Raw genomic sequence first — 56,342 nt, forward strand, 5'->3', positions numbered from 1 at the left:
GGCCTGAGGAAACAAAAAGGAGTTTGCTATGACCGAACCTGCGACGAAAATGGAATTTGGCGGCAAAACCCAGGCATCGACGGCAAAGCTGGAGCTCGGCGGCAAAACCCATGAATTCAAGATCCGAAGTGGTTCGGTAGGACCTGACGTCATCGATATCGGTTCGCTCTACAACACCGCCGGCGTCTTTACCTACGATCCCGGCTTTACGTCGACGGCGAGCTGCGAATCGGAAATCACCTTCATCGATGGCGATGCCGGCATTCTTTTGCACCGCGGCTACCCGATCGACCAATTGGCCGAGCACGGCGACTTCCTCGAAGTCTGCTATCTCTTGCTCTATGGTGAACTGCCGACCAAGGCGCAGAAGGACGATTTCGACTACCGGGTGACGCGCCACACCATGGTGCATGAGCAGATGTCGCGCTTTTTCACCGGCTTCCGCCGTGATGCGCATCCGATGGCGGTGATGTGCGGCGTGGTCGGCGCGCTGTCGGCCTTCTATCACGATTCCACCGACATCTCGGATCCGTATCAACGCATGGTCGCCTCAATGCGGCTGATCGCCAAGATGCCGACAATCGCGGCGATGGCGTACAAATACCACATCGGTCAGCCGTTCATTTATCCGAAGAACGAGCTGAATTTCGCAGCCAACTTCCTGCATATGTGCTTCGCCGTGCCTTGCGAGGAATACAAGATCAATCCGGTGCTGGCGCGCGCGATGGAGCGCATCTTCATCCTGCACGCCGATCACGAACAGAACGCCTCGACTTCGACCGTCCGCCTGGCCGGCTCGTCGGGCGCCAATCCTTTTGCCTGTATCGCTGCCGGCATCGCCTGCCTGTGGGGTCCCGCACATGGCGGCGCCAACGAGGCAGCCCTGAACATGCTGGGCGAGATCGGCCATGTCGATCACATCCCGGAATTCATTGCGCGCGCCAAGGATAAGAACGATCCGTTCCGATTGATGGGCTTTGGCCATCGCGTTTACAAGAACTACGATCCGCGCGCCAAGATCATGCAGAAAACCGCGCACGAAGTCCTGGGCGAGCTCGGCATCAAGGACGATCCGCTGCTCGACATCGCCATGGAGCTGGAGAAGATCGCACTGACCGATTCCTATTTCATCGAGAAGAAGCTCTACCCCAACGTCGATTTTTATTCCGGCATCACCCTTAAGGCGCTGGGCTTCCCCACCACCATGTTCACCGTACTGTTCGCGGTCGCCCGCACCGTCGGCTGGATCGCGCAGTGGAAGGAGATGATCGAGGATCCGCACCAGAAGATCGGTCGCCCACGCCAGCTCTATACTGGCGCGCCGGAACGGGATTACGTGCCGATCGCGAAGCGGTGAAGGTAGCGAGTAGCGAGTAGCGAGTAGCGAGTAGTAGCTGAAGCAGCTTGGCCGTTACCGCCAGCACCATTTCCTACTCACTATTCACTATTCACCCACTTCCTCACCATCCCCGTCACCACCCCCGCAGCAATCTCGCCTGACGGCTTGGCGGTTGCCATACGCCCGGCAATGTCGGCAAAACCGTGCTTCTGCCAGGTGCGGTAGGCGGTATCGGAGAACAGCGCTTCCAGTTGCCGCGCCAGATAATGCGGCCGCACATATTGATTGTAGTGTTCCGGCACAATCGGCCGGTCGGCAATGAGATTGGGCAAGGCTGCGCTCCATACTTTGATCAGCGGCTGCGCCATGCGCATGACCGGATCGAGCCGGTAGCAGGAGATCATCGGCACACCTGCCAGTGCAAGTTCCAGCGACACCGTCCCCGACGCGATCAGCGCCGCATCCGCCTTGCCGAAGGCCTGCCATTTGCGTTCGGCATCAAGGATGATCTCCGGCTTCTCGTCCCAGCTCGCAACCGAGGTCCTGACGAGGTCGGCGACGTGCGGGACCGTCGGCAACAGCAGGCGCAAGCGGTGCCCCCGCGCCCGCAGGATCGACACCGTCTCGCCGAACGGCCCGACCAGGCGTCGCACCTCGCCGCGACGCGAACCGGGCAATATAAGCAACGTTTTGACGTGATCGGCGGACAGGTCACGCGGCTGCGCCTGCGCCCTGGCGGCACTGACTATGCCCGGATCGTGTGCAAGGCGATGCCCGACATAGGTGCCGGGCGGCCCGCCCAGGCGAGCGAGTTCCTTCACCTCGAACGGCAGGATGCAAAGAATGTGATCGACATACGGTTTCATCGCCGCCGCCCTGCCCGGCCGCCAAGCCCACACGCTCGGGCAGACATAGTGGACGATCGGGATAGTCGGATCGGCGGCACGCACCTTTTTGGCGACGCGCAGCGAGAAATCCGGACTGTCGATGGTGATAAGGCACTCGGGCTTTTCACAGGGAATCGCGTTTGCCGTCTGGCCGATCCGCCGCATCAGGCGCGGCAGGTCGCGCAGGATAGCGCTAAGCCCCATCAGCGCGATCTCGCTGCCGTCGAACAATGGCGCCAGGCCGAGCGCCTGCAAATGGCGGCCGCCGATGCCGACAAGCCGAACGTCGCGCCCGGTCATGCGCTTTAACGCCTGCACAAGATCGGCGCCAAGCAGGTCACCGGACTCCTCGCCGGCGACGACGGCTATCTTCAACGGCCGCTCATTCGGCATGCGCCGGCTCCGCAGCAGGCAGCCCGATCACGAACAGGCCGAGCGCATTGGCACGCCCGATGGTGGCGGGACCTTCGAGCACCAGCGAGCGGCCGGCTTCTACGGCAATGCCGGCCAGTCCGGCGGCATGCGCCGCCTCGACGGTCAGCGGGCCAATGGAGGGCAGATCGGCACGCAGTTCCTGACCGGGCTTGGCGCATTTGACCAGGACACCGCGCGTCCTGCCCGCCAGCCTGCCGTGCCCGCGCAATTCCCTTGTCCGCTCGAGCAGCCCGTCAGTCCCTTCGACGCCTTCCAGCGCAATGGCGCGGCCGCCGACCGCAACAGCCGCTTGGCCGATATCCAGCGCGCCGATGGCTTTTGCCGCCGCGTGCGCCGCCTCGATGTCGCGCCAGTCGGATTTGTGTGGCGCCGCCTTGGTCAGCAGGCCTTCGGCGGCGACCAGCTCCGGCACGATCTCGTGAGCGCCGACGACTTTGATGCCGCTGCGCTCGATCCTGCGCACGAACAATTTCAGCACCGTATCGTCTCCCCGGGTTACACCGACGAAGAGGCTGGGCAGCCAGGCGAGCAGGCCCAAATTGAGGCGCATGGCGCTCAGCCTGGGGCGGCGCGTGATATGACCCGCGGTTACGAGATGCGTAACGTGATGCCGCTTGAGGATCGGCAGCAGCGAGCCGACGTCTTCCAGCCTCAAGGTTGCCTGCTCATAGGGCTCGAAATCGGCTATGCGGTCGACCTCGCCCGCCGCCATCACGACGAAGGGCAATTTGCCTTGCCGGGCGAGCGCTCGGGCAATTTCGACCGGGAGGCTGCCGCCGCCGGCGATGATACCGACCTTGGCATCTGGCGCGAGATCAAGGCCCTTTCCGGCAGCCTCAATCTTCGTCATCTGCTCTCAGTCTTCATCATCGGCATCGTCGCCGTCGCCACCCTTGAGCGACGGCACGGCATAGTGCCGCTTGCCGCGACCGGCGATGAAATCGACGATCTTCATGGCAGTCGGCGACGAGGCGAACTCCGCCTTGGCGAATTCGATGTTTTCGCCGACGGTCCGGGAGCGATCGAAGATCGTCTTATAGGCTTTGCGCAGCAAATGGATCTCCGAACGTGGCAGGCCGGCGCGCTTCAGCCCAATGATGTTGAGGCCGCGAAGGCTGGCACGGTTGCCAACGGCGATGGCGTAGGGAATGACGTCGCCGACGATCGCCGAGCAGCCGCCGAGAAAGGCGTTATCGCCGATGCGGACAAACTGATGAACCGCGGTCAGGCCGCCGATGTAGACATTGTCACCGACTTCGCAATGCCCGCCTAACGTCGCTTGATTGGCGAAGGTGGCGTTCTTGCCGACCACGCAGTCATGGGCAATGTGGGCATAGGCAAGGAAATTGCCGTTGTCGCCGATCGTCGTCTCGCCGCGGCTGGAATCGGTGCCGACATGCATGGTGACGCCTTCGCGGATCGTGCAGTTCTCGCCGATCACCAGCGTGGTACGGCCGCCCTTGTGCTTGGTGTTCTGCGGTGGTCCACCCAGTATCGCCATCGGATAAACCTTGGTCGATGCACCGATGGTGGTCGCGCCAATCACCGAGACATGGCTGACCAGTTCGACGCGGTCGCCGATCACGGCATCGGGGCCGACGTGACAGAAGGGCCCGATGCGGGCGCCTTCGCCGATTTGGGCGCCTGCCTCGATGACCGACGATGGATGGATGACTGTCTGGATTTTCATTAGCATTCGTTTGTCAGCCGCTTGCGACCATCATCGCCGAGATCTCGGCTTCCGCCGCCTTGGCGCCATCGACGAGGGCCTCGCAAGCGAATTTGAGAAGATTGCCGCGTTTCTTGATTTTCTTCACATGAATTTTCAGCTGGTCGCCTGGAACGACCGGCTTGCGGAACTTGGCATTGTCGATGGTCAGGAAATAAACCAGCGACGGCTTTTCCGTACCAAGGCTGCGGATGCAGATGGCGCCGGCCGTCTGCGCCATCGCCTCGATGATCAGTACGCCGGGCATGACCGGCTGGTCGGGGAAATGACCTTGGAAATGCGGCTCGTTTATGGTGACGTTCTTGATGCCGATTGCGGATTCGTCGCCATCTATGTCGACAATACGGTCGATCATCAAGAACGGATAGCGGTGCGGCAGGAGCTTCATCAGCCGCATTATGTCAACCGCTTCGAGCGTCGCCGCTGCGATGTCAGCCATTTCCCCCCTCACCCTGTTTGCGCGTCCGTGCAAGTCTGCGCAAGGCCGCTATCTCGCGCATAGCTTCCGCCATCGGCTGCGCCGGATATCCTCCCCAAATCTCACCGGCAGGCACATTGCTCATAAACCCGCTTCTTGCCGCAAGCTTGGCGCCGGACCCTATGGTCAAATGATCCGCAAGGCCGACGCCGCCACCCATGGTGACGTTGTCGCCTACCGTCACAGAACCGGAAATACCCGAAAGCCCGGCTATTATGCAATTGCGGCCGATGCGAACGTTGTGCGCGATCTGCACCAGATTGTCGATCTTGGTACCCTGGCCGATGATCGTGTCGGACATGGCGCCGCGATCGACGGTCGTATTCGACCCGATCTCGACGTCGTCCTGGATGATGACGCGGCCGATCTGCGGAACCCGCTCCGGACCCTTGGCGCCGGCCACGAAGCCGAAGCCATCCTGGCCGATCCTGGCGCCGCCATGAATGATGACGCGATTGCCGATCAATGCATATTGCACGCTGGCGCCTGGACCGACATAGCCGTCGCGGCCAATCTGGGAGGAAGGACCGATAACCGCATGAGGGGCAATGACGGTTCCGCTGCCGATGGCAGCGCGCGGTCCGATGACCGCGCCCGCTTCGATGATCGCACCGGGCTCGACATGGGCGGTCGCATCGATATGGGCGTGCGGCGAGATACCGGTTTCGCCGGTCATCGGCCCAGGCGTTGCAGCCGCCGGGAAAAGCAGGCGCCCGACCATTGCGAAAGCCTGCTGCGGGCGCGGATGCACCAGAACCGCGATGCCCGCCGGCGCCTTGGCGGCAAATTCGGCAGGGCAGAGAACCGCTGCCGCCCGCAGTGACTGCATCAGGGCGAAATTGCGCCTGCCATCGACGAAGACAAGGGCGTTCTCGCCGCCTTCGTTGGCGGGAGCCAGAGCGTCGATCGAAACATCGGAGAGAGCGGAATCGACAAGCATCGAGCCGGTCAGATTCGCGACTTCGCCGGCCGTATACCGGCGTGAGGGCGCGAAGAACACCGGATCGGTCATTCCAGAAGCAATATCCAGCTAGCGCATGACCCCGAAATCGGAAATCGATCCTCGGAAAGGATCATGCGCAAATCAAGTTGCTACAACGTTCTTTGAGCGTCCGATAGGACGCACTGCGCTGTAGTGTCGGATCACTGACATCCCGATCCAAACGAGCCGGAAGCATCGTTACCCGCACATCAGAAGCGGGTCGATATGCCGAAGTTGAATTCCTGCACGTCGTCGGTCTTTTCCTTCTTGACCGGGATCGCATAGTCGATGCGAATCGGGCCGAAAGGCGATGCCCACATCAAGCCGACGCCGACAGAAGCGCGCCATTCCATGCCGGTCGTCGACTGATTGACGAGGTTGGAGGCAATCTTGCTGCCGTAGAGCGTTGCCGCATCGGCGAATACCGCGCCGCGCAAACCGAAGCTTTCCGGGATGACCGGCAGCGGGAACTGCGCTTCCGCCGAGGCATTGAAGTAAGTGGTGCCGCCGAGATGGTCATTGCTGTTGTCCGAGGCAACCGGACCGATGCCGCCATATTCGAAACCGCGGATCATGCGATCGCTGCTCTGGAAATGGTCGAAGACACGCAGGTCGCCGCTGCCATATCCCTGGACATGGCCGGCACCGCCAGAAATGAGGCCTACCAGATCCAATTGTTCGGACAACGTCTGATAAATGCTGCCGCGCGCTGTCACCTTGATGAACTTGGCGTCGCCGCCCAAGCCAGCCACTTCCGTGCCGACGTTGGCAAAAATGCCTTCATGGGGATTCTTCATGTCGTCAATAGTATTGTAAACTAGGCCGAGACTAACCGACGATTTGAGCCACGGACTCTCTTCGACACCGTTTATAATCGCCTGGGAGACATCGCAGGTGGCAGGGTCGCAGTTCTCGTCGAACTCATACTTCTCCTGAGCGATATTATACGCGAGCTGAGTCGAGATGTTGTCGGTAATCGGCAGACCGAAGCGCACTGTCGCGCCCGTCGTGTCGCTATCGTAATGGTCATAGTTTCGAGTCTGCTTGTAGATGTCGAATCCGGCAGCGATACGGCGACCAAGGAAGTACGGTTCGGTAAACGAGAAGCTGTAGTCGCGCGAGTTCTTGCCGCCGCCAGCCGCCACCTTGATGAATTGGCCGCGGCCGAGGAAGTTGCGCTCACTGATTGAACCTTCGACGGACGGACCAGCCGTCTCGCCACCAGTCGAATAACCGGCACCGACCGAGAACTCACCGGTCGATTTCTCGACCACGTCGACCACCAGTACGACTTGATCAGGCTCAGAGCCCGGAACGGTGGAAATCTCGACTTTCTCGAAATAATCAAGCGCTTCCAGCCGCCTCTTCGCGCGCTGGATGAGAACCTGATTGAAAGCGTCGCCTTCGCTGACATCGAACTCGCGGCGAATGACGTAGTCGCGAGTCCGATCGTTGCCGCGGATCTCGATGCGCTCGATATAGGCCTTGGTGCCCTGGTCGATCGTATAAACGACAGAGATGGTGTGGTTTTCGAAGTTGCGGTCACCGCGCGGCGTCACCTGGGCAAAGGCATAACCAGAACCGGCGACCTTTTCGGTCAGCGCGATGATCGTGTCCTCGACATCCTTGGCGTTATAGACATCGCCCTTGTGGGTCTCGACCACCGATTCAAGCGACTTGCTGTCGACCTCGGGGATCGTGCTTTCGACGCTGACGTCCCCAAACGTATACCGCTCGCCCTCCTGCACCGTGATGGTAACGGTGTATTTGTTGGTTGTGTCGTCGAGTTCGCCGACAGCCGAGACGACCTGGAAGTCGGCATAGCCGTGATTATAATAGAAGCGGCGCAGCAGCTCCTGGTCGGCGCGCAGCTTGTCCTCGTCATAAACATCGTCGCGCAGCACGAACGACAGGAAGGACGAGCGCTTGGTGGAGATGATGTCCGACAGACGGCGGCTCGAATAGGCGCTGTTGCCGACGAAATTGATTGCCGCAATCTGGGTGCGGCCGCCTTCGTTGATGTTGAAGACCACGTTTACCCGGTTGTCGCCGAGATCCATGATCTGGGTGGTCACGGCGGCATCGTCGCGGCCGATACGCCGGTATGCGGCCTTGACCGCCTCGACATCGGCGTCGAGCTGTTGTTGCGAGAAGGTGCCGCGCGGCTTCAATTGCACCGCGGCTGCAAGCGCGTTGTCCTTGAGCTTCTTGTTGCCCTGGAACAGCACCTGGTTGACGACCTGGTATTCGGAAACCTTGATGACCAGCGTCGATCCGACCTGGTTGATCTGCACGTCCGAAAACAGCCCGGTGCCAAACAGCGCCTTGACCGCATCGTCGATGTCGGAGCTGGAAAACGCCTTGCCGGGCTTGATTGTCACGTAATTGCGGATGGTGTCCGCGTCGACACGCTGATTGCCGGTGACTTCGACTCTGGAGACGACAGCCGCCTCGGCGGCCGATGTGGCAACGAACTGCACTGCGAGCGCGCCTGGTACAACCAGAGCAGCGGACATAGCCACCGCGGACGCGGCGCTCAGAAACTTGGATGCTGCCTTCATCGGGCTTTTGTACCTTTTCTCGAAGTCCCCACGGCGAGAAAACCGGACGTGCGGTAATTTCCCCTACCGTATTAACCGGATTTTCCCTACACGCAAGGCTTCTGGTTAATTTGTATTTACTTAACCCTGTGGCGTGGCTTTCGCGTCACGCATATCCCCACGCATGGTAAACGGCGTCTCAACATTGGTCGCGCTGAAGCCAAATTTCTTCATGATTTCAGCACCCAAACAGATCGTTCCAGAAAACAAAACCCATGAAGCCGAGCACCAGGATGAGGCCGCTCCGATAAGCCATTTCCATCATCCGTTCGGACACCGGCCGTCGGATGACAGCTTCCACGCCGTAGAACAGAAGATGCCCTCCGTCGAGGGGGGGAATCGGCAGAAGATTGAGAATTCCTATCCCGACTGACAGATATGCAACAAGCTGGACGAGCAATTCGAAGCCGAGCTTTGCCGCCTGGCCCGACATCTTGGCGATCTTGATGGGCCCGCCCAGCTGGCACTTGTCCTCGCGGCCAACAACGAAACGCTGCAGGAACTGGCCGGTGCGCTGGATGACGTGTCCGGTTTCCTGGATGGCCGCCCCGACTGCCCCGGCCGGGCTGTAGGTGATCAGCCGCGGCTGGCCGAGTTCCTTGTTGTTGATGACGCCGATCACGGCCACCTGGGCTTTGTTGCCCAATGCGTCTTGTTGTTCCATCAAACGCGGCGTCGCCGTGACGGTGATTTCCTTGCCGCCGCGTAACATAACGAAGGTGATGCTGTCGCCGGCGCGGCCCGAAACCAGACGCTGGACGTCGGCAAAGGTCTCGACCTTGCTGCCGTCGACGCTGACGAATCGGTCACCGGGCATGATGCCGGCCGCCGCTGCCGGACTGCCTTCGGTGACTTCAGCCACCATCGGCTCGTATACCGGCCGACCATATATGGAAAACAGCACGGCAAAGACGGCGATCGTCAGCAGGAAGTTGAACAGCGGCCCCGCCACGACGGTCGCCGCCCGCTTCCAGATCGGCTGCGTGTGGAAGGCAACCTTGCGTTCGTCGTCGCTCAGCGCCTCGACCTCCTCCGAGCTGGGTTGGCTCGACGTCGCGTTCATATCGCCGACGAACTTGACGTAGCCGCCGAGCGGTATGGCGCAAAGCTTCCAGCGGGTGCCGCGGCTGTCGTTGAAGCCGATGATCTCAGGGCCGAAACCGATCGAAAAGGCTTTTGCGCCGATACCGCACCAGCGGCCGACGAGGTAATGGCCCATTTCGTGGACGAACACGACCACGGTCAGCACGAACAGGAAAGGCACCAGCGTGCCGAGGACAAGGCCGTCCGTGCTGAAAACCGCGTGAAGAATCTCGTTCAATTCATGCCCTCAAATTCATCCACGGCGCAGATCACGCCGCGACTGTGACATCAATCCAGGCGAATCCATGACGCAGCCTCGCGCCGGCCCACCGACGATGCCGTTCAAACCGGAAACAGCCCCTGTGCCGGATGGTCGGCGGTCGCGGAAATCCAGCCGATGACGTATAGGGCGAAAGCCGCCGCGACAAGCCCATCGACCCGATCCATGATGCCGCCATGGCCGGGTATCAGCGTGCCGGAATCTTTACGGCCGTGGCGTCGCTTGACCCATGATTCGAACAGGTCGCCGGCTTGCGCGACGATCGAAAGCACCAGTGCGACCACGCCAAGCACGGCGAGGTTGCCCGTTCCGGCTACTGCGGCCAGAAGCAGACCGGCCACTACGCCGCCGACCACCCCACCGAGCGCCCCGCTCCGCGTCTTGCCCGGCGAGATCGACGGCGCCAGCCTTGGGCCACCGACGGAGCGGCCGACGAAATAAGCAAAAATATCGGTCGCCCAAACCACGGCGAATAGGAACAGAATGGCCAGCAGCCCTGAATGGTCGCCATCACGCAAGAAGGCCAGCGACAAGCCCGACACGGCCGCATAGGCAAGGCCGGATGCTTCCCACGGTCCTGCCTTGCGCATCGACGCCGCGATGGCAGTGACAGCAACCAGAGCCGCCACGAGCGGCAGCAGCAAAGACGCAGGCAAGCCGGCGACGAGAGCACCAATAAAGACCACGATCAGCGCCTCGGGCAGAAAGCCGAGACCTGCCATAGCACCAGCACCTGCCGGGGCAACGGGGCGGCTCATCCGCGTCCACTCGTAGAAGATCACCGCCGCCATGGCAGCGCAAAGCAACCGGAAGGGCAGTCCGCCGAGCCAGGTCAGGCCAAGCGTCACGATGGCAAGCACGACGGCCGAAATGACCCGGAGTTGGAGGTTGCTCATTCCTCAGCCTGAGGCGACATCTTGGGCGGCAAGTCCGCCGAAGCGGCGCTCGCGGCCGGCGAAATCGCGCAGTGCATCGGACAGGTGCTCGCGACTGAAGTCGGGCCAGTAGCAAGGCAGGAAAACGAGTTCGCTATAGGCGGCCTGCCATAACAGGAAGTTGGACAGCCGAAGCTCGCCGCTGGTGCGGATGACCAGTTCCGGGTCCGGAATGCCCTCTGTATCGAGCGAGCTGGCAAAGGACTCGGCCGTGATCGCCTCGCTGTCGATCTCACCGCGCGCCACCGCAGCTGCGAGCTTGCGCGCGGTGCGCACGATCTCGTCGCGGCCGCCGTAATTGAAGGCAATGACCAGTGTCAGCGCCTCGTTGCTAAGGGTGAGCGTTTCGGCTTCCTCGAGCAGCCCCCTTATGTCGGGCTGCAGCCCTGCCCTGTCACCGATGACCCTGATCCGCACCCCACTCTGGTGCAGCTCGGCGAGGTCACGTCGGATGAAAAGCTTCAGCAGGCCCATGAGGTCGCTGACTTCGGATTTCGGTCGTGACCAGTTTTCCGACGAAAAAGCGTAGACGGTCAGGAAGGAGATGCCGAGGCCGGGGGCGGCGCGCACTGTCTTGCGCAGCGCCTCGACGCCGGCGCGGTGACCAGCCAGCCGAGGCAAGCCGCGCGCCTTGGCCCAGCGTCCGTTTCCGTCCATGATGATCGCGACATGCGCGGGCGTTGCCATGTTCTCACTTCCGGGCCAGCCGTGGCCAGACCCTAGACCTGCATGATTTCCGCTTCCTTGTCGGAAAGCAGGTGGTCGATGGTGCTGATTGTCTCGTCGGTCAGTTTCTGAACCTGGTCGGCCCGTTTGCGATGGTCGTCCTCACTGATGTCGCCGTCCTTTTCCGCCTTTTTCAGAAAGTCCATGCCGTCCCGGCGAACGTGTCGTGCGGCGACGCGGGCATTCTCGGCATAACCGTGCGAGATCTTGACCAGCTCCTTGCGGCGCTGTTCGTTGAGCTCGGGCAGCGGAATCCTTAGATTGGTACCGTCGACGATAGGATTGAACCCGAGATTGGCTTCACGGATGGCACGGTCGACCGCGCTGACCATCGACTTGTCCCACACCGAAACCGAAATCATGCGCGGTTCCGGAACCGACACTGTTGCCACCTGGTTGATCGGCATGGTGGTGCCATAGGCCTGCACCTGGACGGCATCGAGCAGGTTGCTCGACGCGCGGCCGGTGCGCAGCGAAGCCAGATCATGCTTGAACGCGGCGATCGCCCCGTCCATGCGCCGTTTGAGATCGTCGTATTCGCCACTCATCATCGTCTCCTCGACCCGTTAACCCGGGTTCACTGCTTAGGGTAAGCCCTGTTCGAGCCTCATCCGCATCCGATCCCTTTCGGGTTCATGGTCCGGTCAATCGTCTGCGACGACCGTGCAACGGCCGCCACCCCTCAGGATATCGCCGAAACCACCCTTCTCGTGGATCGAATAGACGATTATCGGAATGTTGTTTTCGCGCGCAAGTGCAATCGCCGCCGTATCCATGATCGAAAGCCCGCGTTTGATGACTTCGTCATGGCTGATCCGCTCGAAACGTGTCGCGTGCGGGTCCTTCTTGGGATCAGCCGAATAGACACCATCGACCTGGGTGCCCTTGAACAGAGCATCGGCTCCGATCTCGGCGGCGCGAAGGGCTGCAGCCGAATCGGTGGTGAAGAACGGATTGCCGGTGCCGCCGGCGAAGATAACGACCTTGCCCTGGTTCATGTAGGCGGTCGCCTGACGCTGCGAAAAACTTTCGCAAAGCTCGGGCATGGCGATCGCCGACAGCACCACGGCGTCGACGCCGATCTTGTTGAGCGAGGTCCGCAGCGCCAGCGAATTGATGACGGTGGCAAGCATGCCCATATGGTCGCCGGTGACGCGGTCTCCGCCTTTTGACGCGACTGCGACGCCACGGAAGATGTTGCCGCCCCCTATGACGACACCGACTTCGATGCCCAATGCGCGGGCCTCGGCGATGTCGGCGGCGATGCGGTCGACCACCGATACGTCGATGCCAAAATGCTGCTCGCCCATCAACGCTTCGCCCGATGCTTTCAGCAAGACACGTCGGTAGAGGGGCTTCACCGTCATCTGGTCCTCGTCATCGTGCGTGTGACGCGTTTCGGCACGCCCCGAAACACTGGGCGTTCCGATACACGAAGGGCGCCACGATGTCACGCGGCGCCCGAGCCGGAAAACTCTCTTCCAGCTTCAGCTTACACGGCAAAAGCACCTTGCATGAACAGGTTCGGCATGTAGCCCGCCGGCTTGTCACCGACTGTCTGACCTCCGGTAAGGCCACCCTGTATTTCCGAGCCGAAGAACGAATACGAAAAAGGGTGTGAATGACCGGCTCACCGCACCTGCGCAATGTCGAAATCGAGCGCGCCGAGGTTGTCCTTGAGTTGATCCTACACCGCGCAAGAAATCGGCCGGGCATCCTCGCGGACACCCGGCCGAAAAAGCCTTTTAAACGAATAGTTTACTTCTTGACCGCTGCCGCGACTTCTGCCGCGAAATCGGTCTCTTCCTTCTCGATGCCCTCACCGAGCGCGAAGCGCAGGTAGGCAGCGATTTTGGCTGGCGCGCCGATCTCGCTTTCGGCATCCTTCAGCGCCTTCTCGACGGTGATGTCGGGATTGAGCACGAAAGCCTGCTTGAGCAGCACGACCTCTTCGTAGAACTTGCGCAAACGGCCCTCGACCATCTTCTCGATAATCGCTTCTGACTTGCCGGACTGGCGTGCCTGGTCGGCGAAGATCGCCTTCTCGCGCTCCACCGCGGCCGGATCGAGCTCTTCAGTGGTCAAGGCCATCGGATTGGTGGCAGCGACATGCATGGCAACCTGACGGGCGAAGGCGTTCGCGGCATGCGCGTTGCCTGTCGTCTCGATGGCCACCAGCACGCCGAGCTTGCCGAGGCCGTCGGCGACCGCATTGTGAACGTAGGTTGCGACAGCGCCGTGCTCGACCGTGAGCTTGGCCGAGCGGCGGAAGCCCAGATTCTCGCCGATGGTGCCGACGGCGTCCTTGATGGTCTCGGCGACCGACTTGCCCGAGCCCGGATAGGGAGCAGCGGCAACGGCCTCGGTCTTGCCGCCATAGGCAAGCGCGACCTTCGCGACCTTGGCGACGATCTCCTGGAACGCAGCATTGCGGGCAACGAAGTCCGTCTCGGAATTGACCTCGACGATCGCTGCCTCGCGGACGCCCGAATCGACGCCGATCAGGCCTTCGGCAGCGGTACGGCCAGCCTTCTTGTCGGCCTTGGAAATGCCCTTCTTGCGCAGCCAGTCGATGGCTTCTTCCATATTGCCGTTGGTCTCGTTCAACGCCGCCTTGCAGTCCATCATGCCCGCGCCGGTCAAGTCGCGGAGTTCTTTGACCTGTGCAGCCGAAATGCTCATTGTCGCCTCTTTGTCTAAATGCACTGACGCACCATCGATTTTCGATGATGCGCCTGGTGCCGGTAGCGCTTACCGCGCCAACATATTGGAAAGATGAAGGCCGCAGCCGGCCTTCGCTACTATGCTTCCGGGGTCTGGGCTGCCGGGCTCTCGGCGGCCGGGGTCTGCTCGAGCGCCGGCTCGACCGGAGCCTCGACCGATGCGCCGATATCGACACCGAGCGCGCCCTGCTGACGGGCGATGCCGTCGATAGCTGCCTTGGCGATCAGATCGCAATACAGCTGGATGGCGCGGGCCGCGTCGTCATTGCCGGGGATCGGGAAGTCGATCTTGTCCGGGTCGCAGTTGGAATCGATGATGGCAACGACCGGGATGCCGAGACGCTTGGCCTCGAGAATGGCGATCGCTTCCTTGTTGGTGTCGATCACGAACATCAAATCGGGCGTCGAACCCATATCCTTGATGCCGCCCAGCGCCTTGTCGAGCTTTTCACGCTCGCGATCGAGGTTGAGGCGCTCCTTCTTGGTTAGGCCCTGAGCCTCGCCGGCCAGCATCTCGTCGAGCTTGCGCAGGCGCTGGATGGAATTCGAGATCGTCTTCCAGTTGGTCAGCATGCCGCCGAGCCAGCGCGAATTGACATAGTACTGGGCCGAGCGCTGCGCGGCATCGGCGACAATGTCGGAGGCTTGGCGCTTGGTGCCGACGAACAGCACGCGGCCGCCCTTGGCAACAGTGTCGGAAACCTGCTTCAGCGCCTGGTGCAGCAGGGGCACCGTCTGCGAGAGGTCGATGATGTGGATGTTGTTGCGGGCGCCGTAGATATAGGGCGCCATTTTCGGGTTCCAGCGGTGGGTCTGGTGGCCGAAGTGAATGCCAGCTTCCAATAGCTGGCGCATGCTGAAATCAGGCAGAGCCATTCTTATTTCCTTTCCGGTTAGCCTCCACGGACACAGGCATTTTTGGACTTTGTCCTCAAACGCCACCGGAGGTTTCAGCCGGATTTCTCCCGGGCAGACACCAAAGTCCGTGTGTGGAATGAGCGCGCATATAGAGGGGAAGCACGACAAACGCAAGCGCTGTGGCGTCTTGCGGCTCAGCGTGCGGCGATCAGCGCACCGGTGTCATTGTCGCATCTTCCCCTTCCGCACCCGCACACGCCGGAAAACAGCGACGATCTCCTCGCGGCTGCATTCGATGGCGCCTAACCGCACTGCGCGGTCACGCTCCAGCCCGGTTATGTCATAATGCGGCGCCGATGTCTTGGGCGGCCCTTGATAGGACGAGCGCTTGACGCCGAGCTGCGCGGCGAAGCGATGCAGCTCGTCAGTATCGTCTGCCAGCAGATGACACCAGCGGTGGCCGACCCATTTCCAGATCGCCGCATCGACATAGACCGCCATGAGGTTTGCCGCACTCCTTCATCTTGCGCCGACCAGCACGCCGCTAACGATGATAGAAGGGATTGGCATAGAAAATGAAGGCGCCGCCGGCCTCGAGTTGCGTCATCGTCCTGGTGACGGTCTCTTGCATCCGGTCGTGCAGTTCGGCGAGTGCCTCCTCGACGGAGCCTTGATAGGCGTGCAAGCCTAGCGGCTCCGGTACCCGAACATAGGCGCGGCGTGGGCCTGCCGGCTGCGGCACGAAACGGTTGATCGTATCGCGCAGCGTATCTTTGCAATAGTCGTTGCGGATCCGCTTCAAATGTTCAGCGATCTCCTCCTGCGTGATGCGCGGATTGGCTGAGGCCCACGGCCCGACACGCTGCAGGCGCTGGATCGTATCTGCCAGCGTTCGGACCTGCGCCTGGTTTTCGGTGCCGTCTATGTTCTCCCGCAGCCAGCGCCGCGAGCGCCGCAAAAGCTCGGCAGTGTCGAGCGTGTCGGCGTCGACCGAGACAAGTTCAGCAAGGCGACGGCCGAGTTCCGCGAGCAGGTCCTTTTGACGTGCGTCATACGAAACCCGCTCATCGGACCGCAGGCCATATGCAGCCTCATCGCGCGACAGCAACGTCGCATAGATATGATGGATGCGCTCCGGCAGCGAATCGGCGGCACGGCGTTCGATCTTCAGGCTGTTCTCGACATAGGCGCATTCCTTTGCCAGCGCTGTCTCGACATTCCCCGTGAAAGCAAGCTTCCAGATCACGGGCGCGATCCAAACCTTGAAATCCGGATCGGTCAGGCGGCCGCGCTTCAGCGCCTCGAACCCCATTTCGACCGCCCCCGGCAGCAGCGGGGCAACGATGTTGGCATGCCAGCCGACACCGCCTTCGGGATGCAGGAGCACGCCGTGCCCCTTCAGCGCCCAGGTCACCGAATGTTCCTTGGCGGCCGCGCTGTTGCCCGGGATTTGCGCGATCAGATTGTTGGCCAACCAGAATTTCTGCATCAGCCGGCCAAGCCCGTTGACGACGCCGTGCGTGGCCCAGGATGCCGCCAGCGGGCTTACCCGCGAGACGACCTCCTTGTCGATCATCCAGTCGGTAAAGAACTCGGGATGGTTGGGCGTGAGGAACGTCGCCTTGCCCGCGCCGCAACAAGCCTTCAGCCTTTGCCGGTCATCCTCCGGAAAATCGATGTGGCGGACATTGGCGACGCCGCGCAAACCGGCCAGACGGTTGAACGGCAACAGGTCGCGAAACCCTGGAATGCCGTGCAGCATGACAATTCGGTTGACGAATGTCATGGCCTTGATCAGCGTCGCATTAGGCCGCGGCGCCACAAAAACGTCGATTCTGCTCAACCTGCTCCCCCGCGGCGCTCACCGTCGTAAGACGTTGATAGGCAATTGCGGCATGCTCAAGTCGATGCGACATCCCCGCAAGGTCAAGCGCTACTATCCCGGATAGCGGCGGCGGCTTGTCGTTGGTTCGAGCCTATTTCGACGGGCAGGTCTTTGGCTGATCGAACAGCGACAGATTGACCAGTTTGCCGGTCATCGAGAACTCGCCATAGTCCATGACGAGATCGCGCGTGATGCCGTTCTTGTGCAGCTTGAAGCTGATCCGGTATTCCGGCACCTCCTCGCCGCCTTTGTCGGCATCATCGAAATAGGCGATGTCGACCGGCCAGTATTTGTCGGTGGCGAGCTTGGCCAGCGCCGGCGCTTCCGGATCGGCGTTGTCGGCATCGGCTTGCTTGCCGACGACGACGGTGGTGGTCACCACCTTGTTGGCATCCTCAGAGCCGTCGAACAGGTTGGTTTCGTAGAAGCGCTCGCCCTTTTCCGCCTTGCCGATCATTTCGACCATTTGCTGGGTCGGGAACTGGGTCAGCGCGAGTTCCAGGCTGTTCTTCTCGGGCTTGTCGATATCGACCTTGAGACCGTTGGCCTCCTTCGTTGCCGTACCCTTGACCTCCTTGTCGAGGTTCTGGTCGACAAAGGATTTGTTCACGAAGGAGAAGGTCTTGCCCTCGGCGTCCTCGAAGGTGGTCATCTGCTGATCGGTCAGCCTGGTGTTGTCGCTGGTTACGATCTGGGTCACCAAACGGAACTTTACCGTATAGCCCTCGCAAGGCGAGCCGTTGAACTCGTAGACCATGCGGCCGGTGATGCCGGTGATGCCGGAGCGGTCGGAGGCTTTGTCGAGTGAAATGTCGTAAACGGCGCGGTGCGCCTGCAGCGCCGGCACCGCAAAAGCGGGAGCCGCCCAGGAAGCCGCTGTCAAGAGAACGGCGTTGAATGCGAGGCGCGTTGCGCGCATGGGGTGCTCCGATCATCGCGGCTAATGGCAGGCCGCATGGAAAGATGGTCCAGCTTAAAAAAAGTCGTGGCGGAAGCGAGGCAAAAATAGCAATTTCGGCCCGGCCTGCGCGGCACCTTCAAGCAATAGGGAAATAGCATGAGCGAAACAATCGAAAAGCGGCTGAGCGATCTCGGCGTGACGCTGCCGGCCGCCGCCGCGCCCGCCGCCAATTACGTGCCCTATTGCAGGACCGGCAATCTGCTGTTCACCGCCGGGCAGTTGCCGCTCAAGGACGGCAAGCTCCAGGCGAGCGGACTACTTGGCCGCGATGTTGACACCGCGACCGGCAAGGAAGCCGCAAAATACTGTGCAATCAACATATTGGCGCAAGCCCAGGCAGCACTTGGCGATCTCGAGAAAATCCGTCGCTTGGTGAAGATCACCGTCTTCGTCGCCTCGGCACCGGATTTTGTCGAACAGCATCTGGTTGCCAACGGTGCCTCGGATTTTCTCGCCGCGGTGCTCGGCGATCGCGGCAAGCACGCTCGCTCCGCCGTCGGCACCGCCTCCCTGCCGCTTAATGCCGCAGTGGAAATCGAAGCGATCTTCGAAGTCGAATGACCGGGACTGCAACCATGACCGATCTTTCCTGGCTGACCGCCCGGCCCGTCGCCCATCGCGGCCTCCACGACATGAACAAGACGCGCTGGGAGAACACCCTTTCCGCCTTCGCCGCGGCGGCCGAGCGCGGCTACGCGATCGAATGCGACGTGCACCTGTCTTCCGACGGCGTCCCCGTCATCATCCACGATGGCGATCTGCGGCGGCTGACCGGCGAAAACGGCTTCGTCTGGCAGCGTACGGCTGCCGAGATCACCGCGCTGAAGGTCGGCGGCACCGCTGACCATCTGCCGACGCTGCAGCAGGCGCTTGATCTGGTCGACGGCCGTGTGCCGATGGTTGTCGAACTGAAAGGAGCTGCCGGGCACGACGAAGGCCTGGTCGAAAGCGTCGGCAAGATGCTCAAGCAATACAACGGCAAGGCTGCGATCATGTCGTTCGACCATTGGCTGATCCGTGAGTTCCCGAAATATGCTCCCGGCATACCCGGCGGTTTGACCGCCTACGGCAACGACAACCACCTGATCGAGGCGCATTTCGCCATGCTGGCGCATGACATCGCCTTCACCTCCTACGCCGCCGGCGACCTGCCGAACCGGTTCGTCTCCTTCGTGCGAGAAAAACTCGGCATGCCGGTGATCACCTGGACCGTGCATGACCAGCCTGCCGTCGAGCTGACCTTCAAATATGCCGACCAGATGACGTTCGAAGGATTCGAGCCAGATCTGGTACGGCTTGCTTGAGCGGGCTTGTATGGGTCCACAGCGAGCTTAAGTAAGCCTCATGGATCAAGGGGACGACTGCGAAAGACAAACGGCGAACGCGAAGCTGTCGATCCGCATCGCAGCGGGCATCGGGGCCTTTACCAACGCTGAATGGGACAGCCTCGGCGGCACTACACGCGGCGATGCAGAAAACGGCTACAACCCACTTGTTTCATTTGCCTTTTTGAGCGCGCTGGAAGATTCCGGCTGCGCTGTTCGGCGCACCGGCTGGCAAGGCCATCACCTCAGGCTGGAAACCGCCCGAGGCAAGCTGCTCGGGGCGGTCCCCTGCTATCTGAAGTCGCACAGCCAGGGCGAATATGTATTCGACCATGGCTGGTCGGACGCATTCGAACGCGCCGGCGGGCGCTACTATCCGAAGCTGCAATGCGCGGTGCCGTTCACGCCCGTCACCGGCCCTCGCCTGCTGGTCGGCAAGGGCGAGGACAGTCCCTCCGTCAAGGCCGGTCTTGCGGCCGGCCTGAAGGCGGTGACGGATAAGCTCGGCGTGTCTTCCGCCCATGTCACCTTCGCGCCGGAGGACGATGTCCAGATATTGGCGGCGGCCGGTTTCCTGCATCGCACCGACCAGCAGTTTCACTTCTTCAACGAAGGTTTTTCGAGCTATGACGATTTTCTCGCGACGTTAGCGTCGCGCAAGCGCAAGGCAATGAAGAAAGAGCGGCGCGAGGCGCTCGCCGACGGCATCTCGATCGACTGGCTGACCGGCAAGGATCTGACCGAAAAGGCCTGGGACGACTTTTTCGCGTTCTACATGGATACCGGCAGCAGGAAGTGGGGCCGGCCCTACCTCAACCGCGATTTCTTCTCCCTAATCGGCGAGCGCATGGCCGACGACATCCTGCTGGTCATGGCCAAACGCAACGGACGCTACATAGCGGGCGCCATCAACTTCATCGGCTCAGACGCGCTCTACGGCCGCAATTGGGGCTGCATCGAGGACCACCCATTCCTGCATTTCGAGGTCTGCTACCATCAGGCAATCGATTTCGCCATCTCGCGCAAGCTGAAGGTGGTTGAAGCCGGTGCGCAGGGCGAGCACAAGCTGGCGCGCGGCTACCGGCCCGTGACAATGCATTCGGCGCACTATATCGCCCATCCAGGTTTGCGCAATGCAGTGGCCGACTACCTCCAGCGCGAGCGGCGCGAAGTCGAGCGGATGAGCGAATATCTGGAAGAGCACACCCCGTTCCGCAAGGACATGGCGGAGTAGGGTAGCGAGCCCAATCGCTCAGCCGCGCGGGCCCGCACGGCCGATGTCGATCGATCGTCTTGCCCGCCCGGAACAGCTTCGCTACACGAGACAGCGACCCAAGAACCGGAGCGCGCGCCATGGCCGAAGCAACCTACGACAGCAGCAACATCTTCGCCAGAATCCTGCGCGGAGAAATCCCTTCGCACCGCGTCTACGAGGATGAAGCGGTCATTGTCTTCATGGATGTGATGCCGCAAGGACAGGGTCACACGCTGGTGGTGCCGAAAGCGCCGTCGCGCAACCTGCTTGACGCAGATCCGGCGGTGCTTGGCCCGCTCTTTGCTCACGTCCAGAAAGTTGCGCGGGCCGTAAAGAAGGCCTTCGATGCCGATGGCGTCACGGTTATGCAGTTCAACGAACCAGCTTCGGGGCAGACTGTCTTTCACCTTCACGTCCATGTCATTCCGCGCTTCGAGGGGATTCCCCTGAAACCGCACAGCGGACAGATGGAAAAGCCTGAAATCCTGGCCCAGAACGCCGGCAAGATACGGATGGCGCTGGCAAACTGAACCGGCGCAAACCGCTCCGGCGGGCGCCGGGTGCTTAACCGGAGGGTGTCACAAAAAAAGCCCCGTTTCCGGGGCCTTTTTTACTGGCTGGTTCGTCAGTTCTTACGAGGCAGTTGCGGCACGAGACTGCGCTTGCCGCCGTCCTTACCTTTGGGCTCCGGCTTCTGCGCCACCGCCTTTTTCGCGGCGGGCTTCTTTGCCACCGCCTTCTTGGCTTTCGGCACGTCGTCCGGCTCTTCCTTCTTCGGCTTCACCGGCGCCTCGTCGGCGAGCGATTCGAGCTTCAGGCCGGTCTCGCCGGTTTCCTTCTTCTCGACGGTGACACGCACCGTGCCGCCCTTCTTGAGCTTGCCGAACAGCACCTCGTCGGCCAGCGGCTTCTTGATGTGCTCCTGGATGACACGGCCGAGCGGCCGGGCGCCCATGCGCTCGTCATAGCCCTTGTCGGCCAGCCATGCGATTGCATCCTGCGACAAGTCGAAGGTCACGCCACGCTCGGAAAGCTGCGCTTCCAGCTGCATGACGAACTTCTGCACCACCTGATGGATGACCGGCACCGGCAGCGAGCCGAACGGAATGATCGCATCGAGACGGTTGCGGAACTCCGGCGTGAACAGCCGGTTGATCGCCTCGACATCGTCGCCTTCGCGCTTGGTCGAACCGAAACCGATCGCCGCGCGCTGCGCATCGGATGCGCCCGCATTGGTGGTCATGATCAGGATGACATTGCGGAAGTCGATCTGCTTGCCGTTATGGTCGGTCAGCTTGCCGTGGTCCATGACCTGCAACAGGATGTTGAACAGGTCCGGATGCGCCTTCTCGACTTCGTCGAGCAACAGCACGCAATGCGGATGCTGGTCGACGCCGTCGGTCAGAAGGCCGCCCTGGTCGAAGCCGACATAGCCGGGAGGCGCGCCGATCAACCGCGAAACGGTGTGGCGTTCCATATATTCCGACATGTCGAAGCGGATCAGCTCCACGCCGAGCGAGGCGGCGAGCTGCTTGGCCACTTCCGTCTTGCCGACACCGGTCGGGCCCGAGAACAGGTACGAGCCGATCGGCTTTTCCGGTTCCCGCAGGCCGGCCCGCGCCAGCTTGATGGCCGAGGTCAGCGCTGTGATCGCGGTGTCCTGGCCGTAAACGACACGCTTCAACTCAATGTCGAGGCCTTGCAGCACCTTCTCGTCGTCGGCGGAAACCGTCTTCGGCGGGATGCGCGCCATCGTGGCGATCGTCGCTTCGATCTCCTTGATGCCGATGGTCTTCTTGCGCTTGGCTTCCGGCACCAGCATTTGCGAGGCACCTGTCTCGTCGATCACGTCGATCGCCTTGTCCGGCAGCTTGCGGTCGTTGATGTAACGCGCCGAGAGTTCGACCGAAGCCTTGATCGCCTCGCTCGTGTAGCGGACCTTGTGGAACTCCTCGAAATAAGGCTTGAGGCCCTTCATAATCTCGATGGCGTCCTCGACCGTCGGCTCGTTGACGTCGATCTTCTGGAAGCGCCGCACCAGCGCGCGGTCCTTCTCGAAGAACTGGCGGAACTCCTTGTAGGTGGTCGAGCCGATGCAGCGGATGGCGCCGGACGACAGTGCGGGTTTTAACAGGTTCGATGCATCCATGGCGCCGCCGGAGGTGGCCCCTGCCCCGATCACGGTGTGGATTTCATCGATGAACAGCACGGCGCCGGGATAATCCTCGAGCTCCTTGACGACCTGCTTCAGCCGCTCCTCGAAATCGCCGCGATAGCGGGTGCCGGCCAGCAGCGTGCCCATGTCGAGCGCGAAGATGGTGGCATTGTGCAACACTTCGGGAACGTCGCCCTCGACGATGCGCTTGGCGAGGCCTTCGGCGATAGCCGTCTTGCCGACGCCGGGATCACCGACATAGAGCGGGTTGTTCTTGGAGCGGCGGCACAGCACCTGGATGGTCCGGTTGATCTCGCTCTCGCGACCGATCAATGGATCGATCTTGCCGGCCTTGGCCTTGTTGTTCAGGTTGACGCAATAGGCAGTCAGCGCGTCCTGCTGCTGCTTCTTCTTGCCGCCTTCGTCTTGCGGCTCGGCTCCGCTCTGGCTGCCTTGCTCGTCGTCGGCGCCGCGCGGGGTACGCGTCTCGGAAGCGCCGGGGCGCTTGGCGATGCCATGCGAGATGTAGTTGACCGCGTCGTAGCGGGTCATCTGCTGTTCCTGCAGGAAGTAAGCGGCGTGGCTCTCACGCTCAGCGAAGATGGCGACGAGCACGTTGGCGCCGGACACTTCCTCGCGGCCTGACGACTGCACATGGATCACCGCGCGCTGGATGACGCGCTGGAAACCGGCAGTCGGCTTGGAATCTTCATCGTAGCCGGTGACGAGATTGTCGAGCTCGGTGTCGATATAGGTCAGAACCGTATGCTTCAACTCGTCGAGATCGACGTTGCAGGCACGCATGACGGCCGCCGCCTCGGTGTCGTCGATCAGGGCGAGCAGCAAATGCTCAAGGGTTGCATATTCATGGTGCCGCTCATTGGCGAGCGTCAGCGCTTGGTGCAGCGCCTTTTCCAGGCCTTGGGAGAAAGCCGGCATGTTACCTCACTTCTTCTCCATCACGCATTGCAGCGGATGCTGATTCTGTCGGGCGAAATCCATGACCTGAGACACTTTGGTCTCGGCCACCTCGAATGTATAGACCCCGCACTCGCCCACCCCATGATTGTGAACATGAAGCATTATGCGTGTGGCGGCTTCGCGGTCCTTCTGGAAAAAGCGCTCCAGCACGTGGACCACGAATTCCATGGGTGTGTAGTCGTCGTTAAGAATGAGGACCCGATACAGACTGGGCTTCTTGGTCTTGGTTTTTGTGCGCGTGATGACGGCCGTGCCGCGACCGGCCTCATTGCCGTTGCTGCCGTTCTGCATTCGCACCACGTAGCTCGTGGCAGTCAAACCTGTAGTCACGTAGTCCTGCCTTTTTCGAATCCTCATGCATGCTCGACATGTAGGTGTTCGATGGACGATTTTAAGCCCTTCTGTTTAGCTGACAATATGGCTAGGTGGCCAAACTTGACCGATTTTTCAAATCGTGAAGACCGTAGGCCCCCGATTTCGAGCTGGCATTAAAAAACCCGGCCGCGCGTTCGCGACCGGGTCTGTCTTTGCAAGCCCAGGGGCCGGCTCGGAATGTTCGTCGAATTTACTTCGCCTTGGCGACGATCGATTCGAACGGCTTGTAAGCTTCCTTGGCGAGTTCGGCATAGAGATCGCCAAGCTTGGTGGCCTCGGTGACGAAGCTCTCATAGGACTGCTTGGCATAGTCGGACTGGATCTCGAGCGCCTTGTCCAGCGACTTGGCGGAAAGGAGCTTCCCGACAGCGGCGCTACCGGCTTCGAAGCTTTTCTTGGTGTACTCGCCCGCCTCGGCGGCGATAGCCTGCGCACCCTTGGACAGCGAGGCGAAGCTCTTCAATCCGGTGTCCGCAAATTCCTTGCCGTATTTGCTGAAATCTTCATAGGTCTGGGTCATTTCACGCTTTCCCTTGAACGGTTGCCTTGGACGATAGACGCGCCTTGTCCGGGCCGCGTTGTGCAATGCGTGTAAATATATTGTGCAGTGCACAAAAAGTCAAGATTCCCGCGGCAATGCACATCGTGAGCTGCCGGCAATCGCTAAGATTCGAATAAAGAGAAGCTCAATCCCGCAGAAAATGGTGAACGCGGCGGTTACCATAAACGGATTGGTAACGCTGCCCGCGTTAGCGTGGCCGAAGGTGAGGCAGGACCCCTTTGCCGCCTCCAAGGCAACGGAAATTCAAAGGAACTATCAGTGCGTAAGGCGTTGTCGGGCTTCGTTTCCAAATCCGCGTCCCCCCTCAAAACGATCATGATCCTCGCTATGGCGATGAGCTTCGTCGTCGCGGACGCGGCTTCATCCATGGCGGCCAAGTCGGCGGCCATCGTCATTGATGCCAAGACCGGCAAGGTGCTTTATTCGTCGGATGCCGATGGCCGGCGCTATCCGGCCTCGCTTACCAAGATGATGACGCTTTATCTGACGTTCGAGGCATTGGCGAAGGGCAGGATCAGCAAGAATTCCCCGGTCGTGTTCTCGGCCAATGCCGCTGCCGAGCCGCCGACGAAGCTAGGCGTCAAGCGCGGCGGCTCGGTCACGGTCGAGACCGCGATCCTGTCGATGGTGACCAAATCGGCAAACGATTCCGCAACGGCGCTTGGCGAGATGCTCGGCGGCAATGAAGCCAATTTCGCCCGCATGATGACCGCCAAGGCGCGGGCGCTGGGCATGAGGGGAACCGTTTTCCGCAACGCCAACGGCTTGCCTGATCCCGGCCAGTTCACAACCGCGCGCGACATGGCGATGCTCGGCATCGCCCTGAGAGAGCATTTTCCGCAATATTACGGCTATTTCTCGCAGCGCTCCTTTCTTTATGGGCGGCAGCGCATCAACGGCCACAACCGTCTGCTCGGACGCATCAAGGGCGTCGACGGCATCAAGACCGGGTACACCCGCGCCTCCGGTTACAATCTGGTCTCCTCGGTCTCGGATGGCGATCGGCGGATCGTAGCGGTGGTCATGGGCGGCAGATCCGGCGGCAGCCGCGACAGCCAGATGGCCGGGTTGATCAATGCCTACATGCCGAAGGCCTCGTCGAGCGGCGGCGGCGTGCTGATTGCCAAGGCTGGCGGTGGCAATCCGATTTCAGCCTTGGCCAAGGTGTTTCTACCGAAGCATGACGCGCCTACACCGGACAGTAAGCCGAACGACGATGCCGTTGCCTCCCTTGTCGAGGAAAATGCGCCCGCCGTTGAAGAAACCACTCCGGTCGTTCAGGCTAAGAGGGTCAAGACGACGGCGGTGGCGACGGTGGACGACGTGGCGACAGCCCGGGTCGCCGCAGCCTATGCCGAACCGGCGGCAGAGGTCGATCCGGTCAGCACGGCATCGGTGCCATCCGGCTGGGCAATCCAGGTCGCCTCTTCGCCAAAACAGGCCGAAGCGAAGGCTTACCTCGACAAGGCGACGAAGCAGGCACCCTCCGTTCTGGCCGATGCCTCCGGTTTCACCGTCGCCTTCGACAAGGACGGCGTCACCTACTACCGCGCCCGGTTCGGTGGTTTCGGTTCGAAGACCGCTGCCTGGAAGGCCTGCAACGCTTTGAAAAAGAAGAAGATCGAGTGCTACGCCGTCCAGCAGTAAGCGGCGCGCGAAACGATATCTTTCCCGAAAGTTCTGCGTCGAAGGAGACTAGTTGTGATTGGAGAGCAAGACGTCCTTGGCTTCATTGATCCGCGCCGCCAGGAAAGACGTGCCACCGATATCGGGGTGCAGGCGCTGCATCAGGCGGCGGTGCGCCTTGCGGACATCCGCCGCGGCAGCCCCCGCTTCAAGACCAAGGATCTTGTAGGCCTCCTCCTTAGTCATGGCGCCAGAACCTGGCGCAACACCCAGCCCTTCGCCGTCATTCGCATCAGCGTCTTTGCGCCAGATGGGAAATCTGCCGTCAAGATACGTCTCTAGCAATTGGCGGCTCTCCGGATCGCCGGAGAGTTCGCGATAGAGTTGCTGCAACTCGGCACGCCCCATCGAGCCAAGCATCTTGCCTTCATGGCGTCCGGCCAGCACGAGGCCTTCGAGGCCGCCGGTATCGTGATCGAGTTCCATTTCAAGCGCCGCGGTACGAACTGTCGAACGCTTGCCTTGTGCCAGTTTTGCCGCCGGCCGATTCATGCGCATGGAGCCGTACCAGGCGAGCGCAACCGACAGGATCAAGCCGCCGATGCCCTCGCGCCCGACCAGCAGCACGGCGACGCCGACCAGCCCGAGCAGTACAGGTCCAAGCGTTCTCATGCCGCCTGCAAGCTTCGCCGCATCGGCGCGCAGGAAGATGGTGAGCATGCCGAGAAGCACTAGAAGCAACGCTACAAAAGCGATAATTGCGCTCATCAGTTTCCGCCGCCCCGCATATGCTCGATCATCAGCCGGTCAGCCGGTCTGCCCCGGGCCTCCAGTGCTTTCAGCCCGCCGGTCGCAAACACGGCGACGGACGAAAGCAGGCCGGCCAAGGTTGCGGCAGCCCGCCGATCGAAGCGGAACCAGGCCCCTTTCGACAGCCGCGCAATCTCCTTGAACGCCTTTTCCGCGGCGGCATCATGGCCCTCCTGAAAGACGAAGACAGGAACGCCGTGCAGACCGAGGCTGCCGGCCTTTTCGGCCAGATCATCTATGTTTTCTTCCATCGCGTCGCCGATATAGACCAGCGCGTTGACCTTGGCCGCCGCCGTCTGTTTCAGGGCATGGGCGAGCACCTTGCCGATCTGGGTATGGCCGCTGCGGCAGTCGATGCGCGTCATCAGCTGCTTCAGAGCTTCGGTATCGGTGACGAATGCGGAGGAGCGGCACTCGCCAAGGCCGCGAAAATAGACAAGTTGAACCTTGAGCGCCCCGGCCTTGCCGACGGCGTCGAACATCTCGGCCTGCAACGCACAGGCGAGATCCCAGGTCGGCTGGCGGCTCATCGTCGCGTCGAGGGACAGGATCAGCCTGCCTGAACCGGTGGCGGATGCAGCGAGCGTCCTTGCCTGACGGAGAAACGCGTCGATCTCGCCGGTGCTCGATTGAGACTCGACCGGTGCAGGATTGGCCCTTGCAGGCACGGGCTGCTTCTTGTCGCTCATGACATTCAAGATGTGGCGTTGTTCCCCCGCTTGCAAGCCCAGATGAGGCGACCTGGAGGACCGATGATGGCAATTGCGTACAAGCACTTCGGCTGGTGGTCTTGGCGTTGCGGTTCCCCGGCGTCAGAGCAGGCCGAGATCGGCAAGCTCACGCCTGAGCTTCGGCGGCATCTCGATCAGCCCGGCTTTGCCCTTGCCGAGATCGGCCGGCGCGTCCGTCTGCTTCAGGTAGCGCCATCCCTGGAATGCGCGGCGCGGTTGCCAGTCAGTGCGCACGACCTCGGGATCGAGGATCAGATGGCAACGGCCGATGCCCTCGTCATCGGTGAAGGGGCGGATTTCGGTGATCAGCTGGCGGCATTGGACATTGCCCTTGATCACCCAGTAGAGCGAACCGCCGTCGGTAATCTCGGCACCGCGTGTAGGCACCATGCGGGTGGTGTGGTAGTGCTCGGCCGGTTCGCCGGCGCGGCGCCGCTCGTCGAGACGGAAGGCAATCCACTCTTCCAGATCCTCGACGCTGTCACAGCCGACGCAAAGCTTTATGAGATTGAGAGACATCGTTTAAGGTTTAGTCCAGCACGCGAACGCGTCAACGGCCTGATCGACTTCTCCACAGTGGTGGTCCAGGCCACCAGATTGGCGCTCAGCACTCCACTACATTCACTGCCAATCCGCCAAGGCTGGTTTCCTTGTACTTTTCGTTCATGTCGAGGCCGGTCTGGCGCATCGTCTCGATCGCGGCATCAAGCGGCACGAAATGAACGCCGTCGCCCTTGATGGCCAGCGAAGCGGCGGTCACCGCCTTGACGGCACCAAGCGCGTTGCGCTCGATACACGGCACCTGCACCAGCCCGCCGACCGGATCGCAGGTCATGCCGAGATGATGTTCCAACGCGATCTCGGCAGCGTTCTCGACCTGCTCGGGCGTGCCGCCCATGACGGCGCACAATCCCGCCGCAGCCATTGCCGAAGCCGAACCGACCTCGCCCTGGCAGCCGACTTCCGCCCCCGAGATCGAAGCATTGGTTTTGATGATGCCGCCGACGGCCGCCGCCGTCAGCAGGAAATCGCGGATGCTGGGCTGGTCGGCTTCTGGATGGAAATGCAACCAGTAGCGCAGCACCGCGGGCAGAGTGCCGGCCGCCCCATTGGTTGGCGCGGTGACGACACGGCCGCCGGCGGCGTTCTCCTCATTGACCGCCATCGCATAGATCGACAGCCAGTCGTTGGCGAGCAGCGGGTTGGGCCGGTTCTGCTGCCATTGCTCCTGCAGCTTGTCGTGCAGCATCCGGGCACGGCGGCGCACCTTGAGTCCGCCCGGCATGATGCCGTCTTGCGACAGGCCGCGCTCGATGCAGCCCTTCATGGCGCTCCAGATGCCGTCGAGGCCGGCGTCGAGCTCCTCGCGCGACATCTGCGTCTCCTCGTTGACGCGCTTCATCTCGGCAATGGAAAGCCCGCTTTTCGCTGCCATGGACAGCATTTCGACGGCGTTCTTGAACGGATACGGAACCTTCTTGCCTTCGGTTGTCGCCGAGCCCCTTGCTTTCATCCGCTGCAGTTCCTCTTCGGACATTACGAAGCCGCCGCCGATCGAATAATAGACGCGCCTCAGCAGCAACCGGTCGCCGGCATCATAGGCAGAGAAGGCCATGCCATTGGCGTGACCCGGCAGCGGCATCTTGCGATCCAGCACCAGATCCATTGCCGGGTCGAAACGATAGGACGGATGGCCGGGCGGCGAGATCCGCTTCTCGGCGGCGATGCGAGCGACGATGCCGTCCGCCTGGTCGGGATCCACCGTGTGCGGCGTCTGGCCGGCGAGGCCGAGCACCACGGCACGATCGGAGCCATGGCCGATGCCGGTATAGGCGAGCGAGCCATGCAGGCTGGCCGCGATCCGGTCGACCTTGGCGCCGGCCGGGCGCGGCCAGTCGTCTCCCGCAATCTCGTCGAGAAACCGCCGCGCAGCTGTCATCGGCCCCATCGTGTGCGAACTCGATGGGCCGATGCCGATCTTGAACAGGTCGAAAACTGAAAGGAACACGTGGGCGTTTTCTCCTGGGACCTTGTTGAGGTCTACATATAGGAATTCCCATGATGTTTTCCGCTGTTTTGAAGATTGCGGCGCTGCGCCTGCCGACCTTGTTTGCTCCGGCAGCGACATTCCAGCTTCGGCCATCGAAGCGTCCCCTCCGCCTGTGGTAAAAGCAACGCATGAGCGATTCCTTTCATCTATCGATGGCCGACCTTGCGGCGCTGGGGTTCTTCCTTGCCGCGTGGGTGCTGCATACGCTCGCCGCGGACGGAATGCTGGTCAGCCGCGTGTCGCTGACGAGGGCGATGAACGCGCAGCGCGAGGCCTGGATGCGGACCATGGCCGAGCGCGAGATCCGCATCGTCGACACCGCCATCATGAGCGGGCTGCAGCAGGGAACCGCCTTCTTTGCCTCCAGTTCGCTGATTGCGATCGGTGGCTGTTTTGCCTTGCTCGGCGCCTCCGACCAGGTTCTGACCGTGCTGAGTGACCTGCCGTTTGGCGCTACGTCCTCACGCGCGGCGTTCCAGACGAAGGTGTTCGGCCTGGTGCTGATCCTGGCCTTTTCCTTCTTCAAGTTCGGCTGGGCTTACCGGCTGTTCAACTATTGCTCGATCCTGATCGGAGCCGTGCCGATTCCGCATGGCGAGGCGTCGCGCAATCCGGTCACCGAAACGGCAGTCTGGCGTGCGGCGCGCATGAACATGCTGGCCGGGAAGCATTTCAATTCGGGCCTGCGCGGCGTGTTCTTCTCGATTGGCTATCTTGGCTGGTTCGTCGATCCCGCCGTTTTCGTGCTATCGACGCTGCTGCTGCTGGCGGTGCTGGTGCGCCGCCAATTTTTCTCGGCGGCGCGGCAAGCGGTGCTCGGTCAGCCGCCCGGCCCGGGAAAAGGCCGATCAATGCGGCCCGACAGCCAGTAGGCGGTGAGCCCTATCCATTCGCGGATCGCAACAGTGGTGACCTCCAGCCAGTCGCCGGGATAGGGGAACGTGGCGATGCCTTCCCTACCGGAGGTGCGATAGTCGACTGGCCACGGAATGGTCGAAAAGCCGGCTTTGTCGAACAGCGCCTTGGCGCGTGGCATGTGGAAGGCCGAGGTCACCAGCAACCAGGTCTCGCCTGGTTTCGGCGTCACCAGTTGCTTGGTAAAAACAGCATTCTCGTAGGTGTTGCGGGATTTGTTCTCGAGGATCAGCCGATCGGCCGCCACGCCGAGAGCGGCAAAAAGACGCGGTGCGGTATCTGCATCGCCTTCGCCGCCGCGGAAGATTTCGATGCTGCCACCGGAGATAACGACTTTCGCTGTCGGAAACCGCCGCGCCAGCACGGCCGCCTCGACCATCCGGTCGCCACTGGAGTTCATTTCATAGCCGCCACGCACCAGATTGACGGCGCCATCCAGACTGCCGCCAAGCACTATGATACCGTCGACCTTTTCCGGCAGCGGCGGCCTGGGGAAGCGCTCCTCCAGCGTATTTAGCATCATGGGGCCGAGCGGGCTCCATGTCGCAACAACAAGGATGACGAAGGCAAGAGTGCTGCCGACGGCCGCCAATCGCCGCCGGCCGAACATCGCCGCGACCAGCCCCGCCAGCAGCAGGAAGATCGCAAGATTCAACGGCTGAACGAAGAACCAGAGAATCTTGGAGACATAGAAGAACATCCCTCACCCCCTCAGATGAGAAACGATCCTACCACCATTTATCCGGCTGAAATGTGCCGGCCGCCCGTTCGATGACATGGGCGGTCTGGAACAGCGTTTCCTCGTCGAAGGGCCGGCCGATCAGCTGCAGGCCGAGCGGCAGCCCCTTGGCGTCGAGCCCAGCCGGAACCGCTATGCCGGGCAGGCCGGCCATGTTCACTGTCACCGTAAAAATGTCGTTGAGATACATCTTGACCGGGTCGGCGGCCATGTCCTCGTCGGCGATGCCGAAGGCGGCGGAAGGCGTTGCCGGCGTCAGGATGACGTCGACGCCTGCGGCAAACACATTTTCGAAGTCGCGCTTGATCAGGGTTCGAACCTTCTGCGCCTGCAGATAGTAGGCATCGTAGTAGCCGGCGGAAAGCACATAGGTGCCGATCATGATGCGGCGCTTGACCTCGCGCCCGAAGCCGGCGGCGCGGGTCTTTTCATACATGTCGGCAATGTCCCTGCCGGGCACGCGCAACCCATAGCGGACCCCGTCGTAACGGGCGAGGTTGGACGAGGCTTCGGCCGGCGCCACGATGTAATAGGCCGGCAGCGCGTATTTGGTGTGCGGCAGCGAGATATCGACGATCTCGGCGCCGGCATCCCGCAGCCAGGCAATGCCTTTCTGCCACAGCGCCTCGATCTCCGCGGGCATGTCGTCGACACGATATTCCTTTGGGATGCCGACCTTCATGCCTTTGATCGGGCGGCCGATCGCCGCCTCGTAATCCGGCACCGGCAGGTCGACGGACGTCGTGTCTTTCGGGTCGACCGAAGCCATCGACTTCAACAGGATCGCGGCATCGCGGACGTCGCGCGCGATCGGCCCGGCCTGGTCGAGCGACGAGGCGAACGCTACGATCCCCCAGCGCGAGCAGCGGCCATAGGTCGGCTTGATGCCGACCGTGCCCGTGAAGGCGGCGGGCTGGCGGATCGAGCCGCCGGTGTCGGTGGCGGTGGCGCCTGCGCACAGGAAGGCCGAGACGGCTGATGCCGAGCCACCGGACGAACCGCCCGGCACCAGTTGGGCATTGTCCAACGTGCGCGCGGTCCTGGTGCCGCCCGCCGAAACGAAGCCGCCCTCGCCCTGATGTGTCGTCGGCATCACTACCGTGTCGAGGCGCGAACGCCGCCACGGGTTGATGACCGGCCCGTAATACGAGGTCTCGTTGGACGAGCCCATGGCGAACTCGTCCATATTGAGCTTGCCGAGCATGACGGCACCATCCGCCCAAAGATTGGCGGTGACCGTCGATTCGTAGCGCGGCTTGAAGCCGTCCAGCACATGGCTGCAGGCCTGGGTGTGGACGCCTTCGGTGCCGAACAAATCCTTGATGCCGAGCGGGATACCCTCGAGCGACCCGCCCTCGCCCTTGGCTAATTTCGCGTCGGAGGCCTTGGCCATGTTGCGGGCCTTGTCGTCGGTGACCGCGACATAGGCATTGAGCGCCGGATTGGCTCGCTCGATCGCCGATAGATAGGCCTCGGTGATTTCGGTGGCGGTGATCTCCCTGGAGCGCAGTTTGGCGCGGGCCTGCGAAATCGTCAGCTGGGTCAGGTCGCTCATCAGGCAAGGCTCTTTTCGTAAAACACCGACCACTCGGAATCGGGATAATCCAGTACCGGGCCGCAGCGCGAAAAACCGGCGCGTTCGTAGACGGTCCAGGCGGCGGGATGACGGTCCCCCGTCTCCAGCACCAGACGCTTAAGCCCTTCTTGGCGCGCCAGCGCCTCGATACGCTCGACAATCTTCGCGCCGATCTTACGGCCGCGATGCGAAGGTCGCGTATATATCCGCTTGACCTCGCCGACCACAGCATCGTGGCGCTTCAGTGCGCCGCAACCGATGGCAAGGCCGTTATCGCGGGCGATGAAGACGGTCGTGTCGCGGTCCGCCATCTGCTCGACGGTCAAATGATAGCAATGCTCCGGCGGCGTCAGCTCCAGCAATGTGGCGTTCAGCTCCTCGACCAGCCCACGCACATCCTCCTGCAGCGGCGTCTCAGCGGCGATGTCGATTGCCATCGGCCTGCTACTCCACGACCTTCGGCACAAGGAAGAAATTCTCTTCGGTCGCTGGCGCGTTGGCGACAATGTCAGCTGCCTTGCCGCCGTCGGTGACGACGTCCTGGCGCTTTTTCATTGCCATCGGCGTGACCGAGGTCATCGGCTCGACGCCGGAAACATCGACCTCGTTCAACTGCTCGACAAAGCCCAAAATGGCGTTCAATTCGCCGGTCATACGCTCTGCATCCTCCTCGCTCACCGCAATACGGGCAAGGTGCGCGACGCGCTTCACGGTTTTTATATCAACGGACATGTTTGTGCCTCGGGGAAAACCAGCGCTATAGCGGCGCAGCGCGTGCCGCGCAACATGCATCGTGCCGACAACTGCCCTATGGCATCGTGACGCCGTCGCAGAGGAAATAGCTGCCGCCGTTACCGCTCTGCTCGCCTTCGTCGGCGGCAGGCCGAACCGATACCAGGTCGATCTGCTTCGGGCTCATCTGTGTCAGTGAGAGAACATCGGGAAAGACGTAGCCCGGCTCCTGGCATATAGCGGTCACCGCCCAGCTTGGTGAGCGTGTCGCTTTGGTGATCTGCAGGAATTCACAATTATATTCGATGCTTTCCAGCCCATTTGCCGACAGCACGATATTGCCGCCCTCTATCACCGTCTGCAGCGTATCCTTTTTGGCCTGCGCGCAGAGATCCTCCGATTGCAGATAGACCCCGTTGATGAAATCCTCGGCGGCCAGCGCCGGCGACGCGGCAACCAGCATGGAAATGCAAAGAGAGTTTCTCAGATCCATGTCGTCATTCCGGTTCGCTGTCGCTACAGCGTAATCGTCTCGCCGATCTTCGGCAACGCCACTTTCACACCCGATCCGTCCAGCCCGGCCACAAACTTATCGGCGGTCTGATCTATCATCGGAAATGTGCCGAAATGAGCGGGAACGACCGTCTCGAACTTGAAGAAACGCTGGCAGGCAAGGGCTGCCACCGCGCCGCCCATGGTGAAGCGATCGCCGATCGGCACGATGCCGATCTTCGGTTCATGCAACTCGTTGATCAGGGCCATGTCGGAAAAGATGTCGGTGTCGCCCATGTGATAAAGCGTCTTGTCCTCGGGGAAGTGCAGGACAAGCCCGCCCGGATTGCCGAGATAGGTATTCTCGCCGCCCTCGCCCGGAAACGACGATGAATGCAGAGCCTGAACGAAGGTGGTGGTGAAGCCGCCGCAATCGACCGTACCGCCGATATTGCCGGGATTGATCTGCTTGTTACCGACGCCCTTGCCGACCAGGTACATGCAAATCTCGAAATTGGCGACCACCATCGCGCCGCTCTTCTTGAGCACTTCGATGGCGCCGCTGATGTGGTCGCTGTGGCCATGGGTGAGCAATACGTGCGTGACCCCTTCGGCCGGCCCTTCCCACCCACCCGTCCAAGACGGATTACCGACCAGATAGGGGTCGATGAGGATTTTCGCGCCCTCGATGTCGATTCGGAATGCCGAATGTCCGTACCAGGTCAGTTTCATCAATGCTTTCCTCGATTTTTGCTTCGGTAGAGGATAGAACGCCGACGGCGAAATTAAAGTACGACGCACGCTTGCGCGTATAAGACGTGCGGCGTCGCGGTCAAAGGAAAAGCCGTTGGGCATCATCACCATCGAGGAGTTGCCGGCCCGGCTCGGCGGCGGCAAGACCCTGGCCGGTCTCGACCTCGGCGACAAGACGATCGGCGTGGCGGTTTCCGATCGCGGCTTGTCCTTCGCCCACCCGCGCGCTGTCATCATGCGCAGGAAATTCTCGCTCGATGCCGCAGTGCTGCTCGCTCTGCTACAGAAGGAAAACGCCGGCGCCGTGGTGATCGGCCTCCCCATCAACATGGACGGCTCGGAAGGCCCGCGCGCCCAAAAATCCCGCGCTTTCGTACGCAATATGGCTGGATTGACCGATCTGCCCTTCGTCTTTTGGGACGAAAGACTGTCGACGGTGGCGGCCGAGCGGACACTGATCGAGATGGATTTTTCCCGCAAGAAACGCGCCGGCAAGATCGATTCTGCGGCGGCCGCTTTTATCCTCCAAGGCGTTCTCGACCGGCTTCAGGTGCTCGGCGTCGATGCCTGGTCGAAATAGCGGTTGCGCATCGCCGTGATCCAGCCACCAATCGCCTTGCGGCGGCGAAATGCCCAGAACCCCGTCAGCAGCAGCCCATCGAACACGCAAGCTTTCGCCACCATGCCCGGAATGAGTGCCGGATCGACGCCGAGCATCTGTCCATAGAGCTGGAAGACGAGATCGTGCAATTGACGGCTCAGCATGACGTAGCCGAAATTGATGTCGTTGAGCGACAGAAAGAACCAGCCCCAAAACAAGAGGAGCGGAGCCGCCCAAAGCGCGAACAAGGTGCGCATCAGCGGTCGTCCCTCGAATCCAGCCGGCCGGAAATGCGGGCAAGCGAGGAATTATGCGCCGCTGCCTTGGCCATGACATGCGCGGCCGCTCGGATTTCGCCGGTCCCTGGAACTGCCGCGGCAACGGCCGACCGCCTCTCGGCGAGCATCGCGACATAGGACGCCAGAAGTGCCGCCAATTGCACCGCGACAACCATGAACAGCCCATTGATGCCTTGCGCGGCGCCGCCGATGACTATCAGCGACAGCACGCCCAAGGCGGAGATGAAGGCGATCCGCACGACGCTGTCGGCAGGTTCCGGGTTGGTCGCGTGGCTGGTCAGTGCTTCAACAAAGGCCCAGCAGAACAACACCGCGACGACAAGCAGTGCCACGGCGAGCGGTGCCACGACGACGGCGTTTTCGAGATCGGCAAATCGAGTGTTCTGGACGGGAACGCCCAGTACGCCAAGGGCCGTCGCCACGCCTCGATTCCCGTCGATGCAGATGAACGCCAGCAGGGCGAAAACGGCCGCCCAATGCAATGCCAGAAAAGAGCTCAGAATATGCCGCATGACGCTCCCGCTTCGCAGGGCAAAGCCGCTCAAGCGGAACAGTCCTTGCCTTAACCATAACATTGGGCTTTGCCACCGGCCGCCGCAACGGAAACCATTCGTTAAGGTTAACGGCCATCCACAGGGGCGCGAGAGCGGCAGCGAATTTGGCGACGGCACCTAGTTGATCGGCGGGTAGAGCGTATCGATGATCATGCGGGCATCATGGCGCGAATCGATCATGCCATAGGTATTGCGCCACTGGCCGGCGAGGCGCGTTTCGACGAAGGCGTCGGCGATCCGCCCTGCCCCCAGCCTGCGAAGCTCTGCCGCCGCCGCCGACAATGCCAATTGCTCGGTCAACAGCCGCGCCGAGCCCTCGTCGGTTGCCGCGACCTGCATTGCCGCCTTGAGGACGCCGACAGTGCCGCGTCCGCCGGCGCCTAGATCGCGGTCGATGCCGGCCAGCACGTCGTCGAACAGGCCTGGCGCGCGGCCGAGCACGCGCAACACGTCGAGCGCCATGACGTTGCCTGAACCTTCCCAGATCGCGTTGACCGGAGCTTCGCGATAGTAGCGGGCGAGCGGCCCCTCCTCGACATAGCCATTGCCGCCGAGGCACTCCATCGCTTCATAGAGCAGCGGCGGCGCAATCTTGCAGACCCAGTATTTGACGACAGGCGTCATGGCGCGGGCGAAGGCCGCCTCGCCGCGGTCGCCCGCCGCCTCGTCGAAGGAGCGCGCCAGCCGGAACGACAGCGCGGTAGCGGCGGCAACGTCGAGCGCCATATCGGCCAGCACACGCTGCATCAGCGGCTGCTCGATCAGATTGGTTCCAAACACCTTGCGGTGGCGCGTGTGGTGGACAGCCTCGGCCAGTCCGGCCCGCATGATCGCCGACGAGGCGACGGCGCAGTCGAGCCGCGTCAGGGTCACCATATCCATGATCGTCTTTACGCCGGCGCCGGGCTCGCCGACCATCTCGCCGATGGCATTGACGAATTCCACCTCCGACGAGGCATTGGAGCGGTTGCCGAGCTTGTCCTTCAGCCGTTGAAAACGGAAGCCGTTACCGGATCCGTCGCCGAGCAAGCGGGGCACGAGAAAGCACGACAGTCCCTCCGGCACCTGTCCGAGCACCAGGAAGGCATCCGACATCGGCGCCGACATGAACCATTTGTGGCCGGTCAGGCGATAAAACCCGCTGCCGGCGCGCTCCGCCTTGGTGACGTTGGAGCGGACATCGGTGCCGCCTTGCTTCTCGGTCATGCCCATGCCGAGTGTCAGCCCTGCTTTTTCGACCGGCGGCTTTTGGCTTTGATCGTACTTGCGCGTCGTCACCCGCGGCGCCCATTCGCGAAACAGCTTCGGGCTGGCCATCAGCGCTGCCAGCGAAGCGCTGGTCATGGTGATCGGGCAGAGATGCCCGGTCTCGAGCTCAGCCGTGAGATAAAAGCGCGCGGTGCGCACCTGGTGGCGACGGCCGATCTCGGCGTCGCCATTCTCCCAAACCGACGAATGCAGCCCGTTGGCAACAGAGCGGCGCATGAGCGCGTGATAGGCGGGATGGAACTCGACCTGGTCGATGCGCCGGCCCTGGCGATCATGGGTCCTGAGCTTCGGCGTCTCGACATTGGCAAGACGAGCCAGTTCCTGCGCCTCATGGGTCAGAACGAAACGGCCAAGCCCGTCGAGGTCCTTACGCACCGGATCGGAAAAGCGCTCGGCAAGCTGGATCAGCAACGGATCGCCCCGCCAGGCGTTACCGCCGGCCAGCGGCGGCGGCTGGTTGGTCACGTCGTCAGTCACGCTTCGTCCTTATCACCTGAAGGCTGCGAATCCAAAGCCAAGGCGGTTTATAGCCTATGGCCAGCGGCGCGCGACGAAAATACCGGGGAGAACCGATCCAATCCCAAGCCGATGCTTGCAGCCGCGGAGCCTCCCCCCTATAGCAGCGACTTGAGATGACCGACGCATCGTCCCTGCCGCTTTATCCCCACCGCCATCTTCTGGGCATCCGCGATCTTTCCCCCGCCGACATAGAGCTTCTGCTCGACCGGGCGGACCAGGCCGTTGCCATCTCGCGGCAATCGGACAAGAAGACATCGACGCTGCGCGGCCGCACCCAGATCAATCTGTTCTACGAAGCCTCGACCCGTACGCAATCGTCGTTCGAGCTGGCCGGCAAACGGCTCGGCGCCGACGTCATGAACATGTCCGTAGCGAGCTCTTCGGTGAAAAAGGGCGAGACGCTGATCGATACTGCGATGACGCTGAATGCCATGCGTCCCGACATATTGATCATCCGCCATCAATCGGCCGGCGCGGCAGCACTTCTTGCCCAAAAAGTCGGCTGCTCGGTGGTCAATGCCGGCGACGGCGCCCATGAGCATCCTACCCAGGCGCTGCTCGACGCACTGACCATCCGCCGCGCCAAGGGTCCGCTGTCGAAGCTGATCGTGGCGATCTGCGGCGACATCCTGCATTCGCGCGTGGCCCGCTCCAATATCATCCTGCTCAACGCGCTTGGTGCCCAGGTCAGGGTCGTCGCCCCTTCGACGCTTTTGCCCGCCGGCATCGAGAAGATGGGCGTCATCGTCACCCGTTCCATGGCCGAGGGTCTGAAGGACGCCGACGTGGTAATGATGCTGCGCCTGCAGCGCGAACGTATGGAAGGCGCCTTCGTACCGTCGGTACGCGAATATTTCCGCTATTTCGGCCTCGACGCCGAGAAGCTGAAGGCGGCCAAGGACGGTGCGCTGGTTATGCATCCCGGCCCGATGAACCGCGGCGTCGAGATCGCCTCGGAGATCGCCGACGGCCCGCAAAGCGTCATCCAGGAACAGGTTGAGATGGGCGTCGCCGTACGCATGGCGGTGATGGAAGCGCTGCTCGACCCGCGTCGAAACGAGGGTCGGGGCCGATGAGCATAACGGTCTTCAGCCGCGCCCGCATCGTCGACCCATCGCGCGGCATCGACGAGATCGGCACCGTCATCGTCGAAGGGCGCAAAATTGTTGCCGCTGGCAAGGCGGCCTTGAACCAGGGCGCGCCCGAAGCCGCCACGATCATCGAGTGCGCCGGCAAGGCGATCATCCCCGGCCTGATCGATGCGCGTGTCTTCATCGGCGAACCGGGCGGCGAACACCGGGAGACCATCGCCTCGGCCAGCGTGGCGGCAGCGGCCGGCGGCGTAACCTCGATTGTGATGATGCCCGATACCGACCCGGTGATCGACAATGTGGCGCTGGTCGAATTCGTGCTGCGCACCGCCAAGGATACAGCCATCGTCAACATCTTTCCGGCAGCGGCGATCACCAAGGGGCTGGAAGGCCGCGAGATGACCGAATTCGGCCTGCTGCGGGAGGCCGGCGCGGTCGCCTTCACCGACGGCAGGCATTCTGTTGCCAGCGCGCTGGTGATGCGCCGGGCGCTGACCTATGCGCGCGATTTCGGTGGCGTGATCGCCCACGAAACCCAGGATGCCGATCTCGCCTCGTCAGGCGTGATGAATGAAGGCCTATATGCAAGTTGGCTCGGCCTTGCCGGTATTCCGCGCGAGGCCGAATCCATCCCCCTGGAGCGCGATCTGGCGCTGGCGCGGCTGACGGGCGGCGCCTATCACGCGGCCAAGATCTCGACGGCGATGGCGGCAAACGGGGTGGCGCGCGCAAAAGCCGATGGCGCCAACGTCACATCAGGCGTGTCGATCCACAATCTGTCGCTCAACGAGAACGATGTCGGCGAGTACCGCACCTTCTTCCGGCTGACGCCGCCGCTGCGCGCCGAGGAAGACCGGCTGGCGATGATCGAAGCGATCAAGGACGGCACCATCGACCTCATCGTCTCCTCGCACGACCCGCAGGACGTCGACACCAAGCGCCTGCCCTTTGCCGATGCTGCGGCCGGCGCCATCGGGCTGGAAACGCTGTTAGGCGCAGCGCTGCGGCTCTATCACAATGGCGACGTGATGCTGCTGCGGCTGATCGAGACACTGTCGACCGCGCCGGCAAGATTGTTCAGCCTGCCCGGCGGCACGCTGAAACCGGGGGCATTGGCCGACCTTGCGCTCGTCGATCTGGACGAGCCATGGGTCGTTACCGAGAGCGGCATCCGCTCACGCTCGAAAAACACCTGTTTCGAAGGCGCGCGACTGCAAGGCGAGGTCTTGCAAACGATGGTGGCGGGCCGCACAGTGTTTTCGGCCTAGGACGAAGCGGGTGTCACGTCTTCAAATTCGCTCAGCCAAGGAAAGTTCGGGGGAACAATGGTTTACAGTCCCGTCTTGGCATTGGTGTTCGGCTATCTTCTCGGCTCGATCCCGTTTGGCCTGCTGATCACCCGTGCCGCCGGCCTCGGAGACGTGCGCAACATCGGCTCCGGCAACATCGGTGCCACCAATGTGCTGCGCACCGGCAACAAGAGCTTGGCCGCGGCCACGCTGCTGCTCGATGCGCTGAAGGGCACCGCGGCGGTGTTGATCGCAGGCCGCTTTGCGCCCGAGCTCGGACTTTGGGCCGGATTCGGCGCGTTTTCAGGTCATCTTTTTCCGGTCTGGCTCGGCTTCAAGGGGGGCAAGGGTGTCGCCACTTACCTCGGCGTGCTGATCGGCCTTGCCTGGCAAGTGGCGCTGATCTTCGCCGTCGTCTGGCTGGCGGTGGCCTTCCTGTTCCGCTTCTCCTCGCTTGCGGCACTGACGGCAGCGGTCGTCGTGCCCGTTGCCCTGTATTTCCTGAGCACCCAGCAGATTGCCGGGCTTTTCGCGGCGATGAGCCTCATCGTCATCGTAAAGCACCGCGCCAACATTGCGCGGCTGCTTGCCGGCACCGAGGGTAAGATCGGGGCCAAAGAGTGAGCGAGCCCGACGCCGGGCCGCGCCTCAGCGACCGGCAGCGGCTGAGCTGGCTTCGCCTGATCCGCACGCCGAATGTCGGCCCGGCTTCGTTTCGCGACCTGATCAACCGGTTCGGTTCGGCCGAAGCAGCATTATCGATGCTGCCCGAGCTGATGATTTCGGGTGGCGCCAAAAAAATCGTCCGCATCCCGTCCATTGCCGAGGTCGAGGCGGAGCTGGAGACGGCCCGGCGGGCCGGCGCCCACTTCGTCGGCATCGGCGAGGCGGATTATCCGCCGCTGATGAAAAGCATGGATCATCCGCCGCCGCTGCTCGCGGTCAGGGGCAACAGCGCGGTGTTCCGCTTGCCAGCGGTCGCTATCGTCGGCGCTCGCAACGCATCGCTGGCAGGCATCAAGATGGCGCGGATGCTGGCGGCGGATCTCGGCCGCGACGGCTATGGCATTGTTTCCGGCCTGGCGCGCGGCATCGATACAGCCGCGCACCAGGGCAGCCTTTCGACCGGCACGATCGGCGTGCTCGCCGGCGGCCTCGATTTGCCCTACCCGCCCGAAAATGCCGACCTGTGCGACGAGATCGCCGAGCATGGCGGCGCCATCATTTCCGAAATGCCGTTTGGCTGGCAGCCGCGCGCACAGGACTTTCCGCGCCGCAACCGGCTCGTCGCCGGTGCTGCATTGGGATTGGTAGTGGTCGAGGCCGCACAGCGCTCCGGCTCGCTGATCAGCGCCCGCCTCGCCGGCGAGATGGGGCGGCTGGTTTTCGCCGTTCCCGGTTCACCGCTCGATCCGCGCGCCGCCGGCGCCAATGGCCTGCTCAAGGACGGCGCCACCCTTGTGACCGAGGCCACCGATATCACCAGTGCCATAGCGCCGCTGGTCGGCGGCTGGTCGCCAAGGACATCGCCGCTTGAAGAGCCGCCCGACTTTTCGGCAACACCGCCGCCGCGCGAGGACGATCGCGACCGCGTCGTCGAAGCGCTCGGCCCGACGCCGGTATCAGTGGACGAGATCATCCGCCACACCGGCCTGCATCCCGCCCAAGTGTTCATGGTGCTGCTGGAGCTCGACCTCGCCGCCCGGCTCGAACGCCATGCCGGCGGCAACGTCTCACTGATTTGACCCAGAACTTGCGCATATCCCGGCAAGCAATTCCGATGTGATCGCGATGGCCGATCCGAGCAACAAACCAAAGCAGATGCTGTTCACTCGTATGACGGCCCTTGTCTGGTCAGCTCTGAGTGTCATGCTGGCGCTGCAATGGTCGATGGATCTCGGCATGTCGGGTTTTCCCGACGGCTACATAACGCCCTTCGCAAGAGCGACCAGCACGCTTCTGGGCATTCTGACGGCAGCCTGCATGGCCCAGGGTCTCTACTTTTTCCTGGCCGGCGCGTTCGGCAGGAAGGTAAGCGCCGTCGGTCTTTTCCTGCAAATCCTTGCCGCGGCGGTTCTTACCGTGGCGCCAGTGCTTATCGTGAAGGATTGTCCGGGTTCTCAGGTGTGCAGCAGAGCCTATGAGGCGCTCACCGGCACGATGATGGACGATGGCGCGGGCGGCTAACGCCACTGCATGCGTTGGGCACGAGGCTGTCACCCATGTCTCCGGGTCGTACCCTCTGGATTTGGTGAGCGCGATGGGATTCGAACCCATGACCTACTGATTAAAAGTCAGTTGCTCTACCGGCTGAGCTACGCGCTCCCGCGGGCTCAGAAAGGCCGCCCTCGAAATTGCGCGGAACATAGGGAGAGTGCCTCTGCCGGTCAACCGGAAAAAGACGGCTCCCAGACCGGACTTTCCTGTCGCGTCATCATGCCGTGCGGTGCGCTTCGGCGTTGACGGAATTGCCTCCGTCTCGCGCAAGGCCGAAGCTCGCGCTTTGCGGGACAAGCGCAAGCAGCGAATCGAGAGAACCTTTGCAGATCAGCAACTTGGGATTCTTAGCGGAACAATTTGCGCAGCCTGCCCGTTTTTCCGCGACAAGGGACATGCGTTTCAAGGAGAAGATCATGAATAGGATCATGTCGGGCCTGCTGGCGACCACCCTTTCGATCTCATTCGCTGCCGCGGAGATCGTGCCAGTCAACGCTCAGCCCAGCTATGCGCCCCCTGCCCAAGGGCTCACCTCGAATGTCCAGACCGTCCAGTACGAGCCGTGGCGGAGGCACCGGAATTTCAATCGCGATTTCTCGCGTCGCGATTTCTCCCGGCGCAGTTTTGCGCGTGACGACGGCATGTATTGGCGTGGCCATCGCGGCTATCGCGAATATCGTCGCGGCTATCGCCGCCATGGCGACTACTGGTTCCCGCTGGCCGCTTTCGCCACCGGTGCGCTGATTACCGGCGCTATCATCAACAACCAGAATCGGTCTATCGTGGCGATGCCCATGTGCAGTGGTGCTATGACCATTACCGGAGCTATCGTGCGTCTGACAACACCTACCAGCCCAATTACGGCCCGCGCCGGCAGTGCCGGTCGCCTTACTGAGTCTTTGATTAGAGGCTGCAAGGCCCGCGCCCGACCGGCGCGGGTTTTAATGAGTGCGAATCCGGTGCCATCCCTGCTTATGGCGCACTTAGCGTCCTGCGCACAGCGTGGCGCCAACCTGCCAGCTTGGCGGCACGTGTCGAAGCATCCATCTCCGGCTTGAACCGGCGCTCGAGCGCCCAACTCCTGGCGAATTCCCGCGCCTTCGGCCAGGCACCCGCCTTCGAGCCGGCCAGCCATGCCGCACCAAGCGCGGTCGTCTCGAGAATTGTCGGCCGGTCGACCGGCGCATCGAGAATGTCGGCCAGCCGCTGCATGGTCCAGTCCGACGCCACCATGCCGCCATCGACCCTGAGCACAGTCTTGGCCGAAGCGCCCTTCCAGTCCTTGCGCATAGCGTCGAGCAGATCGCGCGTTTGGAACGCAACGGATTCCAGCGCCGCGCGGGCAAATTCCGCCGGCCCCGAATTGCGGGTCAGCCCGAAGATGGCGCCCCGCGCCTCGGCATCCCAGTGCGGTGCGCCGAGCCCGACGAAAGCCGGCACCAGATAGACGTTCTGCGTCGGATCGGCCTCCGCCGCCAATTTGCCGCTCTGCTCGGCCTTGCCGATCACCTTGATGCCGTCCCGCAGCCACTGCACGGCGGCGCCGGCGATAAAGATCGAGCCCTCCAGTGCATAGGTGGTCTTGCCGCTCAGCCTGTAGGCGATGGTGGTCAAAAGCCGGTTCTTCGAACGCACCAGATCGCTGCCGGTGTTGAGCAGCGCGAAGCAACCGGTGCCGTAGGTCGATTTCATCATGCCTGGCTCGAAACAGGCCTGGCCGATCGCCGCCGCATGCTGGTCGCCGGCCACACCGAGGATTCTGATCTCTGTGCCGAACAGACTTTTGTCGGTGATTCCAAAATCATCGGCACAGTCTTTCACCTGCGGCATCATTCTTGCAGGTATACCAAGAATGGCCAGCAACTCGTCGTCCCAGGCGTTTTGTTCGATGTTGTAGACCAGCGTGCGCGAGGCATTGGTGGCGTCAGTGGCGTGGACCTTGCCGCCAGTCAGGCGCCAAATCAGAAAACTGTCGATGGTGCCGGCCAGCAGTTCGCCCTTCTCGGCGCGTTTTCTGGCGCCCTTCACCTTGTCCAGCATCCAGGCGATCTTGGTGCCGGAGAAATAGGGATCGAGCAGCAGGCCGGTCTTTTTCGTGAATTTCTTCTCCAGCCCCAGCCTCTTCAGTTTCTGGCATAACGGCGCGGTGCGGCGGTCCTGCCAGACAATCGCGTTGTGGATCGGCTCGCCGGTCTCCTTGTCCCAGATGACGACGGTTTCGCGCTGGTTGGTGATGCCGATCGCGGCGACGTCCCCTGCGTTGCGGCCGGCTGTCTTCAGCGCGGCCCTCACCGTTTCCACGACGCTTGACCAGATTTCCTCGGGATCATGCTCGACCCAGCCGGAGGCCGGATAATATTGGGTGAATTCCTTTTGCCCGCTGCCGACGACCTTCATCTTGTCGTCGAACAGGATCGCCCGGCTCGATGTCGTGCCCTGGTCGATTGCGAGGATATATCCGGTCATTCTCTCTCCCGTCGAAGCGAATTCAAGGTGCTGCGATGTCTCGGCGCCAGGTGGCGCGGAGCCGTTCACGCAAACAGGGGAGACGGCAACATGCCGCCTCCCCTGAGTATGGCGATGCGGGCGCGAACGCCCGCATCAAACAGCCCTATTGCTGCCAGCTCTTCACCAGCTCGTCATAGTTGATGGTGACCGGTTTTTCCTTCTCGTTCTCGATCTTGAGCTGAGGAGCGAGATTGCCCTTCTTGACCGCATCGGCGTTCCAGTAGGCGAGGTCATGCTCTTCGGCCATCTTCGGGCCGATATCGCCCTGGACGCCCGACTTCTCGATGCGGCTCATCACCTTTTCCTGCTCGGCGCAGAGCGAGTCCATTGCTTCTTGCGCGCTCTTGGCGCCCGACGAAGCATCGCCGATTGCCTGCCACCAGAGCTGTGCCAGCTTCGGATAGTCCGGCACGTTGGTGCCGGTCGGGGACCACTGGACGCGCGCCGGCGAGCGGTAGAACTCGATCAAGCCGCCGAGCTTTGGTGCACGTTCGGTGAAGCTCTTGTCGTGGATCGTGCTCTCGCGGATGAAGGTCAGGCCGACATGGCTCTTCTTCACGTCGACCGTCTTCGAGGTGACGAACTGCGCGTAGAGCCAGGCGGCCTTGGCGCGGTCGGTCGGCGTCGACTTCATCAGCGTCCAGGAACCGACGTCCTGATAGCCAAGCTTCATGCCGTCCTTCCAGTAGACGCCATGCGGCGACGGCGCCATGCGCCACTTCGGCGTGCCGTCGTCGTTCAGCACCGCCTTGGCGCTGGCGTCGACCATGCTGGCGGTGAAGGCGGTATACCAGAAGATCTGCTGGGCAACCGCGCCCTGCGCTGGCACCGGCCCTGACTCGGAGAAGGTCATGCCCTGGGCTTCCGCCGGTGCATAGGCCTTCAGCCAATCGAGGTACTTCTGGATGGCATAGACGGAAGCCGGACCATTGGTGTCGCCGCCGCGCGCCGTGCAGGAACCCACCGGACGCGAATTCTCGTCGACCTTGATGCCCCATTCGTCGACGGGCAGACCGTTCGGAATGCCCTTGTCGCCATTGCCGGCCATCGACAGCCATGCGTCGGTGAACCGCCAGCCGAGCGACGGGTCCTTCTTGCCATAGTCCATATGGCCGTAGACCTTCTTGCCGTCGATCTCACGCCCGGTGAAGAACGCTGCAATGTCCTCATAGGCCGACCAGTTCACCGGCACGCCGAGGTCGTAGCCGTATTTGGCCTTGAAGTCCGCCTTGTTCTTCTCGTCATTGAACCAGTCGTAACGGAACCAGTAGAGGTTCGCGAACTGCTGGTCGGGAAGCTGATAGAGCTTCTTGTCGGGCGCGGTGGTGAACGAGGTGCCGATGAAATCCTTCAGGTCGAGATTCGGGTTGGTGACATCCTTGCCGTCGCCTGCCATCCAGTCGGTCAGGTTGCGCACCTGCTGGTAGCGCCAATGCGTGCCGATCAGATCGGAATCGTTGACCCAGCCGTCATAGAGGTTCTGGCCGGTCTGCATCTGGGTCTGGATCTTCTCGACGACGTCGCCTTCCTGGATGACGTCATGCGTGACCTTGATGCCGGTGATGGCCGTAAAGGCCGGCGCCAGCACCTGCGATTCATACTGATGCGTGGCGATGGTTTCGGAGACCACCTTGATATCCATGCCGGCGAAAGGTTTCGCGGCATCGATGAACCATTGCATTTCGGCTTCCTGGCCGGCGCGGTCGAGCGTCGAGAGGTCGCCAATTTCCTTGTCCAGGAAGGCCTTGGCCTCGTCCATTCCGGCATAGGCATTGCTGGCCCCGAGCAACAGGACAAGCGCAGTTGTTGATGTCAAGAATTGCCGTCGCATGTATTTCCTCCACTGTTAAAGTTCAAAGTGCGATCTGGATCGGCGGCCGGCACGCCGCCGTTCCAACAGTTTCCCCCTCTATACGTAGCGGAACACGCCGACGGCGAAGACCACGGAGAGAGCGAGAGCCCACCACAGATTGGGTCCGACTAGACCCAGCCAAGCGAGATGGATAAAGGCGCTGCCCAGCAGCGACAGGAACAGGCGGTCGCCGCGCGTCGTTTCGAAGCGCAGTACGCCGACGCGCGGATTGCCGCCCGGCGAGACGTATTCCCACACCGCCATGCCGCAAAGCAGCAGAAAGATGGTTCCAAAGAAGGCCGCGGTCGGCCACGTCCAGGCCATCCACGAAAAATCGAGGTTGGACGAGAGGTTAAATCCCCACAGGCGGATATTGGCCGGGTCGCTGAAGCCCACCGTTATCGCCACGAAATCGATTTGAAGTGCCACCCAGGCCACGACGACCAGGGCAAGAAACAGCACGGCCCACCACCATGGGCTTCTGTCGACCTGCTCCATCATACCCTCCCCAGGGCAAAGCCCTTGGCGATGTAGTTGCGCACAAACCAGATGACGAGCGCGCCGGGAATCAGCGTCAGCACGCCGGCGGCGGCAAGCAACCCCCAATCCATACCGGCGGCCGAAACGGTGCGGGTCATGGTCGCGGCGATCGGCTTGGCATCCGTGGTCGTCAGCGTGCGGGCGATCAAGAGCTCCACCCACGAGAACATGAAGCAGAAGAAGCACGCCACGCCGATGCCGCTCGCAATCAGCGGCATGAAGATCTTGATGAAGAAGCGCGGGAACGAATAGCCGTCGATATAGGCGGTCTCGTCGATCTCCTTGGGCACGCCCGACATGAAGCCTTCGAGGATCCACACCGCCAGCGGCACGTTGAACAGGCAATGCGCCAGAGCCACGGCGATATGGGTGTCGATAAGGCCGAAGGCCGAATAAAGCTGGAAGAATGGCAGCGCGAACACCGCCGGCGGCGCCATGCGGTTGGTCAGCAGCCAGAAGAACAGATGCTTGTCGCCGAGGAAGCGATAGCGCGAAAAAGCATAGGCAGCAGGCAGTGCCGCAGCCACCGAAATCACCATGTTCATAACCACATAGGTGATCGAGTTGATGTAGCCCGAATACCAGGACGTGTCGGTGAAGATGGTGCGGTAATTCGCCAATGTCGGCGCGTGCGGGTAGAGAGTCAGCGACGAGACGATCTCGCCATTGGTCTTGAAGCTCATATTGATGAGCCAGTAGATCGGCAAAAGCAGAACGACGATGTAGAGCGTCGGCACGATCCACCACCAGCGCGACTCCTCGCCGCGACGGCGCATCAGCCGTGCGATCTCGTCCTGCCGTAGCGTGCTGGCGAGCCCTTCCGAAGCTGTCGTCTCGCTCACCCTATCGGCTCTCTCTTCGGTGCGGCTCATCTCAACGCTCCGCGTCATAATTGGTCATCACGGTGTAGAACACCCACGACAACAGCAGGACGATAAGGAAGTAGACCAGCGACATCGCCGCCGCCGGGCCGAGGTCGAACTGGCCGAGCGCGGTCTTGACGAGATCAATCGAAAGAAAGGTCGTCGAGTTGCCGGGGCCGCCACCGGTGACCACGAACGGCTCCGTGTAGATCATGAAGCTATCCATGAAGCGCAGCAGCACGGCGATCAGCAGCACGCGGTTCATCTTCGGCAGCTGGATGTAGCGGAACACCGCCCAGCGCGAGGCACCGTCGATCTTGGCTGCCTGATAAAAGGCATCCGGGATCGAGACCAGGCCGGCATAGCAGAGCAGGACGACGAGGCTTGTCCAATGCCAGACGTCCATGATGATGACCGTGACCCAGGCGTCATATGGGTCTTGCACATAGTTATAGTCGATGCCGAGCGCGTTGACGTAATAGCCGAGCAGGCCAATGTCGTTGCGCCCGAACACCTGCCAGATGGTGCCGACGACGTTCCACGGGATCAGCAGCGGCAACGCCATCAAAACAAGGCACACAGGCACGCCCCAACCCTTCTTCGGCATATTGAGCGCAATGAAGATGCCGAGCGGCACTTCGATCGCCAGGATGATAAAGGAGAAGACAAGGTTGCGGATCATCGCCTGCCAGAAGCGGCTCGAGGAAAGCAGTTCCTCGAACCATTCCGTGCCGGCCCAGAAGAAGACGTTATTGCCGAAAGTGTCCTGCACCGAATAATTGACGACCGTCATCAGCGGTATGACCGCCGAGAACGCCACCAGCAGCAGCACCGGCAGCACCAGGAACCAGGCTCTATTGTTCCAGGTCTTTTCCACTTTAGGCTCCCATCTCGACGCGCCAGGAATCGGCATAGATGTTGATGCCGGCTGGGTCGAACCGCACCTTCGGATCAGCCGGAACTGTCTCGTCCTCGCCGATGACGGCGGCGATCTCGCGCCCTTCGAGATTGGCACGGACCACCTTGTGGCGGCCGACGTCCTCGACCTTGCTGATCCGGACGGCCATGCCCTGGCTGCCCAGGCGCACATATTCGGGACGGATGCCGAGCTCGATGGCGCCGCCACCGGCCTTAGGCACGCCCGGCAGTTCGATCTGCTGCGAGCCCAGCCGCGCAGTCTTGCCGTCGATCGCCACCGGCATGACGTTCATGCCGGGCGAGCCGATGAAATAGCCGACAAAGGTGTGGCGCGGGCGCTCGAACAGCTCTGCCGGTGTGCCGATCTGCACGATTTCGCCGTCATACATGACGACCACCCTGTCGGCGAAGGTCAAGGCCTCGGTCTGGTCGTGCGTGACATAGACCATGGTGTAGCCGAAGCGGCGGTGAAGCTGCTTCAACTGGGAGCGCAGCATCCATTTCATATGCGGGTCGATGACGGTCAAAGGCTCGTCGAACAGGATGGCATTTACGTCGGAGCGCACCAGCCCGCGTCCGAGCGAAATTTTCTGCTTCTGGTCGGCGGTCAGTCCGCGCGCCTTTCGTTTGGCCATATCGGCCAGCCCGGTCATCTCCAGCGTTTCGCGCACCTTACGGTCGACGTCGGCCTCCGGCACGCCGCGATTGCGCAGCGGGAATGCCAGATTGTCGTAGACCGTCATCGTGTCGTAGATCACCGGGAACTGGAAGACCTGGGCGATGTTGCGCTCTTGGGTCGACAGATTGGTCACGTTCCTGCCGTTGAACAGCAACTGGCCGTGTGAGGGATGCAGCAATCCCGAAATGATATTGAGCAGCGTAGTCTTGCCGCAGCCGGACGGGCCGAGCAGCGCATAAGCGCCGCCATCCTCGAAGGTGTGGTGCACTTCCTTCAGCGCGAAATCGGCATCCGTGCGCGGGTTCTGCAGATAGGAGTGACGGATATGATTGACATCGATGCGCGCCATCGCTTCCTCCTAAGCCGCCAGCTTCGGCGCGGCCACGGCGCGGCCGTGCTCGTCGAAGACCATGATGTGGCGCGGGTCGATGAACACCTCGACCTCCTCGTCCGGCTCGAAGTCGCGAATGCCGTGGGTCAGCATGACCCAGCGCGCATCGGCAAAATCGAGATGGATGAAGCTTTCCGATCCGGTGATCTCAGTGATCGTCACCTTTGCGCGCACCGGCACTGCGGCGGCGTTGGGCCGATCGAGGGACAGATGATGCGGCTGGAAGCCGATCGTATAGATCGCATCGGCAATGCCGAAGAGTTCCGCCGGCACCGGCAATTTCACGCCGCCCTCGAGCAGGAAATCCAGGCCCTTCTTGGCAAGCACGATGGTGTTGAGCGGCGGATCGGCGAAGCTCCTCGCCGTCACCAGATCGACCGGTTTGCGGAACACTTCGATGGTCGGCCCAAACTGGGTGATGCTACCCTCGGAGAGCGTTGCCGTGTTGCCGCCGAGCAGCAAGGCCTCGTGCGGCTCGGTCGTGGCATAAACAAAGATTGTGCCGGCGGCCGCGAAGACTTTCGGCAGTTCCGCGCGTAATTCTTCACGCAGCTTGTAGTCGAGATTGGCGAGCGGCTCGTCGAGCAGCACGAGGCTGGCATTCTTGACGATGGCGCGGGCCAGCGCGGTGCGCTGCTGCTGGCCGCCCGACAGGCTGAGAGGCGTCCGGTCGAGATAGGGCGTGAGTTTGAGAAGGGCGGCCGCATTGCGCACCTCCCTGTCGATCGTTGCCTGATCCGTGCCGGCTACCCGCAGCGGTGAGGCGATGTTTTCGTAGACCGTCATCGCCGGATAATTGATGAATTGCTGGTAGACCATGGCGACGTTGCGCTTTTGCACCGGCATGCCGGTGACATCCTTGCCATCGAACCAGACTGAGCCCGAGGTCGGCACGTCGAGGCCCGCCATCAGCCGCATCAGGCTGGTCTTGCCGGAGAGCGTCGGCCCGAGCAGGACGTTGAGCGAGCCGTGCTGAAGCGTCAGCGAGACATCGCGGATATGTTCCGCCGCGCCCACCGTCTTCGTCACGTTTCTCAGTTCAAGCATGATGCCTCCTCCCAGGCTTTCTGCATCAGTCGGCCGTTCCTATTCGGCAGCCGCTACGTGCTGCCGGCTTATTCCGCGCATGAACTCCTCGAGCACTGCCGCCTGCTCACGGCTGAGACGCAGGCCGCGCTTGGTCCGGCGCCACAATACATCCTCGGCAGTCATCGCCCATTCGTTTTCGGCGAGGTAGCGCACCTCGGCTTCGTAGAGATCGGCGCCGAAGTTGCGGCCAAGATCGACGTTCGATTTGGCGAGGCCCAGCAGCTTCCTTGCGCGGGTGCCGTAGAGCCGGGTCAACCGGCGGGCCAGCCGGGCGTCGAGGAACGGGTACGCCGTTTTCAGTTTCGCCAGCTCGGTATCGAAGCCAGTGACGGGAAAGTCACCGCCCGGCAGCGGCGCGTTTGCCGTCCATGGCTTGCCGCGCCTGCCGAGAAAACCCTCGATCTTCTCGAGCATCGATTCCGACAATCGGCGGTAGGTGGTGATCTTGCCGCCAAAGGCATTGACGATCGGGGCGGCACCCTCGCCTCCATCGGCCTTCAGCACATAGTCGCGGGTGGCTTCCTGCGCCTTTGAGGCGCCATCGTCGTAGAGCGGGCGCACCGCGGAATAGGTCCAGACGATATCCGACGGCTTGACCGGCTGCGCGAAATATTCGCTTGCCGCAGCGCAGAGATAGTCGATCTCGACATCACTGATCCTGACGTCGTGCGGATCGCCGGGATAGTCCCGGTCGGTGGTGCCGATGAGCGTGAACTCGTCTTCATAGGGGATGGCGAAAATGATGCGCCCGTCCTTGTTCTGAAAGAAATAGGCGCGTGGGTCGTCGAATTTCTTGCCAACGACGATGTGGCTGCCTTGCACGAGGCGTACATTGTGCACGTCGTTCAAGCCGACGGTGGCCGACAGCACCTGATCGACCCACGGGCCGGCGGCATTGACCAGCAGCCGCGCCTTGACCTCCTCGGTATCGCCGGTCCGCACGTTTTCAAGCCTGACCGTCCAGAGATTGCCTTCGCGGCGTGCGCTGACGACCTTTGTTCGGGTTCGAATGGTTGCGCCGCGTTCGGCAGCGTCGCGGGCGTTCAACACAACCAGCCGGGCATCGTTGACCCAACCGTCCGAATATTCGAACGCCTTTCGAAACAGCGGCTTTAGCGGTTTGCCGGCCGGATCCTTGGCCATGTCCAGCGTTTTCGTCGGCGGCAGCAATTTGCGCCCGCCGATATGGTCGTAGAGGAAAAGCCCGAGCCGAATCAGCCAGGCCGGACGCAGCCCCTTGGCGTATGGCAGCACGAAGCGCATCGGCCAGATGATATGCGGCGCGTTCCTCCACAGGACCTCGCGTTCCATCAGCGCTTCGCGCACCAGGCGGAACTCGTAGAATTCGAGATAGCGCAAGCCGCCATGGATCAGTTTGGTCGAGCCGGAAGAGGTTCCGCTGGCCAGATCGTTCATCTCGGCAAGAAATACCGAAAACCCACGCCCAACGGCATCGCGGGCGATGCCGCAGCCATTGATGCCGCCACCGATGACGAAAATGTCATGGATCGGTGATGCGCCCAAACAGTCCTCCCTCGATTTCGCATTGCAGCATTTTTGGGTTCTTGCGAAACCGTACGGGAATTATTTCGAAATGATAACGAATGTCAAACGAAATATGATTGGCGACAGGATGCCGCAACGGCATCTCTAGGAGAGCGACGTTTCGATCAGCTGAACTTCTGCCTCCTGGCAGATCTTACGCACCGATGGGATGTCGCAACGATCGGTGATAAAGGTGTTGACCTGCGACAGATGGCCGATGCGGACGGGCGCGGTGCGCTCGAACTTGGTCTGGTCCGACACGAGGATCACATGCCGCGCGTTGGCGATGATCGCCTGCGCGACTTTCACCTCGCGAAAATCGAAGTCGAGCAGTGCGCCGTCGTGATCGATGGCCGAGGCGCCGATCACCGCAAAATCGACCTTGAACTGCCGGATGAAATCGACCGCTGCCTCGCCGACCACACCGCCGTCGGAACCGCGTACGACACCGCCGGCGATCACCACCTCGATCGAAGGATAAACGCGCATCCTATTGGCAACATTGATGTTATTGGTGATGACCATCAAGCCGCTGTGATCGAGCAGCGACTTGCTGACAGCTTCCGTCGTTGTTCCGATATTGATGAAAAGAGACGCGTTGTCGGGGATCAGCCGGGCTGCTGCGCGGCCGATCGCCTCCTTCTCCTCGGCGGCGATCTTGCGCCGAGCCTCATACTCCATGTTCTCGATGCCGGACGGGAACAATGCCCCGCCATGAATGCGAGACAAAAGCCGCTGGTCGCAGAGATCGTTGAGATCCTTGCGGATCGTCTGCGGCGTCACGTTGAAATGCGTCGCCAACTCCTCGACCAGTACGCGGCCATGGTCCTTGGCCATCTGGATGATTTCGGAATGACGCGGCGACAGATACATCTAGCAACCTCTCGTTTTCGTTTTACTTGTCTATAACGGAAAACGAAAGCCATGAACAGGAAGATCAGGTGGCTGCAAGAAAAGCCCCGGCGCAACCTCGATGATACCGGTCAACCCAGGCCACGCGCAATTTCAGTAATGACCTCGAAAGCAGTATCGACATCCGCCGCTGTCGTTTCGAACTGCCCGACCTGAAAGCGGATCGCCACCTTCCCGTCCACCCGGGTTTGCGTCAGGTAGATGCGGCCGTCATCGTTGATCGCGCTGACCAACCGCAAATTGTGCTCGTCAGAGTCGGTGCCCGCAGCCGCGAGATGCCGGAACGAGAACAGCGACAGCATCGGCTCCGTGATGATCTCGAAATCCGGTTCCTTTGCCAGCCTTGCGGCGAGGCTCTCGCTCCAGGCGACATGGTTGCGGACCATGGTCCGCAGATTTTCCAAGCCATGTGCACGCAGCAGGAACCAAAGTTTCAGCGCGCGGAACCTCCGGCCAAGCGGCACCGACCATTCGGAGTAGTTGATGACTCCGTCGCGGCCATGCGTTTTCAGGAATTCGGGCTTGATCGCCAGCGTGCGCACGAGGTCTTCCGGCTGACGGATGAACTGCATCGAGCAATCGAACTGTGCGCCCAGCCATTTATGCGGGTTGAAGACAACGGAATCCGCATGTTCGGCGCCTGCCCAGAAATGCCGGAACTCGGGGCAGATCATGGCGGAGCCAGCCCATGCGGCATCGACATGCAGGTAGAGCCCGTGCCGCTTAGCCACCGCGGCAACAGCCGCCACATCGTCGGTGCCGCCGGTACTTGTGCCGCCGACACTGGCGATGATGCCCGCCGGCAGCATGCCGTTTTCGCGGTCGGTGACGATCGCGGCTTCGAGAGCCGCCGTCTGCATGGCGCGGAAGCGTCCGGCGACCGGAATGCGCACGAGGTTCGCCTCGCCGATGCCCGACACCCAGATCGCCCGGTCGATAGAAGTATGGACTTGGCCGGAAGAATAGACCCGCACGACCGGCTGGCCTTGCAAGCCGTTCTTGTTACCTTGCCAGTCGAGCGCGCGCTCGCGCATGGTCAGCACGGCGGCAAGCGTCGCCGACGAAGCCGAATCCTGCATGACGCCGGAAAATCCCTCCGGCAGAGCAAGCGCCTGCCGCATCCAGTCGACGACACGCGTCTCGAGTTCGGTTGCCGCCGGCGAGGTCTGCCAAAGCATGCATTGCGCGGCCATGGCGGAAACCAGATACTCGGCCACGACCGAGGCCGGTGCCGCATTGGCCGGGAAATAGGCGAAGAAACGCGGATGCTGCCAGTGCGTCATGCCCGGCAGAATCTTTTGCTCGAAATCGGCGAAGATTGCCTGCATCGTTTCGCCGTTTTCCGGCGGCGCGACATCGATGCTTTTCAAGATTTCGCCCGGCTCGACAAACGGCCGCACCGGTCTTTCGCGAAGGCTGTCTCTGTAGTCGGCGCCCCATTCGGCCGCTCGCAGCGACCATTCGCGGAATTCGTTGCTATTCATCTTCGCCTCCGTAGCGCCTCGTCGAGTCGCCATCAAAGAGCACGAAAACGAAGGTTTTCATTCGGGAAAATCAGGCAAGCTGGCAAAGGCAGTCTTCAGCGCGTTCGACCAGCTATCCGAGATCGTGCGATAATATTGATCATCCTGGGTTATTCGCTTTTTGAGGCCAACCTTGAAGGTGTCCTTTTCATAGAACAGCAGGTCGAGCGGCAGGCCGACCGACAGGTTCGACTTCAGCGTCGAGTCGAACGACACAAGCAGCAACTTCACCGTCTCGGCGAAACTCATCGTCCTTTCATAAGCGCGGATGATGATCGGCTTGCCGTATTTGGTCTCACCGATCTGGAAGAACGGCGTGTCGTCGGTGGATTCGATGAAATTGCCTTCCGGATAGATCATGAACAGGCGCGGCGCGCTGCCCTTGATCTGACCGCCGAGGATGAAGGAGGCGTTGAAATAGGAATCCGCCTTTTCGCCCGCCGGCGACGAACTGGCGATGACCTCCTTGACGGTGTCTCCGACCAGCCGCACTGTCTGGTACATGGAAGGCGTTTCGAGCAGTGTGGCACGGCGCTCCGCCACTGCCTTGGTGCGTTCGTCGAGCAGGCTGACTACGGCCTGCGTCGTCGCCAGATTGCCGGCCGACATCAAAACGATGACGCGCTCGCCCGGCTCTTCCCAGACATGCATCTTCCTGAAGGTCGAGATCGAATCCATGCCGGCGTTGGTGCGCGTGTCCGACAT

Annotated in this window: 56 protein-coding genes, 1 tRNA gene and 1 pseudogene (1 of these 58 only partly in view); 14 read left to right on the top strand and 44 right to left on the bottom strand. The window is 61.8% G+C overall.

Annotation, left to right across the window (positions count from 1 at the left end; genetic code table 11):
* The first annotated feature begins 28 nt into the window (after window positions 1–28).
* The gene (gene gltA, locus NKI79_RS11745; protein ID WP_254817305.1) at window positions 29–1,357 is read left to right on the top strand and encodes a citrate synthase; all 1,329 of its coding nucleotides are present in this window, start codon (window positions 29–31) and stop codon (window positions 1,355–1,357) included.
* An 80-nt stretch (window positions 1,358–1,437) separates the two neighbouring features.
* Here gltA and lpxB read toward each other — a convergent pair whose 3' ends face one another.
* From lpxB to NKI79_RS11825, 16 genes are all read right to left on the bottom strand, one after another.
* On the bottom strand, window positions 1,438–2,619 hold the full coding sequence (gene lpxB, locus NKI79_RS11750) for a lipid-A-disaccharide synthase (RefSeq protein WP_352801688.1): 1,182 nt from the start codon (window positions 2,617–2,619) through the stop codon (window positions 1,438–1,440).
* Window positions 2,609–3,511 carry an LpxI family protein gene (locus tag NKI79_RS11755; RefSeq protein WP_502895596.1) on the bottom strand — a complete coding sequence of 301 codons (903 nt, stop codon included), beginning with the start codon at window positions 3,509–3,511 and terminating at the stop codon, window positions 2,609–2,611. Before NKI79_RS11755 ends, lpxB begins: the two co-directional genes overlap by 11 nt.
* A 6-nt stretch (window positions 3,512–3,517) precedes the next feature.
* Window positions 3,518–4,351, bottom strand: a complete 834-nt coding sequence (gene lpxA / locus NKI79_RS11760; protein WP_352801690.1) for an acyl-ACP--UDP-N-acetylglucosamine O-acyltransferase — start codon at window positions 4,349–4,351, stop codon at window positions 3,518–3,520.
* A gap of 13 nt (window positions 4,352–4,364) precedes the next feature.
* Entirely contained in the window at window positions 4,365–4,829 is a 465-nt protein-coding gene (gene fabZ / locus NKI79_RS11765) for a 3-hydroxyacyl-ACP dehydratase FabZ (protein WP_023674942.1), read from the bottom strand.
* Window positions 4,822–5,880 (bottom strand): UDP-3-O-(3-hydroxymyristoyl)glucosamine N-acyltransferase, encoded by a 1,059-nt coding sequence (gene lpxD / locus NKI79_RS11770; RefSeq protein ID WP_352478916.1) that lies wholly within the window; start codon window positions 5,878–5,880, stop codon window positions 4,822–4,824. The genes fabZ and lpxD overlap by 8 nt, the downstream gene beginning before the upstream one ends.
* A gap of 179 nt (window positions 5,881–6,059) precedes the next feature.
* On the bottom strand, window positions 6,060–8,411 hold the full coding sequence (gene bamA, locus NKI79_RS11775) for an outer membrane protein assembly factor BamA (protein ID WP_352801692.1): 2,352 nt from the start codon (window positions 8,409–8,411) through the stop codon (window positions 6,060–6,062).
* 217 nt (window positions 8,412–8,628) lie between these two features.
* On the bottom strand, window positions 8,629–9,771 hold the full coding sequence (rseP, locus tag NKI79_RS11780; protein ID WP_352508489.1) for an RIP metalloprotease RseP: 1,143 nt from the start codon (window positions 9,769–9,771) through the stop codon (window positions 8,629–8,631).
* A 104-nt stretch (window positions 9,772–9,875) separates the two neighbouring features.
* Complete coding sequence (locus NKI79_RS11785; RefSeq protein WP_352801695.1) at window positions 9,876–10,709, bottom strand: phosphatidate cytidylyltransferase; 834 nt, start codon at window positions 10,707–10,709, stop codon at window positions 9,876–9,878.
* A gap of 3 nt (window positions 10,710–10,712) precedes the next feature.
* Window positions 10,713–11,435, bottom strand: coding sequence for an isoprenyl transferase (locus NKI79_RS11790; RefSeq protein WP_352801697.1), 723 nt, complete (start codon window positions 11,433–11,435; stop codon window positions 10,713–10,715).
* 32 nt (window positions 11,436–11,467) lie between these two features.
* Complete coding sequence (gene frr / locus NKI79_RS11795) at window positions 11,468–12,022, bottom strand: ribosome recycling factor (protein WP_084640965.1); 555 nt, start codon at window positions 12,020–12,022, stop codon at window positions 11,468–11,470.
* Window positions 12,023–12,118: 96 nt separating this feature from the next.
* Entirely contained in the window at window positions 12,119–12,841 is a 723-nt protein-coding gene (gene pyrH / locus NKI79_RS11800) for a UMP kinase (protein WP_023674934.1), read from the bottom strand.
* A gap of 391 nt (window positions 12,842–13,232) precedes the next feature.
* The gene (tsf, locus tag NKI79_RS11805) at window positions 13,233–14,156 is read right to left on the bottom strand and encodes a translation elongation factor Ts (protein ID WP_352801699.1); all 924 of its coding nucleotides are present in this window, start codon (window positions 14,154–14,156) and stop codon (window positions 13,233–13,235) included.
* A gap of 119 nt (window positions 14,157–14,275) precedes the next feature.
* On the bottom strand, window positions 14,276–15,073 hold the full coding sequence (rpsB, locus tag NKI79_RS11810; protein WP_254817316.1) for a 30S ribosomal protein S2: 798 nt from the start codon (window positions 15,071–15,073) through the stop codon (window positions 14,276–14,278).
* A gap of 204 nt (window positions 15,074–15,277) precedes the next feature.
* The gene (locus tag NKI79_RS11815; RefSeq protein WP_352478923.1) at window positions 15,278–15,556 is read right to left on the bottom strand and encodes a DUF4031 domain-containing protein; all 279 of its coding nucleotides are present in this window, start codon (window positions 15,554–15,556) and stop codon (window positions 15,278–15,280) included.
* 43 nt (window positions 15,557–15,599) lie between these two features.
* Window positions 15,600–16,898, bottom strand: coding sequence for a lysophospholipid acyltransferase family protein (locus NKI79_RS11820; RefSeq protein WP_352801701.1), 1,299 nt, complete (start codon window positions 16,896–16,898; stop codon window positions 15,600–15,602).
* Between the two features lie 133 nt (window positions 16,899–17,031).
* Window positions 17,032–17,859, bottom strand: a complete 828-nt coding sequence (locus NKI79_RS11825; protein WP_352801703.1) for a cell envelope integrity EipB family protein — start codon at window positions 17,857–17,859, stop codon at window positions 17,032–17,034.
* 138 nt (window positions 17,860–17,997) lie between these two features.
* Here NKI79_RS11825 and NKI79_RS11830 point away from each other — a divergent pair, with 138 nt between their 5' ends.
* From NKI79_RS11830 to NKI79_RS11845, 4 genes are all read left to right on the top strand, one after another.
* A complete protein-coding gene (locus tag NKI79_RS11830) occupies window positions 17,998–18,462 on the top strand; it encodes a RidA family protein (protein ID WP_352593436.1) in 465 nt (154 codons plus the stop codon).
* A gap of 14 nt (window positions 18,463–18,476) precedes the next feature.
* Window positions 18,477–19,205 (top strand): glycerophosphodiester phosphodiesterase, encoded by a 729-nt coding sequence (locus NKI79_RS11835; protein WP_352645639.1) that lies wholly within the window; start codon window positions 18,477–18,479, stop codon window positions 19,203–19,205.
* A 40-nt stretch (window positions 19,206–19,245) separates the two neighbouring features.
* Window positions 19,246–20,460 carry a GNAT family N-acetyltransferase gene (locus NKI79_RS11840; protein WP_352801705.1) on the top strand — a complete coding sequence of 405 codons (1,215 nt, stop codon included), beginning with the start codon at window positions 19,246–19,248 and terminating at the stop codon, window positions 20,458–20,460.
* Between the two features lie 119 nt (window positions 20,461–20,579).
* Window positions 20,580–21,011 carry an HIT family protein gene (locus tag NKI79_RS11845; RefSeq protein WP_352801707.1) on the top strand — a complete coding sequence of 144 codons (432 nt, stop codon included), beginning with the start codon at window positions 20,580–20,582 and terminating at the stop codon, window positions 21,009–21,011.
* Between the two features lie 95 nt (window positions 21,012–21,106).
* Here the strand turns inward: NKI79_RS11845 and clpA are convergent, their stop codons facing one another.
* The 3 genes from clpA to NKI79_RS11860 form a co-directional block, all read right to left on the bottom strand.
* Window positions 21,107–23,575 carry an ATP-dependent Clp protease ATP-binding subunit ClpA gene (gene clpA, locus NKI79_RS11850; RefSeq protein WP_352801709.1) on the bottom strand — a complete coding sequence of 823 codons (2,469 nt, stop codon included), beginning with the start codon at window positions 23,573–23,575 and terminating at the stop codon, window positions 21,107–21,109.
* 6 nt (window positions 23,576–23,581) lie between these two features.
* Window positions 23,582–23,908: an ATP-dependent Clp protease adapter ClpS gene (gene clpS, locus NKI79_RS11855; protein ID WP_023717744.1), complete on the bottom strand. Its 327-nt coding sequence runs from the start codon at window positions 23,906–23,908 to the stop codon at window positions 23,582–23,584.
* Window positions 23,909–24,182: 274 nt separating this feature from the next.
* Window positions 24,183–24,512 (bottom strand): phasin family protein, encoded by a 330-nt coding sequence (locus NKI79_RS11860; RefSeq protein ID WP_352801711.1) that lies wholly within the window; start codon window positions 24,510–24,512, stop codon window positions 24,183–24,185.
* Window positions 24,513–24,812: 300 nt separating this feature from the next.
* Between NKI79_RS11860 and NKI79_RS11865 the strand changes: the two genes are divergently transcribed.
* Entirely contained in the window at window positions 24,813–26,201 is a 1,389-nt protein-coding gene (locus NKI79_RS11865; RefSeq protein WP_352801713.1) for an SPOR domain-containing protein, read from the top strand.
* Window positions 26,202–26,249: 48 nt separating this feature from the next.
* On the opposite strand, the gene NKI79_RS11870 is transcribed toward NKI79_RS11865, so the two are convergent.
* The 4 genes from NKI79_RS11870 to NKI79_RS11885 all read right to left on the bottom strand — a co-directional run bounded on the left by NKI79_RS11870 (window position 26,250) and on the right by NKI79_RS11885 (window position 29,729).
* Window positions 26,250–26,948 (bottom strand): DnaJ domain-containing protein, encoded by a 699-nt coding sequence (locus NKI79_RS11870; protein ID WP_254817325.1) that lies wholly within the window; start codon window positions 26,946–26,948, stop codon window positions 26,250–26,252.
* Window positions 26,948–27,679 carry a vWA domain-containing protein gene (locus tag NKI79_RS11875; RefSeq protein WP_352801715.1) on the bottom strand — a complete coding sequence of 244 codons (732 nt, stop codon included), beginning with the start codon at window positions 27,677–27,679 and terminating at the stop codon, window positions 26,948–26,950. The genes NKI79_RS11870 and NKI79_RS11875 overlap by 1 nt, the downstream gene beginning before the upstream one ends.
* Before the next feature lie 123 nt (window positions 27,680–27,802).
* On the bottom strand, window positions 27,803–28,240 hold the full coding sequence (locus NKI79_RS11880) for a DUF1489 family protein (RefSeq protein ID WP_352478933.1): 438 nt from the start codon (window positions 28,238–28,240) through the stop codon (window positions 27,803–27,805).
* 85 nt (window positions 28,241–28,325) lie between these two features.
* On the bottom strand, window positions 28,326–29,729 hold the full coding sequence (locus NKI79_RS11885; protein ID WP_352801717.1) for an L-serine ammonia-lyase: 1,404 nt from the start codon (window positions 29,727–29,729) through the stop codon (window positions 28,326–28,328).
* Window positions 29,730–29,899: 170 nt separating this feature from the next.
* On the opposite strand from NKI79_RS11885, the gene NKI79_RS11890 reads away from it, so the two are divergent.
* On the top strand, window positions 29,900–30,643 hold the full coding sequence (locus NKI79_RS11890; RefSeq protein ID WP_352801719.1) for a DUF599 domain-containing protein: 744 nt from the start codon (window positions 29,900–29,902) through the stop codon (window positions 30,641–30,643).
* On the opposite strand, the gene NKI79_RS11895 is transcribed toward NKI79_RS11890, so the two are convergent.
* From NKI79_RS11895 to NKI79_RS11920, 6 genes are all read right to left on the bottom strand, one after another.
* Complete coding sequence (locus tag NKI79_RS11895) at window positions 30,592–31,386, bottom strand: YdcF family protein (protein WP_352801721.1); 795 nt, start codon at window positions 31,384–31,386, stop codon at window positions 30,592–30,594. The two genes, NKI79_RS11890 and NKI79_RS11895, sit on opposite strands and share 52 nt — an antisense overlap.
* A gap of 28 nt (window positions 31,387–31,414) precedes the next feature.
* On the bottom strand, window positions 31,415–32,980 hold the full coding sequence (locus NKI79_RS11900; protein WP_352801723.1) for an amidase: 1,566 nt from the start codon (window positions 32,978–32,980) through the stop codon (window positions 31,415–31,417).
* Window positions 32,980–33,438 carry a GNAT family N-acetyltransferase gene (locus NKI79_RS11905; RefSeq protein ID WP_352801725.1) on the bottom strand — a complete coding sequence of 153 codons (459 nt, stop codon included), beginning with the start codon at window positions 33,436–33,438 and terminating at the stop codon, window positions 32,980–32,982. The genes NKI79_RS11900 and NKI79_RS11905 overlap by 1 nt, the downstream gene beginning before the upstream one ends.
* A 7-nt stretch (window positions 33,439–33,445) precedes the next feature.
* Window positions 33,446–33,733: an Asp-tRNA(Asn)/Glu-tRNA(Gln) amidotransferase subunit GatC gene (gene gatC / locus NKI79_RS11910; RefSeq protein WP_023674910.1), complete on the bottom strand. Its 288-nt coding sequence runs from the start codon at window positions 33,731–33,733 to the stop codon at window positions 33,446–33,448.
* A 76-nt stretch (window positions 33,734–33,809) separates the two neighbouring features.
* On the bottom strand, window positions 33,810–34,226 hold the full coding sequence (locus NKI79_RS11915; RefSeq protein WP_352478939.1) for a hypothetical protein: 417 nt from the start codon (window positions 34,224–34,226) through the stop codon (window positions 33,810–33,812).
* Window positions 34,227–34,249: 23 nt separating this feature from the next.
* The gene (locus tag NKI79_RS11920; protein ID WP_352705472.1) at window positions 34,250–34,957 is read right to left on the bottom strand and encodes a metal-dependent hydrolase; all 708 of its coding nucleotides are present in this window, start codon (window positions 34,955–34,957) and stop codon (window positions 34,250–34,252) included.
* A gap of 115 nt (window positions 34,958–35,072) precedes the next feature.
* Between NKI79_RS11920 and ruvX the strand changes: the two genes are divergently transcribed.
* Window positions 35,073–35,558 (top strand): Holliday junction resolvase RuvX, encoded by a 486-nt coding sequence (gene ruvX, locus NKI79_RS11925; protein WP_352645622.1) that lies wholly within the window; start codon window positions 35,073–35,075, stop codon window positions 35,556–35,558.
* Here ruvX and NKI79_RS11930 read toward each other — a convergent pair.
* The 3 genes from NKI79_RS11930 to NKI79_RS11940 form a co-directional block, all read right to left on the bottom strand.
* Window positions 35,525–35,836, bottom strand: coding sequence for a DUF6105 family protein (locus tag NKI79_RS11930; protein ID WP_352478942.1), 312 nt, complete (start codon window positions 35,834–35,836; stop codon window positions 35,525–35,527). The genes ruvX and NKI79_RS11930 overlap by 34 nt on opposite strands.
* On the bottom strand, window positions 35,836–36,390 hold the full coding sequence (locus NKI79_RS11935) for a hypothetical protein (RefSeq protein ID WP_352801727.1): 555 nt from the start codon (window positions 36,388–36,390) through the stop codon (window positions 35,836–35,838). The genes NKI79_RS11930 and NKI79_RS11935 overlap by 1 nt, the downstream gene beginning before the upstream one ends.
* 159 nt (window positions 36,391–36,549) lie before the next feature.
* Complete coding sequence (locus NKI79_RS11940) at window positions 36,550–38,178, bottom strand: DNA alkylation response protein (protein WP_352801728.1); 1,629 nt, start codon at window positions 38,176–38,178, stop codon at window positions 36,550–36,552.
* Window positions 38,179–38,333: 155 nt separating this feature from the next.
* On the opposite strand from NKI79_RS11940, the gene NKI79_RS11945 reads away from it, so the two are divergent.
* The 5 genes from NKI79_RS11945 to NKI79_RS11965 are packed head-to-tail and all read left to right on the top strand — an operon-like array spanning window position 38,334 to window position 42,787.
* On the top strand, window positions 38,334–39,296 hold the full coding sequence (locus NKI79_RS11945) for an aspartate carbamoyltransferase catalytic subunit (protein WP_352801730.1): 963 nt from the start codon (window positions 38,334–38,336) through the stop codon (window positions 39,294–39,296).
* The gene (locus NKI79_RS11950) at window positions 39,293–40,579 is read left to right on the top strand and encodes a dihydroorotase (protein WP_352801731.1); all 1,287 of its coding nucleotides are present in this window, start codon (window positions 39,293–39,295) and stop codon (window positions 40,577–40,579) included. Before NKI79_RS11945 ends, NKI79_RS11950 begins: the two co-directional genes overlap by 4 nt.
* Window positions 40,580–40,636: 57 nt before the next feature.
* A complete protein-coding gene (plsY, locus tag NKI79_RS11955) occupies window positions 40,637–41,224 on the top strand; it encodes a glycerol-3-phosphate 1-O-acyltransferase PlsY (RefSeq protein WP_352801733.1) in 588 nt (195 codons plus the stop codon).
* Window positions 41,221–42,345, top strand: a complete 1,125-nt coding sequence (gene dprA, locus NKI79_RS11960; protein WP_352801735.1) for a DNA-processing protein DprA — start codon at window positions 41,221–41,223, stop codon at window positions 42,343–42,345. The genes plsY and dprA overlap by 4 nt, the downstream gene beginning before the upstream one ends.
* 46 nt (window positions 42,346–42,391) lie before the next feature.
* Window positions 42,392–42,787: a hypothetical protein gene (locus tag NKI79_RS11965; protein ID WP_352705559.1), complete on the top strand. Its 396-nt coding sequence runs from the start codon at window positions 42,392–42,394 to the stop codon at window positions 42,785–42,787.
* A 62-nt stretch (window positions 42,788–42,849) separates the two neighbouring features.
* Here NKI79_RS11965 and NKI79_RS11970 read toward each other — a convergent pair.
* A tRNA-Lys gene (locus NKI79_RS11970) sits at window positions 42,850–42,925 on the bottom strand.
* 308 nt (window positions 42,926–43,233) lie between these two features.
* On the opposite strand from NKI79_RS11970, the pseudogene NKI79_RS11980 reads away from it, so the two are divergent.
* A pseudogene (locus NKI79_RS11980) lies at window positions 43,234–43,712 on the top strand (BA14K family protein).
* Between the two features lie 77 nt (window positions 43,713–43,789).
* Here the strand turns inward: NKI79_RS11980 and glpK are convergent.
* The 11 genes from glpK to NKI79_RS12035 all read right to left on the bottom strand — a co-directional run.
* Window positions 43,790–45,283, bottom strand: coding sequence for a glycerol kinase GlpK (gene glpK, locus NKI79_RS11985; protein ID WP_352801739.1), 1,494 nt, complete (start codon window positions 45,281–45,283; stop codon window positions 43,790–43,792).
* Window positions 45,284–45,428: 145 nt separating this feature from the next.
* On the bottom strand, window positions 45,429–47,156 hold the full coding sequence (locus NKI79_RS11990) for an ABC transporter substrate-binding protein (RefSeq protein WP_352705484.1): 1,728 nt from the start codon (window positions 47,154–47,156) through the stop codon (window positions 45,429–45,431).
* A 78-nt stretch (window positions 47,157–47,234) separates the two neighbouring features.
* The gene (locus tag NKI79_RS11995) at window positions 47,235–47,501 is read right to left on the bottom strand and encodes a DUF2160 domain-containing protein (protein WP_352508493.1); all 267 of its coding nucleotides are present in this window, start codon (window positions 47,499–47,501) and stop codon (window positions 47,235–47,237) included.
* 173 nt (window positions 47,502–47,674) lie between these two features.
* Window positions 47,675–48,589, bottom strand: a complete 915-nt coding sequence (locus NKI79_RS12000) for a carbohydrate ABC transporter permease (protein ID WP_352801741.1) — start codon at window positions 48,587–48,589, stop codon at window positions 47,675–47,677.
* 1 nt (window position 48,590) lies between these two features.
* Window positions 48,591–49,457 (bottom strand): carbohydrate ABC transporter permease, encoded by an 867-nt coding sequence (locus tag NKI79_RS12005; RefSeq protein ID WP_023674893.1) that lies wholly within the window; start codon window positions 49,455–49,457, stop codon window positions 48,591–48,593.
* A gap of 1 nt (window position 49,458) precedes the next feature.
* Window positions 49,459–50,526 carry an ABC transporter ATP-binding protein gene (locus tag NKI79_RS12010; protein ID WP_254817349.1) on the bottom strand — a complete coding sequence of 356 codons (1,068 nt, stop codon included), beginning with the start codon at window positions 50,524–50,526 and terminating at the stop codon, window positions 49,459–49,461.
* Between the two features lie 9 nt (window positions 50,527–50,535).
* Window positions 50,536–51,615, bottom strand: a complete 1,080-nt coding sequence (locus NKI79_RS12015; protein WP_352801743.1) for an ABC transporter ATP-binding protein — start codon at window positions 51,613–51,615, stop codon at window positions 50,536–50,538.
* Window positions 51,616–51,654: 39 nt separating this feature from the next.
* Complete coding sequence (gene glpD, locus NKI79_RS12020; RefSeq protein WP_352508449.1) at window positions 51,655–53,181, bottom strand: glycerol-3-phosphate dehydrogenase; 1,527 nt, start codon at window positions 53,179–53,181, stop codon at window positions 51,655–51,657.
* A gap of 126 nt (window positions 53,182–53,307) precedes the next feature.
* On the bottom strand, window positions 53,308–54,075 hold the full coding sequence (locus tag NKI79_RS12025) for a DeoR/GlpR family DNA-binding transcription regulator (RefSeq protein ID WP_254817352.1): 768 nt from the start codon (window positions 54,073–54,075) through the stop codon (window positions 53,308–53,310).
* Between the two features lie 110 nt (window positions 54,076–54,185).
* Entirely contained in the window at window positions 54,186–55,598 is a 1,413-nt protein-coding gene (locus NKI79_RS12030; protein ID WP_352801745.1) for a pyridoxal phosphate-dependent decarboxylase family protein, read from the bottom strand.
* Between the two features lie 57 nt (window positions 55,599–55,655).
* A protein-coding gene (locus tag NKI79_RS12035) for a proteasome-type protease (RefSeq protein ID WP_254817354.1) crosses the window boundary here: on the bottom strand, window positions 55,656–56,342 show its 3' portion. 45 nt of this gene lie beyond the right edge of the window; only the last 687 of its 732 coding nucleotides appear in the window; the start codon falls outside the window, past its right edge; its stop codon occupies window positions 55,656–55,658.

Origin of the sequence: Mesorhizobium sp. M0340, from assembly GCF_040321535.1 — a bacterium.
Classification (GTDB): Bacteria; Pseudomonadota; Alphaproteobacteria; order Rhizobiales; family Rhizobiaceae; genus Mesorhizobium.

Bases quoted from the DNA above. Each gene is read 5' to 3' on its own strand.
- gltA (WP_254817305.1), top strand. From the start codon at position 29: ATGACCGAACCTGCGACGAAAATGGAATTTGGCGGCAAAACCCAGGCA.
- lpxB (WP_352801688.1), bottom strand. From the start codon at position 2,619: ATGCCGAATGAGCGGCCGTTGAAGATAGCCGTCGTCGCCGGCGAGGAG.
- NKI79_RS11755 (WP_502895596.1), bottom strand. From the start codon at position 3,511: ATGACGAAGATTGAGGCTGCCGGAAAGGGCCTTGATCTCGCGCCAGAT.
- lpxA (WP_352801690.1), bottom strand. From the start codon at position 4,351: ATGAAAATCCAGACAGTCATCCATCCATCGTCGGTCATCGAGGCAGGC.
- fabZ (WP_023674942.1), bottom strand. From the start codon at position 4,829: ATGGCTGACATCGCAGCGGCGACGCTCGAAGCGGTTGACATAATGCGG.
- lpxD (WP_352478916.1), bottom strand. From the start codon at position 5,880: ATGACCGATCCGGTGTTCTTCGCGCCCTCACGCCGGTATACGGCCGGC.
- bamA (WP_352801692.1), bottom strand. From the start codon at position 8,411: ATGAAGGCAGCATCCAAGTTTCTGAGCGCCGCGTCCGCGGTGGCTATG.
- NKI79_RS11785 (WP_352801695.1), bottom strand. From the start codon at position 10,709: ATGAGCAACCTCCAACTCCGGGTCATTTCGGCCGTCGTGCTTGCCATC.
- NKI79_RS11790 (WP_352801697.1), bottom strand. From the start codon at position 11,435: ATGGCAACGCCCGCGCATGTCGCGATCATCATGGACGGAAACGGACGC.
- frr (WP_084640965.1), bottom strand. From the start codon at position 12,022: ATGAGTGGCGAATACGACGATCTCAAACGGCGCATGGACGGGGCGATC.
- pyrH (WP_023674934.1), bottom strand. From the start codon at position 12,841: ATGACGGTGAAGCCCCTCTACCGACGTGTCTTGCTGAAAGCATCGGGC.
- tsf (WP_352801699.1), bottom strand. From the start codon at position 14,156: ATGAGCATTTCGGCTGCACAGGTCAAAGAACTCCGCGACTTGACCGGC.
- rpsB (WP_254817316.1), bottom strand. From the start codon at position 15,073: ATGGCTCTGCCTGATTTCAGCATGCGCCAGCTATTGGAAGCTGGCATT.
- NKI79_RS11815 (WP_352478923.1), bottom strand. From the start codon at position 15,556: ATGGCGGTCTATGTCGATGCGGCGATCTGGAAATGGGTCGGCCACCGC.
- NKI79_RS11825 (WP_352801703.1), bottom strand. From the start codon at position 17,859: ATGCGCGCAACGCGCCTCGCATTCAACGCCGTTCTCTTGACAGCGGCT.
- NKI79_RS11830 (WP_352593436.1), top strand. From the start codon at position 17,998: ATGAGCGAAACAATCGAAAAGCGGCTGAGCGATCTCGGCGTGACGCTG.
- NKI79_RS11835 (WP_352645639.1), top strand. From the start codon at position 18,477: ATGACCGATCTTTCCTGGCTGACCGCCCGGCCCGTCGCCCATCGCGGC.
- NKI79_RS11840 (WP_352801705.1), top strand. From the start codon at position 19,246: ATGGATCAAGGGGACGACTGCGAAAGACAAACGGCGAACGCGAAGCTG.
- NKI79_RS11845 (WP_352801707.1), top strand. From the start codon at position 20,580: ATGGCCGAAGCAACCTACGACAGCAGCAACATCTTCGCCAGAATCCTG.
- clpA (WP_352801709.1), bottom strand. From the start codon at position 23,575: ATGCCGGCTTTCTCCCAAGGCCTGGAAAAGGCGCTGCACCAAGCGCTG.
- clpS (WP_023717744.1), bottom strand. From the start codon at position 23,908: ATGCAGAACGGCAGCAACGGCAATGAGGCCGGTCGCGGCACGGCCGTC.
- NKI79_RS11860 (WP_352801711.1), bottom strand. From the start codon at position 24,512: ATGACCCAGACCTATGAAGATTTCAGCAAATACGGCAAGGAATTTGCG.
- NKI79_RS11870 (WP_254817325.1), bottom strand. From the start codon at position 26,948: ATGAGCGCAATTATCGCTTTTGTAGCGTTGCTTCTAGTGCTTCTCGGC.
- NKI79_RS11875 (WP_352801715.1), bottom strand. From the start codon at position 27,679: ATGAGCGACAAGAAGCAGCCCGTGCCTGCAAGGGCCAATCCTGCACCG.
- NKI79_RS11880 (WP_352478933.1), bottom strand. From the start codon at position 28,240: ATGTCTCTCAATCTCATAAAGCTTTGCGTCGGCTGTGACAGCGTCGAG.
- NKI79_RS11890 (WP_352801719.1), top strand. From the start codon at position 29,900: ATGAGCGATTCCTTTCATCTATCGATGGCCGACCTTGCGGCGCTGGGG.
- NKI79_RS11895 (WP_352801721.1), bottom strand. From the start codon at position 31,386: ATGTTCTTCTATGTCTCCAAGATTCTCTGGTTCTTCGTTCAGCCGTTG.
- NKI79_RS11900 (WP_352801723.1), bottom strand. From the start codon at position 32,980: ATGAGCGACCTGACCCAGCTGACGATTTCGCAGGCCCGCGCCAAACTG.
- NKI79_RS11905 (WP_352801725.1), bottom strand. From the start codon at position 33,438: ATGGCAATCGACATCGCCGCTGAGACGCCGCTGCAGGAGGATGTGCGT.
- gatC (WP_023674910.1), bottom strand. From the start codon at position 33,733: ATGTCCGTTGATATAAAAACCGTGAAGCGCGTCGCGCACCTTGCCCGT.
- NKI79_RS11915 (WP_352478939.1), bottom strand. From the start codon at position 34,226: ATGGATCTGAGAAACTCTCTTTGCATTTCCATGCTGGTTGCCGCGTCG.
- NKI79_RS11920 (WP_352705472.1), bottom strand. From the start codon at position 34,957: ATGAAACTGACCTGGTACGGACATTCGGCATTCCGAATCGACATCGAG.
- NKI79_RS11930 (WP_352478942.1), bottom strand. From the start codon at position 35,836: ATGCGCACCTTGTTCGCGCTTTGGGCGGCTCCGCTCCTCTTGTTTTGG.
- NKI79_RS11935 (WP_352801727.1), bottom strand. From the start codon at position 36,390: ATGCGGCATATTCTGAGCTCTTTTCTGGCATTGCATTGGGCGGCCGTT.
- NKI79_RS11945 (WP_352801730.1), top strand. From the start codon at position 38,334: ATGACCGACGCATCGTCCCTGCCGCTTTATCCCCACCGCCATCTTCTG.
- NKI79_RS11950 (WP_352801731.1), top strand. From the start codon at position 39,293: ATGAGCATAACGGTCTTCAGCCGCGCCCGCATCGTCGACCCATCGCGC.
- plsY (WP_352801733.1), top strand. From the start codon at position 40,637: ATGGTTTACAGTCCCGTCTTGGCATTGGTGTTCGGCTATCTTCTCGGC.
- NKI79_RS11965 (WP_352705559.1), top strand. From the start codon at position 42,392: ATGGCCGATCCGAGCAACAAACCAAAGCAGATGCTGTTCACTCGTATG.
- glpK (WP_352801739.1), bottom strand. From the start codon at position 45,283: ATGACCGGATATATCCTCGCAATCGACCAGGGCACGACATCGAGCCGG.
- NKI79_RS11990 (WP_352705484.1), bottom strand. From the start codon at position 47,156: ATGCGACGGCAATTCTTGACATCAACAACTGCGCTTGTCCTGTTGCTC.
- NKI79_RS11995 (WP_352508493.1), bottom strand. From the start codon at position 47,501: ATGGCCTGGACGTGGCCGACCGCGGCCTTCTTTGGAACCATCTTTCTG.
- NKI79_RS12000 (WP_352801741.1), bottom strand. From the start codon at position 48,589: ATGAGCCGCACCGAAGAGAGAGCCGATAGGGTGAGCGAGACGACAGCT.
- NKI79_RS12010 (WP_254817349.1), bottom strand. From the start codon at position 50,526: ATGGCGCGCATCGATGTCAATCATATCCGTCACTCCTATCTGCAGAAC.
- NKI79_RS12015 (WP_352801743.1), bottom strand. From the start codon at position 51,615: ATGCTTGAACTGAGAAACGTGACGAAGACGGTGGGCGCGGCGGAACAT.
- NKI79_RS12025 (WP_254817352.1), bottom strand. From the start codon at position 54,075: ATGTATCTGTCGCCGCGTCATTCCGAAATCATCCAGATGGCCAAGGAC.
- NKI79_RS12030 (WP_352801745.1), bottom strand. From the start codon at position 55,598: ATGAATAGCAACGAATTCCGCGAATGGTCGCTGCGAGCGGCCGAATGG.